The organism is Devosia sp. A449 (assembly GCF_054489375.1).
Window position 1 is genome coordinate 453407 of the sequence record NZ_JBTMWU010000003.1, and the last position, 56165, is coordinate 509571.

At 63.1% G+C, this 56165-nt stretch carries 55 protein-coding genes (1 of these 55 cut by a window edge); 26 read left to right on the top strand and 29 right to left on the bottom strand.

Features of this window, described 5'->3' with window-relative positions:
* Nucleotides 1-141: 141 nt before the first annotated feature.
* The 8 genes from lpdA to ACX3OW_RS11460 all read left to right on the top strand — a co-directional run bounded on the left by lpdA (nucleotide 142) and on the right by ACX3OW_RS11460 (nucleotide 7378).
* Nucleotides 142-1551, top strand: coding sequence for a dihydrolipoyl dehydrogenase (gene lpdA, locus ACX3OW_RS11425; RefSeq protein WP_459095886.1), 1410 nt, complete (start codon nucleotides 142-144; stop codon nucleotides 1549-1551).
* Between the two features lie 282 nt (nucleotides 1552-1833).
* Nucleotides 1834-2811 (top strand): TRAP transporter substrate-binding protein, encoded by a 978-nt coding sequence (locus ACX3OW_RS11430; protein ID WP_459095887.1) that lies wholly within the window; start codon nucleotides 1834-1836, stop codon nucleotides 2809-2811.
* Nucleotides 2812-2872: 61 nt separating this feature from the next.
* On the top strand, nucleotides 2873-3400 hold the full coding sequence (locus tag ACX3OW_RS11435; protein ID WP_459095888.1) for a TRAP transporter small permease: 528 nt from the start codon (nucleotides 2873-2875) through the stop codon (nucleotides 3398-3400).
* A gap of 5 nt (nucleotides 3401-3405) precedes the next feature.
* Nucleotides 3406-4689, top strand: coding sequence for a TRAP transporter large permease (locus tag ACX3OW_RS11440; protein ID WP_459095889.1), 1284 nt, complete (start codon nucleotides 3406-3408; stop codon nucleotides 4687-4689).
* Nucleotides 4690-4691: 2 nt separating this feature from the next.
* Complete coding sequence (locus ACX3OW_RS11445; protein WP_459095890.1) at nucleotides 4692-5432, top strand: FadR/GntR family transcriptional regulator; 741 nt, start codon at nucleotides 4692-4694, stop codon at nucleotides 5430-5432.
* A gap of 14 nt (nucleotides 5433-5446) precedes the next feature.
* Nucleotides 5447-6277 (top strand): 5-dehydro-4-deoxy-D-glucuronate isomerase, encoded by an 831-nt coding sequence (gene kduI, locus ACX3OW_RS11450; RefSeq protein WP_459095891.1) that lies wholly within the window; start codon nucleotides 5447-5449, stop codon nucleotides 6275-6277.
* Entirely contained in the window at nucleotides 6274-7038 is a 765-nt protein-coding gene (gene kduD / locus ACX3OW_RS11455; RefSeq protein WP_459095892.1) for a 2-dehydro-3-deoxy-D-gluconate 5-dehydrogenase KduD, read from the top strand. The genes kduI and kduD overlap by 4 nt, the downstream gene beginning before the upstream one ends.
* Before the next feature lie 4 nt (nucleotides 7039-7042).
* Nucleotides 7043-7378: a cupin domain-containing protein gene (locus ACX3OW_RS11460; protein WP_459095893.1), complete on the top strand. Its 336-nt coding sequence runs from the start codon at nucleotides 7043-7045 to the stop codon at nucleotides 7376-7378.
* On the opposite strand, the gene ACX3OW_RS11465 is transcribed toward ACX3OW_RS11460, so the two are convergent.
* On the bottom strand, nucleotides 7350-7988 hold the full coding sequence (locus ACX3OW_RS11465; protein ID WP_459095894.1) for a hypothetical protein: 639 nt from the start codon (nucleotides 7986-7988) through the stop codon (nucleotides 7350-7352). The two genes, ACX3OW_RS11460 and ACX3OW_RS11465, sit on opposite strands and share 29 nt — an antisense overlap.
* Nucleotides 7989-8066: 78 nt before the next feature.
* Here ACX3OW_RS11465 and ACX3OW_RS11470 point away from each other — a divergent pair, with 78 nt between their 5' ends.
* The 4 genes from ACX3OW_RS11470 to ACX3OW_RS11485 all read left to right on the top strand — a co-directional run bounded on the left by ACX3OW_RS11470 (nucleotide 8067) and on the right by ACX3OW_RS11485 (nucleotide 12517).
* Nucleotides 8067-8681 carry a trimeric intracellular cation channel family protein gene (locus ACX3OW_RS11470; RefSeq protein ID WP_459095895.1) on the top strand — a complete coding sequence of 205 codons (615 nt, stop codon included), beginning with the start codon at nucleotides 8067-8069 and terminating at the stop codon, nucleotides 8679-8681.
* A gap of 105 nt (nucleotides 8682-8786) precedes the next feature.
* Nucleotides 8787-10004: a mannonate dehydratase gene (gene uxuA, locus ACX3OW_RS11475; RefSeq protein WP_459095896.1), complete on the top strand. Its 1218-nt coding sequence runs from the start codon at nucleotides 8787-8789 to the stop codon at nucleotides 10002-10004.
* 208 nt (nucleotides 10005-10212) lie between these two features.
* Nucleotides 10213-12108, top strand: coding sequence for an ATP-binding response regulator (locus tag ACX3OW_RS11480; protein WP_459095897.1), 1896 nt, complete (start codon nucleotides 10213-10215; stop codon nucleotides 12106-12108).
* Nucleotides 12109-12121: 13 nt separating this feature from the next.
* Nucleotides 12122-12517: a response regulator gene (locus tag ACX3OW_RS11485; RefSeq protein ID WP_459095898.1), complete on the top strand. Its 396-nt coding sequence runs from the start codon at nucleotides 12122-12124 to the stop codon at nucleotides 12515-12517.
* Nucleotides 12518-12522: 5 nt separating this feature from the next.
* Here ACX3OW_RS11485 and ACX3OW_RS11490 read toward each other — a convergent pair whose 3' ends face one another.
* Together ACX3OW_RS11490 and ACX3OW_RS11495 are read right to left on the bottom strand one after the other, a co-directional pair.
* Nucleotides 12523-12912 carry a response regulator gene (locus tag ACX3OW_RS11490; protein ID WP_459095899.1) on the bottom strand — a complete coding sequence of 130 codons (390 nt, stop codon included), beginning with the start codon at nucleotides 12910-12912 and terminating at the stop codon, nucleotides 12523-12525.
* A gap of 10 nt (nucleotides 12913-12922) precedes the next feature.
* Nucleotides 12923-14269 (bottom strand): aminotransferase class I/II-fold pyridoxal phosphate-dependent enzyme, encoded by a 1347-nt coding sequence (locus ACX3OW_RS11495; RefSeq protein ID WP_459095900.1) that lies wholly within the window; start codon nucleotides 14267-14269, stop codon nucleotides 12923-12925.
* 208 nt (nucleotides 14270-14477) lie between these two features.
* Between ACX3OW_RS11495 and ACX3OW_RS11500 the strand changes: the two genes are divergently transcribed.
* Entirely contained in the window at nucleotides 14478-16877 is a 2400-nt protein-coding gene (locus ACX3OW_RS11500; protein ID WP_459095901.1) for a putative bifunctional diguanylate cyclase/phosphodiesterase, read from the top strand.
* Between the two features lie 5 nt (nucleotides 16878-16882).
* Here the strand turns inward: ACX3OW_RS11500 and ACX3OW_RS11505 are convergent, their stop codons facing one another.
* The 6 genes from ACX3OW_RS11505 to ACX3OW_RS11530 all read right to left on the bottom strand — a co-directional run bounded on the left by ACX3OW_RS11505 (nucleotide 16883) and on the right by ACX3OW_RS11530 (nucleotide 21680).
* Nucleotides 16883-18025 carry a succinylglutamate desuccinylase/aspartoacylase family protein gene (locus tag ACX3OW_RS11505; RefSeq protein WP_459095902.1) on the bottom strand — a complete coding sequence of 381 codons (1143 nt, stop codon included), beginning with the start codon at nucleotides 18023-18025 and terminating at the stop codon, nucleotides 16883-16885.
* Nucleotides 18026-18034: 9 nt separating this feature from the next.
* The gene (locus ACX3OW_RS11510; protein ID WP_459095903.1) at nucleotides 18035-18322 is read right to left on the bottom strand and encodes an MTH1187 family thiamine-binding protein; all 288 of its coding nucleotides are present in this window, start codon (nucleotides 18320-18322) and stop codon (nucleotides 18035-18037) included.
* Nucleotides 18323-18331: 9 nt separating this feature from the next.
* Nucleotides 18332-19066, bottom strand: a complete 735-nt coding sequence (locus tag ACX3OW_RS11515; RefSeq protein WP_459095904.1) for an ABC transporter permease — start codon at nucleotides 19064-19066, stop codon at nucleotides 18332-18334.
* Complete coding sequence (locus ACX3OW_RS11520) at nucleotides 19063-19875, bottom strand: ABC transporter permease subunit (RefSeq protein ID WP_459095905.1); 813 nt, start codon at nucleotides 19873-19875, stop codon at nucleotides 19063-19065. Before ACX3OW_RS11520 ends, ACX3OW_RS11515 begins: the two co-directional genes overlap by 4 nt.
* Nucleotides 19876-20054: 179 nt before the next feature.
* Nucleotides 20055-20807 (bottom strand): transporter substrate-binding domain-containing protein, encoded by a 753-nt coding sequence (locus ACX3OW_RS11525; RefSeq protein ID WP_459095906.1) that lies wholly within the window; start codon nucleotides 20805-20807, stop codon nucleotides 20055-20057.
* Nucleotides 20808-20879: 72 nt separating this feature from the next.
* Complete coding sequence (locus ACX3OW_RS11530; protein ID WP_459096103.1) at nucleotides 20880-21680, bottom strand: ABC transporter ATP-binding protein; 801 nt, start codon at nucleotides 21678-21680, stop codon at nucleotides 20880-20882.
* 166 nt (nucleotides 21681-21846) lie between these two features.
* Between ACX3OW_RS11530 and ACX3OW_RS11535 the strand changes: the two genes are divergently transcribed.
* Nucleotides 21847-22647: a YdcF family protein gene (locus ACX3OW_RS11535; protein WP_459095907.1), complete on the top strand. Its 801-nt coding sequence runs from the start codon at nucleotides 21847-21849 to the stop codon at nucleotides 22645-22647.
* On the opposite strand, the gene ACX3OW_RS11540 is transcribed toward ACX3OW_RS11535, so the two are convergent.
* Nucleotides 22632-23570: a sensor histidine kinase gene (locus tag ACX3OW_RS11540; protein ID WP_459095908.1), complete on the bottom strand. Its 939-nt coding sequence runs from the start codon at nucleotides 23568-23570 to the stop codon at nucleotides 22632-22634. The two genes, ACX3OW_RS11535 and ACX3OW_RS11540, sit on opposite strands and share 16 nt — an antisense overlap.
* 204 nt (nucleotides 23571-23774) lie before the next feature.
* Nucleotides 23775-24569, bottom strand: a complete 795-nt coding sequence (locus tag ACX3OW_RS11545; protein ID WP_459095909.1) for a response regulator — start codon at nucleotides 24567-24569, stop codon at nucleotides 23775-23777.
* A gap of 171 nt (nucleotides 24570-24740) precedes the next feature.
* On the opposite strand from ACX3OW_RS11545, the gene ACX3OW_RS11550 reads away from it, so the two are divergent.
* From ACX3OW_RS11550 to ACX3OW_RS11570, 5 genes are all read left to right on the top strand, one after another.
* Nucleotides 24741-24965, top strand: coding sequence for a NepR family anti-sigma factor (locus ACX3OW_RS11550; protein WP_459095910.1), 225 nt, complete (start codon nucleotides 24741-24743; stop codon nucleotides 24963-24965).
* Nucleotides 24966-24969: 4 nt separating this feature from the next.
* On the top strand, nucleotides 24970-25524 hold the full coding sequence (locus tag ACX3OW_RS11555) for an RNA polymerase sigma factor (RefSeq protein ID WP_459095911.1): 555 nt from the start codon (nucleotides 24970-24972) through the stop codon (nucleotides 25522-25524).
* A 186-nt stretch (nucleotides 25525-25710) separates the two neighbouring features.
* Nucleotides 25711-27129, top strand: coding sequence for a sensor histidine kinase (locus ACX3OW_RS11560; RefSeq protein WP_459095912.1), 1419 nt, complete (start codon nucleotides 25711-25713; stop codon nucleotides 27127-27129).
* 19 nt (nucleotides 27130-27148) lie between these two features.
* Nucleotides 27149-28066 (top strand): diacylglycerol/lipid kinase family protein, encoded by a 918-nt coding sequence (locus ACX3OW_RS11565; protein ID WP_459095913.1) that lies wholly within the window; start codon nucleotides 27149-27151, stop codon nucleotides 28064-28066.
* A 133-nt stretch (nucleotides 28067-28199) separates the two neighbouring features.
* The gene (locus ACX3OW_RS11570) at nucleotides 28200-29678 is read left to right on the top strand and encodes a sensor histidine kinase (protein ID WP_459095914.1); all 1479 of its coding nucleotides are present in this window, start codon (nucleotides 28200-28202) and stop codon (nucleotides 29676-29678) included.
* 27 nt (nucleotides 29679-29705) lie between these two features.
* Here the strand turns inward: ACX3OW_RS11570 and ACX3OW_RS11575 are convergent, their stop codons facing one another.
* The 12 genes from ACX3OW_RS11575 to ACX3OW_RS11630 form a co-directional block, all read right to left on the bottom strand.
* Complete coding sequence (locus tag ACX3OW_RS11575; protein ID WP_459095915.1) at nucleotides 29706-30143, bottom strand: hypothetical protein; 438 nt, start codon at nucleotides 30141-30143, stop codon at nucleotides 29706-29708.
* 5 nt (nucleotides 30144-30148) lie between these two features.
* A complete protein-coding gene (locus ACX3OW_RS11580) occupies nucleotides 30149-30502 on the bottom strand; it encodes a DUF883 family protein (protein WP_459095916.1) in 354 nt (117 codons plus the stop codon).
* Between the two features lie 83 nt (nucleotides 30503-30585).
* Entirely contained in the window at nucleotides 30586-30744 is a 159-nt protein-coding gene (locus ACX3OW_RS11585) for a DUF3309 family protein (protein ID WP_459095917.1), read from the bottom strand.
* Nucleotides 30745-30786: 42 nt separating this feature from the next.
* Nucleotides 30787-30951: a hypothetical protein gene (locus ACX3OW_RS11590; RefSeq protein WP_459095918.1), complete on the bottom strand. Its 165-nt coding sequence runs from the start codon at nucleotides 30949-30951 to the stop codon at nucleotides 30787-30789.
* Nucleotides 30952-31068: 117 nt separating this feature from the next.
* The gene (locus ACX3OW_RS11595; protein ID WP_459095919.1) at nucleotides 31069-32655 is read right to left on the bottom strand and encodes an FGGY-family carbohydrate kinase; all 1587 of its coding nucleotides are present in this window, start codon (nucleotides 32653-32655) and stop codon (nucleotides 31069-31071) included.
* Nucleotides 32656-32929: 274 nt separating this feature from the next.
* Nucleotides 32930-34405 (bottom strand): mannitol dehydrogenase family protein, encoded by a 1476-nt coding sequence (locus tag ACX3OW_RS11600; RefSeq protein WP_459095920.1) that lies wholly within the window; start codon nucleotides 34403-34405, stop codon nucleotides 32930-32932.
* A gap of 30 nt (nucleotides 34406-34435) precedes the next feature.
* Nucleotides 34436-35440: an ABC transporter ATP-binding protein gene (locus tag ACX3OW_RS11605; protein WP_459095921.1), complete on the bottom strand. Its 1005-nt coding sequence runs from the start codon at nucleotides 35438-35440 to the stop codon at nucleotides 34436-34438.
* Nucleotides 35441-35452: 12 nt separating this feature from the next.
* Nucleotides 35453-36283 carry a carbohydrate ABC transporter permease gene (locus ACX3OW_RS11610; protein WP_459095922.1) on the bottom strand — a complete coding sequence of 277 codons (831 nt, stop codon included), beginning with the start codon at nucleotides 36281-36283 and terminating at the stop codon, nucleotides 35453-35455.
* Nucleotides 36284-36292: 9 nt separating this feature from the next.
* Complete coding sequence (locus ACX3OW_RS11615) at nucleotides 36293-37165, bottom strand: carbohydrate ABC transporter permease (RefSeq protein WP_459095923.1); 873 nt, start codon at nucleotides 37163-37165, stop codon at nucleotides 36293-36295.
* A 260-nt stretch (nucleotides 37166-37425) separates the two neighbouring features.
* Entirely contained in the window at nucleotides 37426-38733 is a 1308-nt protein-coding gene (locus ACX3OW_RS11620) for an ABC transporter substrate-binding protein (RefSeq protein WP_459095924.1), read from the bottom strand.
* 157 nt (nucleotides 38734-38890) lie between these two features.
* The gene (locus ACX3OW_RS11625) at nucleotides 38891-39850 is read right to left on the bottom strand and encodes a sugar-binding transcriptional regulator (protein WP_459095925.1); all 960 of its coding nucleotides are present in this window, start codon (nucleotides 39848-39850) and stop codon (nucleotides 38891-38893) included.
* 68 nt (nucleotides 39851-39918) lie between these two features.
* Nucleotides 39919-40692, bottom strand: a complete 774-nt coding sequence (locus ACX3OW_RS11630) for a FadR/GntR family transcriptional regulator (RefSeq protein WP_459095926.1) — start codon at nucleotides 40690-40692, stop codon at nucleotides 39919-39921.
* Between the two features lie 447 nt (nucleotides 40693-41139).
* Between ACX3OW_RS11630 and chvE the strand changes: the two genes are divergently transcribed.
* The 3 genes from chvE (at nucleotide 41140) to mmsB (ending at nucleotide 45134) form a co-directional block, all read left to right on the top strand.
* Nucleotides 41140-42216 carry a multiple monosaccharide ABC transporter substrate-binding protein gene (chvE, locus tag ACX3OW_RS11635; RefSeq protein ID WP_459095927.1) on the top strand — a complete coding sequence of 359 codons (1077 nt, stop codon included), beginning with the start codon at nucleotides 41140-41142 and terminating at the stop codon, nucleotides 42214-42216.
* A 108-nt stretch (nucleotides 42217-42324) separates the two neighbouring features.
* Nucleotides 42325-43857: a multiple monosaccharide ABC transporter ATP-binding protein gene (gene mmsA / locus ACX3OW_RS11640; RefSeq protein WP_459095928.1), complete on the top strand. Its 1533-nt coding sequence runs from the start codon at nucleotides 42325-42327 to the stop codon at nucleotides 43855-43857.
* On the top strand, nucleotides 43854-45134 hold the full coding sequence (gene mmsB, locus ACX3OW_RS11645; protein WP_459095929.1) for a multiple monosaccharide ABC transporter permease: 1281 nt from the start codon (nucleotides 43854-43856) through the stop codon (nucleotides 45132-45134). The genes mmsA and mmsB overlap by 4 nt, the downstream gene beginning before the upstream one ends.
* 250 nt (nucleotides 45135-45384) lie before the next feature.
* Here the strand turns inward: mmsB and sseA are convergent, their stop codons facing one another.
* The 5 genes from sseA to ACX3OW_RS11670 all read right to left on the bottom strand — a co-directional run bounded on the left by sseA (nucleotide 45385) and on the right by ACX3OW_RS11670 (nucleotide 50238).
* Nucleotides 45385-46218 carry a 3-mercaptopyruvate sulfurtransferase gene (gene sseA, locus ACX3OW_RS11650; protein WP_459095930.1) on the bottom strand — a complete coding sequence of 278 codons (834 nt, stop codon included), beginning with the start codon at nucleotides 46216-46218 and terminating at the stop codon, nucleotides 45385-45387.
* A gap of 2 nt (nucleotides 46219-46220) precedes the next feature.
* Complete coding sequence (locus ACX3OW_RS11655; protein ID WP_459095931.1) at nucleotides 46221-47285, bottom strand: ABC transporter ATP-binding protein; 1065 nt, start codon at nucleotides 47283-47285, stop codon at nucleotides 46221-46223.
* Nucleotides 47286-47288: 3 nt separating this feature from the next.
* Nucleotides 47289-48080: an ABC transporter permease gene (locus ACX3OW_RS11660; protein ID WP_459095932.1), complete on the bottom strand. Its 792-nt coding sequence runs from the start codon at nucleotides 48078-48080 to the stop codon at nucleotides 47289-47291.
* Nucleotides 48077-48946: an ABC transporter permease gene (locus tag ACX3OW_RS11665; RefSeq protein WP_459095933.1), complete on the bottom strand. Its 870-nt coding sequence runs from the start codon at nucleotides 48944-48946 to the stop codon at nucleotides 48077-48079. The genes ACX3OW_RS11660 and ACX3OW_RS11665 overlap by 4 nt, the downstream gene beginning before the upstream one ends.
* A 218-nt stretch (nucleotides 48947-49164) precedes the next feature.
* Nucleotides 49165-50238, bottom strand: coding sequence for an ABC transporter substrate-binding protein (locus tag ACX3OW_RS11670; protein WP_459096104.1), 1074 nt, complete (start codon nucleotides 50236-50238; stop codon nucleotides 49165-49167).
* A 545-nt stretch (nucleotides 50239-50783) separates the two neighbouring features.
* Between ACX3OW_RS11670 and ACX3OW_RS11675 the strand changes: the two genes are divergently transcribed.
* The 4 genes from ACX3OW_RS11675 to ACX3OW_RS11690 all read left to right on the top strand — a co-directional run bounded on the left by ACX3OW_RS11675 (nucleotide 50784) and on the right by ACX3OW_RS11690 (nucleotide 55841).
* Nucleotides 50784-52046 carry an imelysin family protein gene (locus ACX3OW_RS11675; protein ID WP_459095934.1) on the top strand — a complete coding sequence of 421 codons (1263 nt, stop codon included), beginning with the start codon at nucleotides 50784-50786 and terminating at the stop codon, nucleotides 52044-52046.
* Between the two features lie 165 nt (nucleotides 52047-52211).
* Entirely contained in the window at nucleotides 52212-53678 is a 1467-nt protein-coding gene (locus ACX3OW_RS11680; protein WP_459095935.1) for a di-heme oxidoreductase family protein, read from the top strand.
* Entirely contained in the window at nucleotides 53678-54748 is a 1071-nt protein-coding gene (locus tag ACX3OW_RS11685; protein WP_459095936.1) for an imelysin family protein, read from the top strand. The genes ACX3OW_RS11680 and ACX3OW_RS11685 overlap by 1 nt, the downstream gene beginning before the upstream one ends.
* A 1-nt stretch (nucleotide 54749) precedes the next feature.
* Nucleotides 54750-55841: a DUF1513 domain-containing protein gene (locus tag ACX3OW_RS11690; protein ID WP_459095937.1), complete on the top strand. Its 1092-nt coding sequence runs from the start codon at nucleotides 54750-54752 to the stop codon at nucleotides 55839-55841.
* Between the two features lie 80 nt (nucleotides 55842-55921).
* Here ACX3OW_RS11690 and ACX3OW_RS11695 read toward each other — a convergent pair whose 3' ends face one another.
* Nucleotides 55922-56165, bottom strand: partial view of a LacI family DNA-binding transcriptional regulator gene (locus ACX3OW_RS11695; protein ID WP_459095938.1) — the 3' portion only. It continues 773 nt past the right edge of the window; 244 of the gene's 1017 nt are visible here — the last part of the coding sequence; the start codon falls outside the window, past its right edge; its stop codon occupies nucleotides 55922-55924.

The window sequence follows — 56165 nt, forward strand, 5'->3', positions numbered from 1 at the left end:
GCGATTGATTAGATATGCTTCCGGTGGCGGGGCTTTTCCTGCCATGGCTGGTGGTTTATTCCGAGCACTGGCATTACAGTCATTCCGCTTGCCGTGCGCGTGGCACTGGCGCAGCAACACTAACCAGTTTCGGGGCTTTCCATGGCAGACGCGTTCGACCTCATCATCATCGGCTCGGGTCCGGGCGGCTATGTCGCGGCGATCCGGGCAGCGCAGCTTGGGATGAAGGTTGCCGTTGTGGAGAAGTGGCCAACGCTGGGCGGCACCTGCCTCAATGTCGGCTGCATCCCCTCCAAGGCCCTGCTGCATGCTTCCGAGCTGTTCGAAGAGGCCGGACATGGCTTCAAGGCGCTGGGCATCGATATCCCGACGCCGGTGCTGAACCTGCCGCAGATGATGAACCACAAGACCGAAACGGTCGCCGCCAATGTCGGCGGGGTGGATTATCTGTTCAAAAAGAACAAGATCACCACGCTGCGCGGCATCGGCACCATCGTGTCGCCCGGCAAGGTGCTGGTGACGCCGCAGACCGGCGCAGCCAGCGAATATGAAACCAAGAACATCGTCATTGCCACCGGCTCGGTCTCGGCCGGCCTGCCGGGCATCGATATCGATGAAAAGACCGTCGTCTCCTCGACCGGCGCGCTGACGCTGGACAAGGTGCCGGCCAGGCTGCTGGTGATCGGCGCCGGCGTGATCGGGCTCGAGCTGGGTTCGGTCTGGGCCCGGCTGGGCAGCCAGGTCACCGTGGTCGAATATCTCGACCGCATCCTGCCGGGCATGGATAGCGAAGTGGCCCGCCAGTTCCAGCGCATGCTGCAGAAGCAGGGCATGGAGTTCAAGCTCTCCAGCAAGGTTGCCGGCATCGACAAGCAGGACGACGGCTCGCTCAAGGTCCGGGTCGAACCGGCCAAGGGCGGCGACATGGAACTGCTCGACGCTGACGTGGCGCTGGTCGCCATCGGCCGCAAGCCGTTCACCGAAGGGCTGGGCCTCGACATTGTCGGCGTGGCGCTGGACGAGCGCGGCCGCGTCCGCGTCGATGCACAATATAAGACCTCGGTGGATGGCATCTATGCCATTGGCGACGTGATCACCGGCCCGATGCTGGCGCACAAGGCCGAGGATGAGGGCATTGCCGTCGCCGAAATCCTCAATGGCCAAGCCGGCCATGTGAACTACGCCGTCATGCCGGCGGTGGTTTACACCAATCCGGAAATCGCCACGGTGGGCAAGACCGAGGACGAGCTGAAGGCCGAAGGTATCGACTACAAGATCGGCAAATTCCCCTTCACCGCCAATGGCCGCGCCAAGGCGATGCTGGCGACGCAGGGTTTTGTCAAAATCCTCGCCGATGTCGAAACCGACCGCGTGCTGGGCGCCCATATCGTCGGCAAGAATGCCGGCGAAATGATCCACGAACTGGTGGTGCTGATGGAATTTTCCGGCGCCGCCGAAGATCTGGCCCGCTCGACCCACGCCCATCCGACCCTGTCGGAAGCGGTGCGCGAAGCCGCGCTGTCGCTGGGCGATGGCGCCATCCATATCTGACGGCTGATCCAGCCCGATACTCTCAACGCCGCTGGCTCCCGCCGGCGGCGTTTTTGTTTATGCGCCACACGCGCGCGCGGAGTCGTCATACAAGTTGCGGATTATTGTATGTTGACTTCTTTTTCGTCCTTCCATACCAGTTTTCCACCAAGCATATTTGGAGTCCAGATGGGGCGTCAGGTGGCTTGATGCGGCGGGAGGGAGATCCGCCGCGAAGCGAAACGGCATCGCATAAACGGCGCGAGAACGGGCCGGACCGATGTCACCTTTGGGAGGACTTCAATGTTGCATCTGCCTAAACTGGCGGCGAGCGTACTCGTCGCTGCATCCCTGATGGTATCGACGGCCAGCGCCCAGACGGTGCTGCGCTCGTCCGATACCCACCCCGATGGCTATCCGACCGTCGAAGCGGTCAAGCATTTCGGTGAATTGCTGAGCGCCAAGACCGATGGCCGCTATTCGGTTGAAGTGTTCCACTCCGCCCAGCTCGGCGAAGAAAAGGACACCATCGAACAGACCCAGTTCGGCGTTATCGACCTCAACCGCATTTCCATCGGCGCCTTTGGTACCCAGGTGCCTGAGGCCACCGTCACCCAGCTGCCCTATATTTTCCGCTCGGCCGACCATATGCATCATGTGCTCGATGGTCCGATCGGCGCGGAAATCCTGGCCGCCTTCGACGCGGTGGATGTGATCGCTCTGGCCTATTACGACGGCGGCGCCCGCTCGTTCTACAACAGCAGCAAGCCCATCACCACGCCAGCCGATATGGCGGGGATGAAGCTGCGCGTCATGCAGTCGGATATCTTCGTCGACATGGTCGCGGCTTTTGGCGGCAATGCCACCCCGATGCCCTATGGCGAAGTCTATTCGGGCATTCAGACCGGCGTTATCGACGGTGCCGAGAATAACTACCCCAGCTATGACACCGCCGGCCATGCCGAAGTCGCCAAGTTCTATTCGCTGGACGAGCATCTGATGGTGCCCGAAGTGCTGGTCATCTCCAAAATCATCTGGGACGCCCTGACGCCAGAAGACCAGGCGCTGTTCCGCGAAGCCGCCCAGGAATCGGTGGCCAAGCAGCGCGAGCTGTGGGCCGCCAAGGAAGTTGAATCCAAGGCAGCGGTCGAAGCGCTCGGCGCCAAGATCAACGAAGTCGACAAGCAGCCCTTCATCGATGCCATGGGTCCGGTTTACGACAAATACGTGACCGATCCGGCCCTCAAGGACCTGGTCGCCCGCATTCAGGCGACTGAATAGTCCACGCTATCCGGGTCGGCGCTCAGCGCCGGCCCGGTTCTGCTTGCTGGAGGGATAAGTCATGCGAGACAGGCTGCTGTCGATCAGCCACGGGCTGGGAAAACTCTCGAACGCCGCATTGTGGCTGGCCGGTATCGGCCTCGTCGCCATGACCGGCATTGTCGCCTATCAGGTGTTCATGCGCTTCGTGATCAATGCCTCGCCGGCCTGGACCGAGTCCGGCTCGATCATGATCATGACCTGGTTCATTTTCCTCGGCGCTGCCGTGGGCGTGCGCGAGAACTTCCACATGGGGTTCGACGTGCTGATCTATGTGCTGCCGCCCGGCGCCAAGCCCTGGCTGCGCGCCATCAGCGATATCTGCGTTTTCGGCTTTGCCGCCGGCATGGTGTTTTACGGTGGCGAGCTGGCCATTCGCTTCTGGTCGACGCGCATCCCCGTGCTCGGCCTGCCCACCGCCTTTACCTATTTCCCCATCGTGATCTCGGGCGTCCTGATGTGCCTGTTCTCGCTGGAGCGCCTGCTGCTGCGGGCTGCCGGCGAGCCGATTGACGACATCCCTGTCGATCCCACGATCACCGAGGCCTGAGACTTATGGAATATTGGATTCTCTTTGGCGTCTTCTCCGTGCTGATGGTCATCGGCACGCCGATCGCCTATTGCCTCGGCATCGCCAGCTTCGCCACTATCATCTATCTCGGCCGCCCGGCCATCGTGGTGTTCCAGCAGCTCAATTCGGGCGTCTCCGCCTTCACCCTGCTGGCCATTCCCTTCTTCATTTTTGCCGGCGATCTGATGATGCGCGGCGGTATTGCCTCGCGGATCATTGCCTTTGCCGGCTCATTGATCGGCCATGTGCGGGGCGGGCTGGGGCAGGTCAATATCGCCGCTTCTACGCTGTTCGGCGGCATTTCCGGCTCGGCCGTGGCCGAGGCAGCCGCTGTTGGCGGCATCATGATCCCGCAGATGAAGGCGCGCGGCTATGGCGCCGACTATGCGGTCAATGTGACTTCGATGGCGGCGCTGATCGCGCTGCTGCTGCCGCCCAGCCACAATATGATCATCTATTCGCTGGCCGGCGGGGGCAATATTTCCATTGCCGACCTGTTCACCGCCGGCATCATTCCCGGCCTGTTGCTGGCCGCAGCGCTCAGCGTCACCGCCTATGTGGTGGCGGTGAAACGCGGCTATCCCACCGAGAAATTCCCCGGCTTCCGCAAAGCCGGCTATTTCCTCGTCGTCTCGATTCCCGGCCTGATGCTGATCGCTATCATCTTCGGCGGCGTGCGCTCGGGCATTTTCACCGCCACGGAAAGCTCCTGCATCGCCGTGATCTATGCGCTGCTGGTGACGCTGCTGGTCTATCGCTCGCTGAGCTGGAGCGAGTTCATCCATTCGGTGCTCGGCGCGGTGCGGACCACGGCCATGGTGCTGTTCATCATCGGCGCGGCGGCCTCGTTCGGCTGGCTGATGGCCTATCTCAAGGTCGCCACCATCCTCACCGCCGGCATGGCGGCGATCTCCAGCGACCCGCTGCTGGTGCTGATCATGATCAATATCGTGCTGCTGCTGCTCGGCACCTTCATGGATATGGGGCCACTGATCATCATCACAACACCGATCTTCCTGCCCATGGTGAAGACCTTTGGGGTGGACCCGGTGCATTTCGGCGTTATCATGATCCTCAATCTCGGCATTGGGCTCAATACACCGCCACTCGGGCCCGTGCAGTTCGTCGCTGCGGCGGTGGGTAAAATTACCGTCATGGAAGCGATGAAGAGCATCTGGCCATTCTATCTGGCCGGCATAATCGTGCTGGGGCTGGTGACCTATATTCCAGCCCTGTCGCTGTGGCTGCCGGCCATGTTCCGGGGTTAGCTGTGGCCCTGAACGAGATCATCGCGCCCAGCCGCAAGCCCAAACTGGCCGAACTGGTCATCGACACCATGCGCCAGCGCATTGCTGCCGGTGACTATGGCACCGGCAGCAAGCTGCCCACCGAAAGCCAGATGACCAAAATATTCGGGGTCAGCCGCACGGTGGTGCGCGAGGCCATTGCGGCGCTGGCGGCCGATGGGATCGTCGAGGCGCGTCAGGGCGCGGGCGTGTTCGTGATAGCACGCGCCGGTCTGCGGGCTATCGACAGCGGCAACCGCATCTCTGATGCGATTAACGTACTCGAAGTGCGCATGGGTATCGAGATCGAGAGCGCTGGCCTGGCCGCGCAACGGCGGACCAACTCGCAGGATGCCGCGATCCACGAGGCGTTCCATGAGTTCGACAGATTGCTGGAGCGCGACGAGCCGACCGGCAAGGCCGACTTCTACCTTCACCATGCCATCGCTGCGGCCACCAGCAATCCCTTCTATGTCGAGGTGCTCAACGCCTTGGGGCCGCGCGCCATTCCCTGCGATGTCACGTCGCCATGGCGCATTGAAACTGTCCTGACACGCGAGTACCAGCGGGCCGTGCAGGCCGAGCACTGGTTGATCGTCGCTGCAATCACCGAACAGGACAGCGAAGCCGCGCGCAAAGCAATGCGCCAGCACCTGTTGCGCAGCCAGGAACTTTATCGGCAACGCCTTCTCGAAGGCGGGCCGTCTTCGAACTCAAGCCAATAGCTACAGGAATAATCATGACCACCGATTACGACATTCGCTTCGCCGTTGACCCGGTGAGCACTGCCACCATGAACACCGAAGAGCTGCGCGAGCATTTCCTCATCGAAGACCTGTTCGCCGATGGCGCCGTCAACTGGACCTATACCCATTATGACCGCATGGCCGTGGGTGGCGCGGTGCCGGGCGCCAAGCCGCTGGTGCTCGAAACCATCAAGCCGACCGGCACCGCCAACTTCCTTGATCGGCGCGAGCTGATCGCCGCCAATATCGGCGAAGCTGGCACCATCACCGTTGATGGCAAGGATTACGCCGTCGGCCCGCGCGACATGCTCTATGTCGGCATGGGCGCCAAGGATGTGCGCTTTGCCGGCGCCGGCGCCAAGTTCTACCTGCTCAGCGCGCCGGCCCATGCCAGCCATCCGACGACGCTGATCCGCCAGTCCGACGCCAAGCGCCTCGAAATGGGCAGCCAGCAGACGGCCAACGAGCGCACCATCTACCAGTTCGTCAACGCCGACAGCGTCAAGACCTGCCAGTTGGTGGTGGGGCTGACCAGCTTTGCGCCCGGCTCGGTGTGGAACACCATGCCGGCCCATGTGCATGACCGCCGCATGGAGGCCTATCTCTATTTCGACCTGCAGCCCGACGCCTTCGTGCTGCATCTGATGGGCGAGCCGGACGAAACCCGCCATCTGATCGTGCGCAATGAAGAGGCGGTGATCTCGCCGCCCTGGTCGATCCATGCGGGCGCCGGCACCGGCTCCTACACCTTCATCTGGGCCATGGCCGGCGACAATGTCGACTATACCGACGCCGAAAAGATCGGCATGGACGAGTTGCTGTGACCGATCTCAGCGCCTTCAATCTGACCGGTAAAACCGTGATGGTCACCGGCGCCAATACCGGCATCGGCCAGGGCATTGCGCTCAGCATTGGCCGGGCCGGTGGTACGGTGATCGGCGTCGGGCGGTCCAGCATGGAGCAAACCACGGGCATGATGGACGCCATCGGCGCGCCCTTCACGGCCGTGCAGGCCGATCTCGGATCCGCCAGTGCCGCCCAGGCGATGTTTGACGCCGCCTGGGACGCCTATGGCCCGATCGATGGGCTGGTCAATAATGCCGGCATCATCAAGCGGGCCGACGCGGTAGACCTCACCGAGGCCGACTGGGACAGCGTGATGGACATCAACCTCAAGACGATGTTCTTTCTCTGCCAGTCGCTGGGCAAGAAAGCCCTGGCCGAGGGCCGCACCGGCAAGATCGTCAACATCTCCTCGATGCTCAGCTTTCAGGGCGGCATCCGAGTGGCGAGTTACACCGCCTCCAAAAGCGGCGTGCTGGGCATCACCCGCCTGCTGGCCAATGAGTGGGCAGCGCAGGGCATCAACGTCAATTCCATCGCCCCCGGCTATATCGAGACCAACAATACCGAAGCTTTGCGGGCCGATCCCGACCGCTCGGCCTCGATCCTGGGCCGTATTCCGGCCGGGCGCTGGGGCGCGCCCTCCGACATTGGCGACGCGGCAGTCTTCCTGCTGTCGCGTGCTTCCAACTACATGCATGGCGCGGTCATCCCCGTGGATGGCGGCTGGCTCGCGAGGTAACACTATGACTGAACAACAGCTGTTCGCGCAGCCGGACGCGGGCGAAATCGTCGTCATGGCGCCGGGCAATACCCGCCGCGTTTTGATCCACACGCCCGAGATGATGCAGGTGGAATTCTGCTTCGACAAGGGCGCCGTCGGCGCGCTGCATAGCCACCCCCATATCCAGGTCAGCTATGTCGCCGAAGGCGCGTTCGAGGTGACCATTGACGGCCAGACCCAGGTTGTCGGCACCGGCGGCAGCTTCATCGTGCCGAGCGGGCTGGTGCATGGCGTGGTGGCGCTGGAAAAAGGCCGGTTGATCGACGTGTTCAATCCGCTGCGGCAGGATTTCCTGTAGCCGCCAGCATCGCGGCATAGGCATTTTCATGCGTGCCACCCCAATTATCCTTTCCCGGTGCGGTCAAACGCCCGCGCCGGGGCGGGATGAAGCTGTAGATGCTGCGCACCGGTTGCTCGCGCCATTGCAGGTTGAAAGCCGCCAGCTTGGGGAAGAATTCCATGTCGTGATAGGGCAGGTGGTCATGCACCCACCAGGCCATCGCCTCCCAGTCGCCGGTGCGCTGGTAATAGGGCACGAAGCGATTGACGACGATGCAGGCGGTGGCGCCCATGCGGCCTGCGGCGTCGCGGCGGTCCCAGATATGGCCGGCATAATTGGTTTCGTTGCGCCCGCAATTGAGTTTGTTGGCATTGCCGAACTGGTTGACCTCTGCCGAGCGAAACGCCGAGCGGATGGAGATCTTGCCGAAGCGGGCCTGGAGCGGTTCGAGCAGGGATTTGCACAGCATGCTGCCGGCAGCGATGGCCAGATCGGGGTCGTCGGGGATATTGGCGAAGCCATGCAGCCCCGCAATTTCGGAATAGAGAAAATCGCGGAAAAAGAAGTTTTCCGAGAGCTGCACGCGGCCCAGTTCTTCGAGGGCCTTGACGGATTTAGGTTGGCGCATGGGACCCTCGCTGGAGGCGACAGTTTCATGCCATAAATGGACGGTCGCAACCCGGTTTTGGCGGGCACAGGAACAAGCATGCTGGAAGTGATGTTTTACATCGCCGTCGCCGCCGAGGCGATGACGGCGGCGCTGGCGGCGGGGCGGCGCAAGATGGACTGGTTCGGCGTGTGCCTGCTGGCCTGCGTCACGGCGCTGGGCGGCGGCACCATCCGCGACATTTTTCTCGGCCATTACCCGCTGTTCTGGGTGAAGAACCCCTATGTGCTGCTGCTGGTCTGCGGCGCGGCGCTGCTGACCATTGCGCTGGCGCGGGTGGTGGACAGGCTGCGCTGGCCGTTCCTGCTGCTCGACGGGCTGGGGCTGGTGGTGTTCACCATCATCGGCTGCAATGTCGCGCTCGAGGTGGGCGCCCATCCGCTGATCGTGCTGGTCGCCGGCATGGTCACCGGGATTTTTGGCGGCATCCTGCGCGACGTGTTGTGCAATGACGTGCCGCTGGTGTTTCGCGCCGAGCTTTACGCCACCGTCTCCATTGTCACCGGGGCGATCTATTATTTCGGCCTGGCCGCCAATCTGAACCCCGAGCTGGTGATGCTGGCGGCGCTGGCCGTGGGCTTCCCGCTGCGCGTGCTGGCCATCATCTACAAATGGGAAATGCCCAAATTCGTCTACGACAAGGATTTGTCGTGAGTGGGCCGGCAATAGGGCTTTGCGGGCCGGCCGGCTTATGGCAAGGCTCTACCATACTAGAGTGCGGTAGCGCGCTTTTACGCTGACGTTTTTGGAGTGCCTGATTTGCGACAGACTTGGCGGTGGTTCGGTCCCAAGGACCAGTGCAGCATCGACGATATCACCCAGGTGGGCGCTGCCGGCGTGGTGAGCGCCCTGCATCATGTGCCCAATGGCCAGGTGTGGACGCCCGAGGAAATCGCTCAGCGCCACACCGAGATCGCCTCCCGCAAGGATGGCACGGCCTCGGGGCTGACCTGGGATGTGGTGGAAAGCCTGCCGGTCAGCGAAGACATCAAGAAGCAGAAGAACGACTGGCGCGAGCATATCGAGGCCTACAAGGTTTCGCTGCGCAATCTGGCCGCCAGCGGCATGGAAGTGATCTGCTACAATTTCATGCCGGTGCTGGATTGGACCCGTACCGATCTGCGCTGGACCGTGCCCAATGGCGCGTCCTGCATGCGCTTCGACATCAATGATTTCGCCGCCTTCGACATTCATGTGCTCAAGCGCCAGGGCGCCACGGCGGACTATACCAACGCCATCGCCGATCAGGCCGAACGCCGCATTTCCGCGATGGATGACAATGCGCGCAAGCAGCTGGCCCGCAATGTCACCATGGGCCTGCCCGGCTCGACCGAGTCGATGTCGCTGGAAGATGTGCAGGCCCATCTCGATGAATATGGCGCCATCACCCGCGACCGCTTGCGCGCCAATTTCGTCGATTTCCTCGATGCCGTAGTGCCGACCGCCGAAGATCTGGGGCTGCGCCTCTGCTGCCACCCGGACGATCCCCCGTTCGCCCTACTCGGCCTGCCGCGGGTGATGTCGACCGAGGCGGATTATAAATACATGCTCGACGCGGTGGACAGCCCGGCCAATGGCATGACCTTGTGCTCCGGCTCGCTCGGCGCGCGGCCCGACAATGATCTGCCGGGGATGATGGAGCGGCTCGGCGACAAGGTGCATTTCCTGCATCTGCGCAACGTCAAGCGCGACAATGATGACATTGTCGGCTCGTTCTACGAGGCCGAGCATCTGGGCGGCGATACCGACATGGTGGCGTTGATCGCTGCCATCCTGCGCGAAGAGGCCAAGCGCCGCGCGGCCGGACGCAAGGACCACGCCATCCCGATGCGCCCCGACCACGGCCAGGATATCCTCGACGATCTGGGCCGGCGCTCGCAGCCGGGCTATCCGACCATCGGCCGGATGAAGGGCCTGGCCGAACTGCGCGGCGTGATGACCGCGCTGGAGCACCCAAAACTGGGGCTGGGCCGCTAACGCCCGCTCCATCCCACCCAGGGATGTCACCCCGGCCTTGGGCCGGGGTCCCTCCTGGGATCGTCCAGTTGGGCCACCCCAGGATGGCACCGATTGGGTGGCGAAACGCCTCCCCCGGCGCTTACGTCCATAATCGGAACAATAGTTTACGACTTTTTCAAAGAGTTGGGACCACAGTCTGGCGGCATATCCTGCGCGAGGCGGCTCCGTGGCACTTCTGACGGCGTTCCAACGGCTGATGAACTGGTTTATCCCCGAACACCTGAAAGGGGATTTGCACACGCGCAAACGCCTGCAGATGTTCATCATCAGCCATCTGTTCGGGCCGATCATCGCCACGCCGATCCCGGTGTTTCTCTGGTTCGCCGACCCTCAACCCTTGCCGCATGTGCCGATCTTGGCGGCGTCGATCTATGGCTTCTGGCCGTTTCTGGCGCTGGTGAAGCTGTTCCCGCGCGCTTACACGCCGCTGGCCATGGCCTCGGTGCTGAACCTGACCTTCGCCATTCTGTGGGGCACCTATAATTACGGCGGCACCAGCTCGCCCTTCCTGCTCTGGTTCGTGCTGACGCCGCTGCTGGCCTTCATGTATCTGGGCTCGACCTGGACGGCGCGTATCTTCGTTTTCGGCCAGATCACGCTGGGCATTGCCGCGCTTTATGGCTTCTACCTGTTCAGCAATTTCCCCCAGCATATCCCGCTCGAAGACATGGCGGTGCCCGGCATGCTGTCGGCACTGGGCGCCAATATCTACGTCTTCATGATGGCGGCCTATTACTCCAGCGTGGTGGACAGCCAGTCCGAGCTGATCAAGGAAATCGACCGCCACCAATCCACCCTCAAGGCACTGACCAGCGCCAAGGATGAGGCCGAGCGCGCCAATGGCGCCAAGTCGGAATTCCTGGCCAAGATGAGCCACGAGCTGCGCACCCCGCTCAATGCAGTGCTGGGCTATTCGGAAATCCTGCTCGAAGACGCCGAACTTGACGGGCGCGGCGAGCAGATTGCCGACCTGCAGAAGATCAGCGCCGCCGGCAAGCATCTGCTGGCCATGGTCAATGACATTCTGGATATCTCCAAGATCGAGGCCGGCAAAATGGCCCTGCATCTGGAAAATCTCGATATCGACGCGTTGATTGACGAGGTCGAGGCCACGGCGCGGCCCTTGGCGGCCAAAAATACCAATAGCTTCGTCGTCGCGCGCGGTGCCGATCTTGGCAGTATGCGCGCCGACGCTACCAAGCTGCGTCAGGCGATTTTCAACCTGCTGTCCAACGCCGCCAAATTCACCCAGAACGGACAGATCACCCTGTCGGTGCAGCGGCGCAACGAGATGGTGGAAATTGCGGTGATCGACACCGGCATCGGCATTTCGCTGGAACAGCAAAAGGTGCTGTTCGCCAATTTCACCCAGGCCAGTTCTAGAATCGCCGCCGTCTATGGCGGCACCGGGCTGGGACTGTCGCTGAGCCAGAATCTGTGCCGGCTGACGGGCGGGCAGATCGAGATCGAGAGCGAACTGGGCAAGGGCAGTCGCTTCACCATTTGTCTGCCGGTGCAGAGCGTGCAGGCAGAGCCCGCACAGTCGCCGATCGTGTCGTCGCAGAAGGAGCGGCTGCAGGACGAGGCGTTCCTGGCCGAAGGCGAAGCCGAGATCGGCCAGCGCCGGTCCGGCTTTGTCGGCATGAGCGGACACGCCGGCAATCACGACAAGCGGCCGCGCATTCTGGTGGTGGATGACGACCGCAACTTCCTCGAACTGGCGGAACGCCTGCTGATCAAGGAAGACTACACCCCGATCTGCACCGATGCGCCGCAATCGGCGCTGCAGATCGCCCGCACGGTCAAGCCGGCGGCGATCTTCCTCGATATTCTGATGCCCGGTTTTGATGGCTGGGATGTGCTGGCGGCGCTCAAGGCCGATCCGGTGACCACGGACATCCCGGTCTTCATGATCTCGATCCTGGCCGAGCGCAGCAAGGCGCTGGCGGCCGGGGCCGACGGCATCGTGATGAAGCCGCTCGACACCAGCAAGGTCAAGGCGGCGCTGGCCGGGCTCAAGGCTACGCGCGGTTCGCGCGCCAAGGCCGCCAGTGCATCATAGGGAGCCCCACGAAATGGCCCTGGTCCTCATCGTCGAAGACAACCCGATCAACCGCGACGTGCTCGGCCGCCGGCTGGAGCGGCGTGGCTTTTCCATCCGCTTTGCCGAGGATGGTCCCAGCGGCATCGCCGCCGCCAAGGCACTGATGCCGGACGTCATCCTGATGGATATCGGCTTGGGAGAAATGGATGGCTGCGAGGCCACCCGCCGTATTCGCGCCGACCCGGAAACGGCGGCCCTGCCGATCATCGCCCTGACGGCGAGCGCCTTTGAGAGCGACCGCGCCAATGCGCTGGCGGCGGGCTGCATCGACTTCGACACCAAGCCGGTGGATCTGCCGCGCCTGCTCGGCAAGATGCAGGCCGTGCTGGGGCCCAAGACCCCCGCAGCCGCGATGAACTACGGCTAAGACGTTCAGCCCGCCTTGGACAGCCGGATGGTCAGCGTTTCGCGCAGGCGGGCGATGTCCAGCGGCTTTTGATGCACATAGGGGAGCCGCAGCCCCATCAGTTCGGCGGCGCTTTGCGTCATCCGCAGCGTCTGCTCATCCTGGCCGCTGACGATGATGATCTCGCCGCCATAATTGGCCTCTGCCAGCAGGCGGAACAGTTCGATGGCGTCGACATGGGGCATGGAGATATCCACGCTCATCACGTCGGGACGCAACGCGGCGACGAGATTGATCACACCACGCGAATCCGAGGTGGCAAAGGCGTCATAGCCGCAACGCTCTGCCACCCGGACAATCAGTTCGGCCGACGCCGCATCGTCGTCGACCGCAAGGAGTGTGGGAGCGTGGCGCATCGTCCCGCCTTTATGCCGCCGCGCTGGCGGCGGCGCGGGCTTGCTGGCCCTCATGGCCGAGGCGGTATTCCAGATCGGCATCTCGCATCGCCTTGGCGAGGATGGCAACCACCTGATCGATATCGTCCTTGCTATGCGAGGCCATGACCTGGAAGCGGAACCGCGCGCCGCCCTGCGGCACTGCCGGATATTCGACCAGATTGGCAATGCCACCCATCGCCATCAGATGGCGGCTGGCAAAGCGGCCGACGCCTTCGAGGCCCAGCCGCACCGGCACGATCGGCGAAGGGTCGCCCAGCGTTTCGAGACCGGCACGAGCCATTTCGGCGCGCAGATAGAGAATATTGTCCATCAGCTTGCGGCGCAGCATGCGGCCTTCCTCGGAGCGCACGATATTGAGCGCGCAGAGCACCGTGGCCGCCTGCACCGGGGAGAGGGCGTTGGAGAAGGTGTGGGTGGCGCTGTAATATTTCAGATATTCAGCACTGGCCTTGTCCTTGACGGCGATGAAGCCGCCATTGGAGCCAAACGTCTTGGAAAAGCTGCCGATGATGATGTCGGCGGCATCCATCGCATTCTGCAGGCCGAGATGGCCGAGCCCGTCATCGCCGATGGAGCCCAGATCATGCGCGCAATCCACCAGCAAAGTGGCAGCATGCTGGTCGCAAAGTGCACGCATCGCCAACAAGTCTGGCGTGTCGGAATGCATCGAGAACAAGCTCTCGGTCACCACCATGATGCCGTTTTCCTGGTCGCTGGCGCGGATGCGCTCCAGCTTGCGGGCGAGGGCGTCAAGGTTGAGGTGGCCGTGATAGTGGATGTTCTGGGTGGCGGATTTGGCGCCTTCCTGGAGGCACGAATGGGCCAGGATATCCATCACCACATGATCATTGGCGCGCACGAAACCCTGCACCGAACCGTAGCCGGCGGCCCAGCCGGTGGGGTAGAGTACGATTTCGCGGCCGCCGAGAAATTCGGACAGGCCCTGTTCGAGCAGCAGGGAATTGGCGGTGTTGCCGAGCAGCGCGGCCGAGCCTGCGCTATGCACACCATAATCGGTGATGGCCTGGATCGCGGCTTCCTTGATGGCCGGGTGCGAGGACAGGCTCAGATAATCCTGGCTGGCAAAGTTGATCCCGGAGAAGCTTTCGCCAGTATCGCTCCTGGCCTCGCAGCGGGCCTGGGGCGCAGTGGAGGTGGAGCGGGCATAGGGCCACATATCATGCTCACGGCGCACATTCTGCCAGGCATAGAAGCCGGCAACGCGGTTGATCAGATCGGGCCCTTCGGGGGCCCGGAAATCACGCAGGCTGCCCGTCAGGGCAGCCTCGGGGACCGCATTGGTCTTGCCTGTCATTGACGCTCTCCAGTGGGGACGTTGCTGCCCTCGCTTTACAAAAAACTACAAGGGGCGCTTGAAAAACGGCTTAAGCTACGCGGTTTATTTTGCGTAACCCCAGTGGTGACTTGGTTTGAGCTTAACGAATGGTATTGTTAAAATACCTGCTTCCGGCCCGTGGCGACAACATACGTAAAATTAAGTGCTCACCCCCCATGTTAGCGGGATGAGCGTCATTCCCGGTGTGGGCCTGATATCCCTGATCAACGGCTTCGTCGATCGCGCCATCGGCGCGGACGGGTTGGCGCCGCCTGTGCGCAACAAGCTGTTGCGCCAGCAATTGGGTTCGGTGAGCCGGATGACCCCGGCCATGCTGGCGGCGTCGCTGGTGGTGTCCGTCGTGTTCCTGGTGTTGAGCTGGCAGACGCCGGGCTTCTGGCCGGTCCTCGTTGCCCTGACCATCATCAATCTGATCGCCTTGCACGGCATCTACGTCGCCTTCGGGCGGCGGCCGGCGCGGGCGGAGCGGGCATCGCACCGGTCGGTCACCAGCACGGTGACCCACGCGCTGCTGATGGGGCTGCTCTGGGGTTTCGTGCTCAATGTGCTGCCGGTCTATGAGGACCTGACCCTGCGCGGCGCGGTGGCCATCGGCGCCGGCGGCCTTCTATGCATTTCGATGATGGCGCTGGTGAATTATCCACAGGCGCTGGCGGCGTTCTGCATTCCGTTGCTGATTGGGGCATTGGGCAGCGTGCGGGTGCTGCAATCGGGCCCCGATATCTGGGCCTATGGCGCGCTGCTGATGGGCTTTACCACCATCATGGTGGTGGTGGCGCTCAACCACGCGGCGGCCTTCGTGGCCTATCGAGCCTCGGAAACCCTGGTCGACGAGAAGCGCGAAATCATCAGCCTGCTGCTGCGGGAATTTGAGGAAAGCACCTCGGACTGGATTTGGGGCTTTGACGAGGATGGCGCCATCAACCGCATGTCGGCGGGCTTCACCACGGCGACCGGCGTGGGCGAAGAGGCGTTGGTCGGCGCTGACTTCGTGCATTTTCTGCGCTGCATCACCCCGCCCAATGATCCGCTGGTGCTGCATCTCGAGCAGGACGTGGTGGCCCAAAATACGTTTCAGGATATCGAGTTGCGCGTGACCGCCGATGGGCGCGAATGCTGGTGGAGCCTGACCGGCAAGCCGGCCTTTGACGAAAGCGGCAATTATCTGGGCTATATCGGCACTGGCTCGGATGTGACCGAGCGCAAGCTGGCCGAGCGCCGCATCACCATGCTGGCGCATCACGACTCGATGACCGGGCTGCTCAATCGCACCAAATTCACCGACCAGCTCAATAGCTGCGTGGCGCGGCTGGAGCGCTATGGCACGCCGTTTTCGGTGATGTTCCTTGATCTGGACCAGTTCAAATCGGTCAATGACAGCCGTGGCCATATGGCTGGCGACAAGCTGCTGGTGATGGTGGCCAAGCGCGTGCAGGCGATGGTGCGGGAAACCGATCTGGCGGCGCGGCTGGGGGGCGACGAGTTCGCCATCATCCTGCCCAATGATTGCAATGTGGATAGTGTCGGCCGGCTGGCGATGCGGCTGATCGAGGAGATCAGGCAGCCCTATCTGATCGATGATGATCAGGTGAGCGTCGGCGTCAGCATCGGCATCGCCATGGCGCCGATGAACGGCACGCGGCCCGACCAGATCCTGCGCAATGCCGATCTGGCGCTGTATCGCGCCAAGGCCGATGGCCGGGCGGTCTATCGCTTCTTTGAAAGCCAGATGGATTCGGAGGCGCGCGAACGGCGGCTGCTGGAAGTCGAATTGCGCGACGCCATCACCAAGGACGAGCTGGTGCTGTATTACCAGCCACTGGTATCGGCGAGCGACGAAATGCCCACCGGCTTCGAGGCGCTGATCCGCTGGAACCACCCGATTCGCGGGCTGGTGCCGCCGGCCGAGTTCATCCCCATCGCCGAACAATCCAACCTCATCGTCGATATCGGCGACTGGACCATTGTGCAGGCCTGCGCGGCGGCGGCGACCTGGCCGGAACACCTCACTGTAGCGGTGAACCTGTCAGCCAAGCATTTCCGCCGTTCGGACATCTCGGTGGTGGTCAAGCGAGCGCTGGCGATTTCAGGGCTGGCGGCGCATCGCCTCGAGATCGAAATCACCGAAGGCCTGCTGATGGAGAATCCCGACGAGGTGGTGGAAAAGCTCGGCGAAATTCGCGCGCTCGGCGTCACCATCGCCATGGATGATTTCGGCACCGGCTACTCCAGCCTGAGCTATCTGCTGAAATTTCCCTTCGACAAGATCAAGATCGACCGCTCCTTCGTCGACGCCTCCAGCGATGACGAGGTGGCGCGCGATATCCTCAAGGCGATCGCCTCACTGGGCAAAACCCTCAAGCTCAAGATCACCGCCGAGGGCGTCGAGACCAAGGCGCAGGCCGACTTCCTCTCGGAGATCGCCTGTCACCAATTGCAGGGTTTCTATTTCGCCCGGCCGCTGGACCATATCGACCTGCCGCATTATCTGCTGACCCATGTCATCCCCCGGGCGCCGGCGCTCAAGGCCGAAGCCGAGGCGAAGCTGGCCGGGCTGGTGGGGTAGGGGCCTCAGTCCTCCAGCAGATAGCCACCGGCCCGCGTGGGCAGCACGTCGGCGCCGACGATCTTGGCGACATTGCCGCCCCGCATCACGAATTTTGCCATCACCCGCGACAGCACGAAGCCATCCGTGCCGGACAGGATCGGGCGGCGGGCCATGAAGGCCTCTGGGCCATCCATGGCGATGAGGTCGGCAATCGGCTGGCCCTTGCTGACGCGCTCACCCAGCTCCACCCGATAGGCCAATAGGCCCGGCGCATCGACGCGCAGCACCTCGGTGGCCTCAAACGGCGTTGGCGCCGGCGCCGGAACCGGCTTGGGCCCCGGATCGGCCGCGATGAGGCCCCGGCCGGCAAAGAAGCCGAACAGGCCGGCGGCATCGGCTTTGCCCAGAGCGTCAAAGCTATCGGCCTGACCGCGATATTCCAGCGTCGCCGTTTCGGCGCCATTGGGAATGGGACGGTCGGGATGAGCCAGCCGCGCCTTGCGATAGAGCGAGGGCAGCACCTCATCGAAGGAGCCACCGCCGCTGTCCTCGGCGGTCAGGGTGGCGGCAACGCCCATCCAGTCGGCGAGGTCCTGCAGGCCGGGCATCAGCTCGGGCGAGGTGAAGATGTGTTTCAGGCTATCGTCGTCGCAATGCAGGTCGAGCACGATATCGGACGCCACCGCCGAGCGCAGCACCAGCAGGCGCAATTGCTGGGCGGCCGAGCCGGGGCGCTGGCTGTCGATCCATTCGGTCACCGCCGCGCGGATGCTGGCGATATTGGTCGCCGGATCATCGCTCAGCCGGCCGGCGATGGCTTCGGCAATCTGCGGATAGAGGTCGGGCCAGCGCCGGTTGTAGTTGACGCCGGTCTGCACGTCGTAACGCCCGATATGGTGGCGCAGCGAGCGGTTGGCGAAACCCAGCGGATTGACCGAGGGAAACACCGTGAACTGCGCCTTGAGCTGGCCGGCGGCATCGGCGTCGCGCAGGCGCGGCAGCAGATGATGCAGCGCCATGGTGCCGGGCTGCTCATCGGCGTGCAGCGCCGCCTGCAGATGCACGCGGGTTGGCGCATCGGCCGGGCCGATTGTGTACCAATAGAGTTCGGTGGCAGCGCCGGGGGTATCGCCCGCCAGCACATGGCGATGCAGCTCAAAACTCATGTCGGTTCCTCAGGCGATGCTGGCCAGCTTGTCGGCCATGGTCTGCGTCTTGTCGTTGCGGGTCGAAAAAATCATGGTGCAGAAGACGCGCGCCACACCTTCGGCATGCAGGTGCTCGCAGCAGGCTTCCACCACCGCCGTGACCTCGGCCATTTCACCTTCGATATTGGTGCCGTTGGCATGCATGTCATAGCTCAACCCGGAGGCGTCGATGATCTCGCGCACCTGGCGGATATAGCTGGAAACGGATGGGCCCACCCCCATCGGGACGATGCACAGGTCAGCAATGATCTTCATTTTGGTCCTTTAGCGCAGCCATTTGGGCGCGAAGCGCAGGCCGGGCGCGGCCGGCATGTGGCGCATCAGCCGGCGATAGATCAACCCGAACAGGAAGAACACCACCAGCGATACAGCGAGGAAATACAGCGCCGCGACAGAGAAATGCAGGAAGGCATTATAGTCGCGCTCGAACATTTCCTTGGCGGTGATCATCAGGTCCTTCTGTTGGCCGATCACCGGCAGGGCGAAATAGACGATGGCGGTGGCGTGGAACAGGAACACCACCTCATTGGTATAGGCCGGCCAGGCGAGGCGGATCAGATTGGGCCAGATCACCTGCCGGAACTGCTGGGCCCGGCTCATGCCATAGGCCCGCGCCGCTTCGACCTCGCCGCGGGGCACGGCGCGCAACGCGCCATAGAAGATTTCAGCGGTATAGGCGGCAGTGTTGAGCACCAGCACCAGCGGGCCGATAAACAGCGGGTGCAGGATGAACCAGGACATGCCCATCGGCTTCCACACGCTGACATTGAAGGACAGCGCCAGCGAATAGACCATGAAGAACTGGATGAAGAGCGGCGAGCCACGGAAGGCGTAGATATAGCCGCGGCTCAGTCGGGAAATCAGCGGATTGGGCGAGGCTTTGCCCAGCGCCAAAAAGACCGCGAAGACGAAGCCGATCGGGATCGAGGCGGCGGCGAAATAGATGTTGAACACCACGGCCGGCGCGAACAGGGCGATTTCTTCAAGGAAGCGGGTCATGAGCGGGCCTCGCTCAGAATGCCGCGCCCGGCCCGGCGCATCAGCGCCTCGAAGCCTTTTTCCGACAGCAGGGTGACGAGGATATAGAAGACGAACAGCACCAGATAATAGCGCCAGCGCCAGTCCTCATGCACCATTCCCACCGCCGGCAGGAAATTGGGCGCACCGAGCCGGTCAGCCCACAGCACGATATCGGCGATCTGCAGCAGCGACAGCAGCGAGGTTGCCTTGACGATCAGCATCCACACATTGGACAGGCCGGGCAGGGCATAGACCCACATCTGGCGGATATGCACGCGCCACAGCAATTGGCGGGCGCTCATGCCATAGGCGCGCGCGGCTTCAAGCTGCCCATGCGGCACCGAGCGCAGTGCGCCGTGAATGACATTGGTGGCAAAGGCGCCATAGACCAGCCCGAGCGAAACCGAGGCCAGGATGAGATATTCCGGCGTCCCCAGGAACCAGTTGGCTTCCTTGCAGGGCGGCCAGGCGGCGGATTGGGCCGCCAGCATGTCGGGCGTGCAGGCCTGGCTGGCCATGAACCATTCCACCGCCTGCTCGAAGGCCAGCGGGAAGAACAGGAAGAACAGCACGTCGGGCACGCCGCGCACGATCGAGGAATAGGTCGAGCCGATCAGCCGCAGCGGCAAATAGCGGGAATTCTTGAGCGTCGCGCCGATCAGTCCGAAGACAACGGCCAGCGTGCCGCCGAACACGGCAGCAAAAATGGTGAACTGGAAGCTCGCATACCAGGTGAGATGCTTGCCGTTGGTGAAGTAGCTCAGCCAGAAGGCGAGGTCGTCGCTCATGGTTGGTAGGCACCGGTTTTCCTTCTCCCCTGCTGGGAGAAGGTGGCGCGCAGCGCCGGATGAGGGGGCAGGGATGTCAGAGGCGTCACCATTTGTGGAGGCAACCCCCTCACCCGTCTCGGCCTGCGGCCGATCCACCCTCTCCCACCAGGGGAGAGGGAAGACCGCACTTGTTGGGTTTACTCAGCGAAATAGGGGCCGTGGCCGTCGAACCACTGGGCGATCAGCTTGTCGACGGTGCCATCCTTCTTGAGGGCGGTTAGCGCGTCGTCAAACTTACCCTTGAGCTCGGCCTCGTCCTTGCGGAAGCCGGGGCCAACGCCGTCACCGATCATGATTTCCTCGCCAACCATTTCGAGGCCACCGCCGGAGGCCGCAACCACGGGCTCGAGATAGGCGCCGTCGGCCAGGATGGTGTCGAGATTGCCGGCGGCCAGGTCAGCCATGGCCTGATCGGCGGTGCTGAACGAGACGATGGTGTTGCCATCGGCCAGGTTCTGTTCGGCATAGGCGGCCTGGATGGTGCCGCTCTGCACGCCGATGCGCACGCCCGACAGGGCGGCGAAATCGAGCGAAGCGCCGGCTGCCGCAGCAAAACGCGACGGATCGGGCGGGAAATAGTTCTGGGTGAAGTCGATGGATTCGCGGCGCTCATCGGTGATGGACATGCCGGCCATGATCACGTCGTAGTTGCCGGCGAGCAGGTTGGGGATGATCGAGTCCCAATCGTTGATGATGAACTCGCAGGTCAGCTCAGCTTGGGCGCAGATGGCGTTGCCGAGGTCGATTTCGTAGCCGGCCGGCTCGCCGGCGTCGTTGAGGAAGTTCCACGGGGCATAGGCGCCCTCGGTGGCGATGCGCACGGTTTCCTGCGCCTGGGCCGCGGAGCCAAGGGCCAGGATGGCCGCTGCCGCGATGATGAGCTTCTTCATCTGTGTTCTCTCCATTGGGTCGTCTTGTTGTTCTTGGTTTGCCCGTTGCCCGGGCTTTGTCGTCAACGCCGTCTAAGCGTGGTTGGCGGCGTTGAGGAATTGCTTGAGGCGGCTCGATTTGGTGGCGCCGAACACCTCTTCAGGCGTGCCTTCCTCCTCGATGAGCCCCTGATGCAGGAAGATCACCCGATCGCTGACCGAGCGGGCGAATTCCATGTCATGGGTGACCAGGATCATGGTGCGGCCTTCATCGGCCAGCACCTTGATGACGCGCAGCACTTCCACTTCCAGCTCAGGATCGAGCGCCGAAGTCGGCTCGTCGAACAGCATGACGCGTGGATTGATGCAGAGGGCGCGGGCAATGGCGGCGCGCTGCTGCTGGCCGCCGGACAACTGGTTGGGATAGGCGTCGGCCTTTTCGCGGATGCCGACCTTGGCCAACATGGCCAGCGCTTCCTCTTCGACCTCGCCACGAGCGCGGCGCTGTACGATCAGCGGCGCTTCCATGACGTTTTCGAGAATGGTCAGATGGGCCCACAGGTTGAAGCTCTGGAACACCATGCCCAGTTCGGAGCGGATGCGGCGGATCTGGTTTTCGTCGGCGATGTGGCGATGCTGCCCGGTGCCGCGCAGCTTGATCTCTTCGCCATCGATGGCGACATTGCCGCTATCGGGCACTTCGAGCATGTTGATGCAGCGTAGCAGGGTGGATTTTCCGGAACCGGACGAGCCGATCAGCGAGACCACCTCGCCTTCGCGGGCCGAGAAGGAAATGCCCTTGAGCACTTCGAGCGCGCCGAATGATTTGTGCAGGTCGCGGATCGACACGACAGGCCATGTTTCCGCGATGGCCGCGGCGGCAGCTTGCGCCATATTCACCCAAAAGCCTGCCGAAACAGGCGCCTTCCCAACCGGCGATTGCCTTTTTTGAGGCTGGCAATCTTGACCGGACACTAGAAAAGCAAAAGCGGACGAGATAGCAAGCGGAAATGCTGGCGGCACACCGCTGTCGGCCCCGGTCGCGCCGGGCGGAGGGGCCATGTTTTACCTGCTTTCGAAGATTTTCTGGGTTGCGGCTCAGCCGCTTAGCATCATTGCGCTGCTGGTTCTGGCCGGGATCGTGCTGGCAGGCTTCGGACGCCGCCGCTGGGGGATGGCGGCGAGCGGGGTTGGCCTGATGCTGATAGTGCTCTGCGGCTTCACCTCCTTGGGATTCCTGCTGATCGCACCATTGGAGGCGCGCTTTGTCCGGCCGGCGGTGGCGCCGACCCAGGTCGATGCCATCGTGGTGCTGGGCGGCTCCACCCTGGCGCGGGTCAGCACCGTGCGCGGCATTGCCGAACTCAATGAGGGCGGCGACCGGCTGGTCGAGGCGGCCATTCTGGCGCGGCGCTACCCGCAGGCGCGGGTGGTATTTTCCGGCGGCGCCGGTGTGCTAGAGCCTGGCGGCGAGGCCGAAGCGGCGACGGCCGAACGGTTGCTGCTGGCGCTGGGTGTGGCGCCGGAACGGCTGGTGCTGGAAGATCAGGCGCGCAATACCGACGAGAATGCCGACCTCACCGCAGCTTTGCTCGGCCATAGCGGCGGCACCATCCTGCTGGTGACCTCGGCCTTCCATATGCCGCGTTCGGTGGGACTGTTCCGACGCGTTGGCGTCGAGGTCGTGCCGTGGCCGACGGACTATCGCGGCACCGGGCAGGAGAGCTTCGGCTTTGACGTCGCCAATCCGGTGCATAATCTGAACACCACCACTATCGCCATGAAAGAGTGGATCGGGTTGGCGGTGTATCACTGGACGGGTCGGATCGACACGATCTTCCCGGCTCAGCTTTCGAACTGATCGGCGGGCACGACGAGGCGGTAGTGGACGCCGTCAGGCGCGATATGAAATTCGGCGCTGCCACCAACCGAGAGCGGCACGATACGCTCCAGCACCAGCGTGCCGAAGCGGGGCTCGTTCCGGATCCGCTCGGTATCAATGCCGGTTTCCTGCCATTCGATGACCAGTTCGCTCGGCCGGTCGGCATGCTCGACCACGCGGGCGTCGATCCAGATATGCCCTTCCTTGCCGTCGGCCAGCGCGCCATGCATCACCGCATTGGCGCCCAGCTCGTGGATGGCCAACCCGATATGCAGTGACGCGTTGGGCCCGAGCAGGGGATCGGCCCCGGTCACCCTAACATTGATCAGTGCCGCCGAGCCGACGCGGCTGAGCTGGGAGGACACCAGCGAGCGCAGATAGGTTCCGCGCCAGTCGCTTTCCGTCACCAGATCCTGGGTGCTGGACAGCGCGTGCAGCCGGCCCCGGAATTTGTCGAGAAAATCCTGAATGTCGTCGCTGTGATGGGCGGTTTGCATCGCCACCGACTGCACGATGGCCAGCAGGTTCTTGGAGCGATGACTGACCTCGCGCAACAGCGAGGCGACGGCGAGGTCACGGCTGCGCTCATTGGTCATGTCAGTGACGATGATGGTGACGCCGTTGTCATCGGGCAGCAGGCGCGCCTCGAAATAGCGCCGGCGCAGGCCGGTGCCCATGTCGAAATTGACGCTTTGCTCGGCACCGCTGGCCCGGCTGCGCTCGGCGGCAGCGGTCAGTTCGGCGGCAATGTCGGGCGGCAACACTTCGGCGGCGCGCTTGCCGATGAAATCATATTTCGGCCAGCTGGGCGGCGGGTTCTCGACCAGGTCAAAACGCCGCTCATCGTCCAGATGCAGGATGCCCACGTCGCGCTGGCGCAGCCCGGCCGACAAGGCGGTCAACCGGGTTTGCAGCTGTCGCGCTGAGGATGGAGCGGCCATCACAAGACACTCGGGGAGTGGGGCAGGTCGAGAGTCAACGCCGGCTCCGCCGATGGCGAAGCCGGAGCAGAATTTGGCTGGAGCCAGAGCGCTTGGATCAGACTCCTCCCAGCAAACCAATGACCAGGCTGGCATCGGGCATGGTGTTCTCCAAGCACAAGCCGATCACGCGGCGGCGCGCGATCCCTCATCGAAAAACAGCGCCTGGCTGATCAGCGCCTTCACCATTTCGGGGTTGAACGGCTTGGTGACGAGGAAGGTCGGCTCGGGGCGTTCGCCGGTCAGCAGGCGTTCGGGGAAGGCGGTGATGAAGATCACCGGCACCGAGTGATGGTTGAGAATATCGTTGACCGCATCGATGCCCGAGCTGCCATCGGCGAGCTGGATATCGGCGAGGATCATGCGCGGATGGGTCTGGGCGAACAGATTGACCGCTTCCTTGTGGGTGCGGGCAACGCTCACCACCTTGTGGCCGAGGCTCTCCACCAACTGCTCGATATCCATGGCGATCAGCGGCTCATCCTCGATGATCATGATTTCGGTCGCCACCTGGCGGGAAATCTCGACCGAGGCTTCGTCGAGCAGGGCGCCAAAGTCGCTATCGGCAACCGAGAGGATTTCGGCGGCCTGGCTGTGGGTGAAGCCTTCGACGGCGACCAGCAGGAAGGCCTGGCGCGGGCGGGCCGACAGACTGCCCAGATTGGTGGCGGCGCGCTGCTCCCAGACATAGCTGGAGGTCGGCTGCGGCACCTTCACAGATGAGTTCGAGAACAGCGCCGAAAACAGCTTGTAGAGCGCGATCCGATCATTGGACGCTTCGGGGAATAGCGAGATGTCGGCGATGAGAGCTTCCAACGTCGCAGCGACATAGGCATCGCCGGAGGTCTGCGATCCAGTAACTGCGCGCGAAAACCGCCGCAGATACGGCAGATGCGGAGCAATCCGCGTGGACAAAGTCATAAAGTGAACTCCCAGTGACGCTTGAGGCACGAGATCGGACAACGTGACTTCCGCAAAGAAAGTTCCGGCAATAAGGAACTTTTTTTGCAACGACGCATTGTGCTCGCCAAGTGTGGGAAAATTCAACAACATATCTGACGGTCTAAACATTGCATGATTAAGGACAAACTGGTGACCCAGCAACGTATGCGGACGCAGGCGGGGCGGGCAGATGATGGGCTGGGTCCGAATACGGATATCGGCGCACGGCTGCGCGCACTTTACGGGGCTGTGCAGGATGAGGGCGTTCCCGAGCAATTGCTCGACCTGCTGGAGAAGCTCGACAATGCCGAGCAGTCGCAGAAAGCCAAGGCTGCCCCTCGTGATGGCAAGACCGCCCCTCGTGACGGGGAGTGACGGCATGACCGCTGAACCGACGACGTTCAAGCGCGAGATGCTTGCCACTTTGCCGAGCCTGCGGGCGTTTGCCGTGTCGCTGACCGGCAAGCATGACAAGGCCGATGACCTGGTGCAGGACACGGTGATGAAGGCCTGGGCCAAGCAGACCAGCTTCGAGATGGGCACCAATATCAAGGCGTGGCTGTTCACCATCCTGCGCAATGAGTTCTACAGCCAGATGCGCAAGCGTGGCCGCGAAGTGCAGGACAGCGATGGTGCGTTTACCGAGCGACTGTCGGTGCATCCCTCGCAATATGGCTCGATGGATCTGCAGGACTTCAAGAAGGCGCTGTCGCAGCTCCCCGATGACCAGCGCGAGGCGGTGATCCTCATCGGCGCTTCCGGTTTCTCCTATGAAGAGGCCGCCGAAATCTGCTCCTGTGCCGTCGGCACGATGAAGAGCCGGGTCAGCCGGGCCCGGACGCGGTTGCAGGATATCCTCAAGATCAGCGGCGAAGCCGATTATGGTCCTGATGCGGTATCTGCGCAGGTGACCACGACCAATCACACATTTTAAGCGCGGTGTCGGCGAGTGCTCTCAGAGCGCTCGCCGCTGCCGTTAACAGGTTCTGCGTCATGCTAATGGCGCGAGCGCCCTTGCCATGAGGCGGGATGTGGCCTCAAATCCGCCATCGGCCTGGGTCACCTGGAAAGGCTGGGGTCGGAGCTGCAAGCGGCGGCTAGCGTCGGGCGGATAGCAGTCATGATGGATACGGCGAGCGGACTGAGCAGCCAAGAGCGGCGAGCGGCGTTGAAACGTCGTGTCGCCCAGCGTCTGGCCGTGGTGGTTTCGCTGGCGCTGGTCATGCTGGCGGCCGTGGCGGCGCTGGTGCTGGTGCAGGGCATTAATCGCCAGATCGGCGATGTGCTGCATACCAATGAAGTGCGCAATCAGGCGCGTGAACTCACCATCGCCCTGAGCGAGGCCGAAAGCGGCCAGCGCGGTTATCTGCTGACCGGCGACGAGAATTATCTCATCCCGTTCCGGCGCGCGGCCGAATCCGTCGACGCGCAATTGCTGTCGCTGACCGCCATGACCAGCGACAATGCGCGCCAGGCAAGGCGGGTGAAGAGCATCGCCAGCGAGATCGTCGCCAAAACGGCCGAAATGGCCGAGACCATCAAACTGGTCGAAGCCCAGCGCACCGGCGAGGCGCGCAATCTGATCGAGACCGGCATGGGCGAGCCGCTGCTGGACAGCGTGCGCAACACGCTTGAACAATTCATCGCCGAGGAAAACCAGACCCTGCTGGAGCGTAACCAGCAGATCGACCAATCGCGGCGCTGGCTGGTTGGCGCCATTATTGCCGCTCTGGCCGGTGCGGTGCTGCTGGCCTATGTGCTGTTCATGCGCACGCAGCGGCAGGTGAGCGCACTGGCCCGCAGCCAGGATTTGCTGCTCAGCGAAAATGAAGTGCTGGAGGCCCATGTGCTGGACCGCACCGAGGCGCTGGAAGAGGCGCGCGCCCATGCCGAGCGCGAGCGGCAGCGGGTCGAAGCGCTGTTGCAGGATACCAATCACCGGATCGGCAATTCGCTGGCGACGGTGTCCTCGCTGCTGGGCCTGCAATTGATGCGCAGCACCTCTAGTGAGGTGAAGGCGGCGCTGGAGGCGGCGCGCTCGCGCGTGCATGCCATCGCCTCGGCGCATCGCCGCCTGCGGCTGGGCGACGATCTGGAAACCGCCAGCGCCAATGACTTTCTCGATGCGGTGCTCGAAGATATCGCGGCGACCGCCAGCGATGCCAAGGCCATCACGCTGGTCGGGCATATCGACCCGATCGTCATCGGCGCGCGGGACGCCACCACCGTTGGGATATTGCTCGGCGAATTGGTGACCAACGCCATCAAGCACGGCTTTCCCAATGGGCGAAACGGCACCATCACGGTGACGCTGAAGCGTGACGAGGCCGGGGTGCCGACGCTGAGCGTGGTCGATGACGGCGCCGGAATTGCCGATGATCAGGAACCCGGTGAGGGTGGATTGGGTTCAGTCATCGTCAAGCAATTGGCGACGCAGTTCGGCGGTCAGCCGCAATATCAGCGACGGGCCGAAGGCGGACTATGTGTGAGCGTGCCGCTGCCCGGCATCGACAACATTGCGGCGACCAGCGCGACCTGACGCGAACCGGAGAGCCGACTTGCACATCATTGCCGTTCTCAACCGCGATGGCGGGACCTTGCGCACGATGGATCTCGATGCCTTCTGCGCCACCGCCGTCGCGATTTTTGCGCGGTATGGGCATCAGCTCGACTGCCGTGTGGTGGCGGGCAGTGCAGTAGAAAAGACGCTGCGCCAGGCGGCAAATACCAAGGGCGTGGATGCGGTGCTGGCCGGGGGTGGCGATGGCACGATCTCGACAGCGGCCGGGATCGCCTATGAAACCGGTATGCCGCTGGCGGTGCTGCCGGTGGGCACGATGAACCTGTTCGCGCGGGCGCTCAAAGTGCCGCTGGTGCTGACCGAGGCCCTCGAAGCGCTGGCGGGTGGCGAGATCGGCGCGGTCGATATCGCCACCGCCAATGACCGGGCCTTCGTGCATCAGTTCGGCGTCGGCATTCATGCCCGGCTAGTGCGGATTCGCGACAATATGAGCTACCGCAGCCGCATCGGCAAAATGCTGGCCAGCCTGCGGGCGATTGCCGCCGCCGCGATCAATCCGCCGCAGTTCGAGGCTGAAATCCGCACGCATGAGGGGATCGAAAAACAGCGCGTCAGCGGCATCGCCGTCTCGAATAACCCGCTGGGCGATGGCCATATTCACGCCGATGGGCTCGATGCGGGGGTGCTCGGGGTCTATGTGGCCGCGCCGATGTCCACCGCGGCTCTGCTCAAACTGGCGGTGGATCTGTTCGTGGGCAGCTGGCGCGACAGTCCGATGGTTTCCGAGATCGAGGTTGAGGAGGTGACGCTGCATTTCCCCAAGCGCAAGCGCAGCTCGCATGCGGTGATCGATGGCGAGCTGATCAAGCTCGACCGCTCGGTGACGCTCAAGCTGCATCCGGGCGGGCTCAAAGTGATTTTGCCCAGGCCCGCCGCCACCGATCAAATTTCTTGAAATTTTTCTGGAACCAAAGCCAAAAATTCGCGTTAGGAAAAATTGGTCGGCAGGTTTTTAGTCAATTGTAGCAGCGTCAGGACTGGAAGTGACAAACAAGGGGGGCTACCTTCCGGACGACGTGCGGAAGGTTGTGCTTGATCCAACGCGACTCAACGCGTTGGCGGCGCTGGATATGCTGGACGAGCGTCCTGACGCCGATTTCGAGCGGTTAAGCCGGACAGCAGCGTATCTTTTCAAGACTGAGATTGGCCTGGTGACGCTGCTCGACAAGGAGCGGCAATGGTTCAGCGGGTGCTTTGGCGTGGACAACATAACCGAGGCGCTCACCGAGACCTCGTTCTGCGCCCATGCCATTGCGCTGCCCGGCGACGCGGAGGCGCTGGTGGTGCCCGATGCGGCGGCCGACCCGCGCTTTCAGGACAATCCGCTGGTGACCGGCTGGCCCCATATCCGCTTTTACGCCGGCGCGCCGGTGATGGTCGGCGGGCACAAGGTGGGCTCGCTCTGCGTCATCGGCACGACGCCGCAGGCCGCGCCCGATCCCGGGCTGGTCGAGCAACTGGTGGGACTGGCCGGGCTGGCCTCCAGCCTGTTTGCGCTCAAGGACGAAGCGCGGGTGCGCGCCCGCATGGCCGCTGCCCTGGTCAAGGAAGAATGGCGCCATGCGCTGACGCTGGAAGCCGGCAAGGTCGGCAGCTGGGTGTGGGATGTGCGCACCGGCGAGGTCGCCTGCAACGACATGTTCCGCCGCATGTTTGGCCTGCCCGAGATCGACGCCACCCAGGTCGAGGATGTGCTGGCGGCGATCCACGTCAGTGATCGGGCTGCTGTGCAGGAGGGTCTGACGGCCAGTTTCCGCAAGGGCGAGGACTATGGCGCCGAGGCGCGGATCGCCGCGTCGGGGCGTTGGGTCACCCTGCGCGGTCGGGTCTATCAGCGCGATGCCGAGGGCAAGCCGCTGGTGATGATGGGCGTCAGCATCGATATTTCCGACAGCAAGCAGAGCGCCGAACACACCCGGGTGCTGCTGCGGGAGCTGAACCACCGGGTCAAGAACACGCTGGCGATGATCCAGTCGGTGGCGCGCCAGACCATACGGCAAAACCCCAATCCCAAGGATTTCATCGACGCCTTTTCCGGGCGGCTGCGCACCATTTCGGATGCGCATGTGCTGCTGGCGGATCGGGACTGGTCCGGGGTGCAGCTTTACGAAGTGATCGCCTCCCAATTTGGACCCGGCTTTCGCAGCCATCCCGACCGGGCCACGGTGCGCGGCGAAGATGTCACCTTGCCGGCCGATCATGCGCTGGGGCTGGGGCTGATCCTGCATGAGCTGACCACCAACGCGCATCGCCATGGCGCCTGGTCGGATGATCGGGGCGTGGTCAATATTGATTGGGAGGTCAGGCAGACGCCGGTGCGCGGACTGTCGCTCAATTGGCGCGAAACCGGCGGCCCGGAGGTGGATAAGCCGGACGAATATGGGCTGGGCGCCCGGTTGATCGAGCGGAGCCTCGCCAAGGTGCTCGACAGCGAAGTCTCGCTGCAGTTCCATCCGGGCGGGGTTGCCGCCAAAATCTGGATGCCGTTGCCGGAAGAGCAGGATTAGCCGGGCCGCCCCGATGGCGGCCCGCTCTCAGTCGTCGGTCTGGTCGTGCTCGCCGCGCAGCAGCAGATAGGCGGCAATGGCGGCGGCGGGCAGGCCGAGGGTCCGCAGCATGGGCGATTTTAGCAGTACCGGCAGCGCGGTCAGTGCCGCCGTGGTGACGAAGGCGCCGGTTTCGCTGGAGCGCCGCTTGGTGGCCACTTCGCGGCGGCGCCGGCTTTCGCCGACACGGGTGCCGAGATAAACCGCCAAGGTGATCACCAGGAAGGCGGCCGCAAAGATCAGCGCGGCGTAGATGCCGCCCACGATGTCGGCCAGCGCCATCACCCCTGCGGCCAGCAGGAAGCCAATTCCCGCCACGCCCAGAACGATCATCACCGCATTGACGATGACGGCGTTCCGAACCCGCTCGGTGATGGATTCGACCTCAATGCCAAGCAGCCCGGCAAGCGGTATGAGCAGGTTCATGGCGACTAGTGCCGCATCAGCACGGCGAGCAGGAAGCCGATGCCGACGGCACTGGCCACGGCGGTCAGCGGCTTTTCGCGGATGGTGTCCTTGAGCTGCTTTTCCATGGCGCTGGCCTGGTCCTGCACCTCTTCGACGACCTGCTGGCCCTGGCGCTGCAGATTGCGCGCCTCGCCCTTGGCGGCGTCGCGGACTTCGCTGACCTTCTCATTGCTGAGCCGGGCCAGCGTAGCGCCGATGGATTTCAGATCGCTCTGCAGCTGGGCGACCTGGTCTTCCAGCTGGGCCTCGCGAGCCTTGCTCGAAGCGCGGCTGTTGCGGGGCTTGCGGGTCGGGGCGAGATCGGACGTGGTAGCCATATTTGACGTTCCTGTTTTGACGGGCCAGGGGCGAAAATTGCCTATTGGCCGGGATGAGAGTCAGGCGGAAATTGCTCTGGTGGCTAGATGCGGCCCATCAACACCAGGATGAGGATGACGACCAACACGACACCCAGGATGCCGGAGGGGAAGTAGCCGAAACCGCGCGAATAGCCCCAACTGGGCAATGCGCCGATCAGCAGTAGAATGAGGACGATGATGAGAATTGTACCGAGACCCATGGTAGCTCTCCTGTTGTTTTTGTGACGCTTGGCCGGCTATCGCTAGAGGATCGCCAGCATCAGGATCGTCGCGGTAGCCAGGATGAACAGGGCAGGGATCAGCGCCTTGAACACGGCGCCATAATGGGTCTGCCCATCATAGCCTTCGGTCCATACCGGCGTCGCGCGCCCTGCGTCTTCAAGCGCTCTGATTTCCATGCTGGTCATGACGGCCTCCGCCTCGATCCAATGCGCAATGTTGCGCGTGCCCAAAGAACGGGATGGGATCGGCTTTGGTTCCGTAGTGGCGCTGGATTCGGGCAGGCGGGGTGAGGGGAGGCGCCCTCACACCATGGCGTCGATCACCTGGCGCTGGCGCAGCATTTCGAGGAAAATCTTGTAGTCCTTGTCGAAATGAGCGCGGGCGGTGGCGTCGGGCGCGCGCTCGCGACCACCTTGCTGCATGGCGACACAGGCCGCGTCGAGGCTGGGATAGAGCCCGGCGGCGGTGGCGGCGACCATGGCGGTGCCGAGCAGGGTGGCGTCCTTGGCCGAGGATTCGACCACGGCGCAGCCGGTGGCGTCGGCATAAAGCTCCATCAGCACGGCATTCTTGGTGTGGCCGCCGGTGATGTGCAGCGTGTCGATGGCATAGCCGCGGGTGTTGAGGGTTTCGAGGATATGCCGCACCCCCAGCGCGATGGAGACGCAGCTGCGCCAATACAGCCGGCACAGCGAGTCGAAATCGCTGTCGAGCGTCAGCCCGGAGATGACGCCGAGCGCAAACGGATCGCCCAGCGGGGAGCGATTGCCGTGGAAATCGGGCAGCACATGCAGCCGCTCGGCCAGCGACAGCCCCTCGCGCAGCCGCAGTTCCATGATGCGGCGTGCAATGGCGCGGTGCATCTCCGGGCTAGGCTCGCCGCCCGCGCCATGCCAGCGGATCAAATGATCGAGCAGCGCGCCGGTGGCCGATTGGCCGCCCTCATTGAGCCAGACGCCGGGCAATACCGCACCGAAATACGGGCCCCAGACCCCTGTGGTGGGGCGGGCCTCGGCCGACAGCGCCATGACGCAGCTCGAGGTGCCGGCGATCAGCGCCAGATGGTGGTCAATGGTGCCGACATCATGGGCAAAGGCGCCGAGCACGCCGAGCGCGCCGGCATGGGCATCGATCAAGCCGGCGCCGACCCGGCAGGACGTGCTGAGCCCCAGTTCACTCGCGGCCAGCGCGGTCAGCGGACCGAGATCGCTGCCCACCGGGCTGGCATTGGCGGGCAAAGCGGCTTTGTCGAGCAGATCAGACAGGCCGATCTGGGCCAGGAAATCGGGCTGCCAGCCGCCTTCGGTATGGGCCAGAAAAGTCCATTTGCAGGTGAGGGTGGATTGCGAGCGGGCCAGCGAGCCGGTGGCTTTCCACGACAGGAAATCGGCCAGATCGAACATCATCCCGGCGCGGGCCCAGCTTTTGGGCATGCGCCGCTTGAGCCACATCAGCTTGGGCGCTTCCATCTCCGGCGACATGACGCCGCCGGCATAGTCGAGCACCAGATGGCCGGTGGCGGTGCATTCCTCGGCCTCGGCCAAAGCGCGGTGATCGAGCCAGACAATGGTGTCCCAATTGTCGTCGCCCTTGGTAGAGACGGTGACCGGTTGACCTGCTACGTCGCGCACCACCAGCGAGCAGGTGGCATCAAAACTGAGGCCGACCACCTGGGCCGGATTGGCTCCGGCTTCGCGCATCGCCTCGCGCACAGCGGTGCAGACCGCGAGCCAGATTTGCTCGCTGTCATGCTCGGCATGATTGGCGTCGGTGCGGTTCATGTCGATGGGATGCTCGGCGCGGGCGAGCAAGCCGCCATGCGCAGTGAGCACGCCGGCCCGGGCGCTCCCTGTCCCCACATCCACTGCCACCAGGAGGCTTTGCGTCACGCTATGGCGCCCTTTAATCGATTTGGGGCGACGGTAGCTGACGGGGAGTGAATTGGCTACGGGGGCAGATAAAGGACGATGGCTGGGGCTTAGCCCGTGCGGCCCTCAAAAACGCGGTGACATCGCGGGTGTTTGACGTCCACCGGACTGTACCTCCCCCTTGAAGGGGGAGGCTAGGAGGGGGTGACGGGAGCCCCGATATCCGGGCTAGCCGCCCCCCCCACCCTTGATCCCTCCCCGCAAGGGGGAGGGTGTCGACTGAGACATCAGGGCATTAAAGCCCGTCAGCCAAATACCGCTCCAGCGTCGCCTTGGTGCCAATGGCCCACAACGTCTCCAGCGCATGGCTGAACGCCGCGACAAACGCCGGCTCCCCAGCCAGCGCCCCATAAATATCCCCCATCGCCAGCCACGCCTTGGGATCGTCTTTCGCCAATTTCGCCTGCGTGGTCAGCCGCGCCCAGCTCGGATCATTGGCCTCGATCACCGCACCGCTATCCGTCGTGCCATAGCAATAGCGGCACCACAGCGCCGACACCAAAGCCAGCCCGGTCACCGACTCGCCGGCCGTCACCCGGTCCAAAGCCGAGGGAATAATGAATTTGGGCTGCCGATTGGAGCCATCCAGCGCCAGCCGGCGAATGGTGTCGCCAATTTTCGGATTGGCAAAACGCCGCTGACACAGCGCAAAATACTCGTTGAGATCGGTATCGGGCACCGGCGGCACCACCGGGATGATTTCGTCGCGCTCCACCTTGGCGAGGAACGCCGCCACCAGCGGATGCTGCATCGCCTCATGCACGAAATGGATATCCAGCAGCCCGGCCGGATAGGCGATGGTGGCGTGGCCGCCATTAAGGATACGGATTTTCATGTGTTCATAGGGCGCGACATCGGCGACGAACTGCACGCCGACCCTTTCCAGCGCCGGACGGCCGGCAGGGAAATTGTCCTCCAGCACCCATTGCTTGAAGCTCTCGCAGAACACCGGCCAGTTGTCGTCAATGCCGAACTGCTCGGCGAGCAGGGTCTTCTCCCGGTCCGAGGTGGCCGGGGTAATGCGATCCACCATGCCATTGGGGAAGGCGACATTGGCCTTGACCCACTGCGCCAGCATCGGATCGATCAATTGCGCCAGCCCGACCACGGCGTTTTCGGTGACGTGGCCATTGCCCGGAATATTGTCACAGCTCATCACCGTGAAGGGCTGGATGCCAGCGTCGCGGCGGCGGATGAGGCCGGCGAGGATCAGCCCAAACGCCGTGCGCGGCGCGTCAGCATGGGCCGCGTCATAGGCGATATCGGTATGGGTCGGATCAAATTTCTGGCTGGCCGGGTCGATATAATAGCCGCCCTCGGTGATGGTCAGCGAGACGATGCGAATGGCGGGATCGGCCAGCGTGGCGATGATGGCCTCGGTCGCGCCGGGCTGCAGATAATCGATCATCGCGCCGGTGACGCGGGCGCTGCTGGTATCGGCTTCCTGTTCGACCACGGTGGTCAGCCAATCCTGCGCCTTGAGCTTCTGCCGCATCGCTTCGTCGGCGTCGCGCACCCCGGCGCCAATCAGTGCCCAGTCATGGTCGGCGCCGGTGGCGAACAGATCATCGAGATAGACGGCCTGATGGGCGCGGTGGAAATTACCCACGCCGAAATGCACGATCCCCGCCGTGAGGTCGCTCCGCTGATAGGCAGGGATGCTGGCCGTGCTCAGGGAGGGGAGGGCCTGAGCCGAAAGCTTGGTGGTCATGATGTTTAGTCCTTGGTCCGGCGGCCCGGATTAGAGTCCCAGTCCGTCGGCGTCGAAGCGGTAGATGCGGGAGGGGTCGGGCGTCAGATAGACGTCGTCGCCATGGTTGAAGGTCTGGTCGCCATCGGTGCGGATGGTCATCAGGCCGAGGCCCTCGACGTGGACGTGGAGGAAAGTGTCGCTGCCGAGCTGTTCGGCGACGCCGACCTTGCCCTTCCAGGCGCCGCGCGTGGCGGTAGTGGCGAGCTTGAAATGCTCGGGGCGCACGCCGATGGAATGGGCATTGTGCCGGGCCGCTTCGGGGCCATCGACAAAATTCATGCGCGGGCTGCCGATGAAGCCGGCGACGAAGCGGTTGGCGGGCTTTTTATAGAGATCGAGCGGGGAGCCGAACTGCTCCACCTTACCGGCATTGAGCACCACGATGCGGTCAGCCATGGTCATGGCTTCCACCTGATCATGAGTCACATAGACCATGGTGGTCTTGAGCTGCTGGTGCAGCTCGGTAATTTCGAGCCGCATATTGACGCGTAAAGCAGCGTCGAGATTGCTCAGCGGCTCGTCGAACAGAAACGCCTTGGGTTCGCGCACGATGGCGCGGCCAATGGCAACGCGCTGGCGCTGGCCGCCGGACAGGGCGCGCGGACGGCGGTCGAGATAGGAGGAGAGATTGAGCGTGCGGGCGGCATAGTCGACCTTTTGCGCGATGATCTCCTTGGGCACTTTCGCCATTTTGAGCGGGAAAGCGATGTTGTCGCGCACGCTCATATGCGGATAAAGCGCATAGGACTGGAACACCATGGCCAGGCCCCTGCGGGCCGGCGGTGCCTTGGTCATGTCCTCGCCATCGAGCAATATGGTGCCGCTGGTGGTGTCTTCCAGCCCGGCGATCAGCCGCAGCAAAGTGGACTTGCCGCAGCCGGACGGCCCGACGAACACTACGAATTCGCCATCCTTGATCTCGAGCGAGATGTCCGGGATCACCTGGATTTCGCCGAAGGACTTGTTGACGTTTTTGAGGGAGATCGAACCCATTGGTTGCAGTCCTTATTTCACAGCGCCGAAGGTGAGGCCGCGGACGAGTTGTTTCTGGCTGAACCAGCCCATGAGCAGGATCGGCGCGATGGCGAGCAGCGAGGCCGCCGACAGCTTGGCGAGGAACAGGCCCTGTGGAGACGAGAATGACGAGATAAACGCGGTCAGCGTGCCGGCGCGGCCCGAGGTCAGGGTGATGGTCCAGAAGGCTTCGTTCCAGGCCAGGATGACGTTGAGCAGCAGCGTCGAGGCGATGCCGGGGACGGCCATGGGGACGAGGACGTGGACGATTTCATTCCACAATTCGGCCCCATCCATGCGTGCGGCTTCCAGGATATCGACCGGGATTTCCTTGAAATAAGTGTAGAGCATCCAGATGATGATCGGCAGGTTGATCAGCGTCATGATGATGGTCAGGCCATGCACGGTGTCGAGCAGGCGCAGATCGCGGAAGATCAGATAGATCGGGATCAGCACGCCCACCGCCGGCATCATCTTGGTGGACAGCATCCACATCAGCACGTCCTTGGTGCGCTTGGTCGGCGCAAAGGCCATGGCCCAGGCGGCGGGAATGCCGATGATCAGCCCCAACAGGGTCGAGCCGACCGACACCAGGATCGAATTGGTGGCGTGCTTGATATAGTCCGAGCGATCCTGCACCGCGGCGAAATTTTCCAGCGTGAAATTTTCCGGCAGGAAGGTCGGCGTGCTGGCGATGGCCTCGGCCTCGGTCTTGAAGGCGGTCAGCACCACCCACAGGATTGGCGAGAACAGCAGCAGGGCGATGCCCCAGGCGAGCAGGGTAAAGCCGATGCGGGTCTGAACGGGGACGTTACGGGCCATCTTTCGCTCCTACGCGTCGAGGTTCTTGCCCACCGCGCGCATCAGGAAGATAGCGACGATGTTGGCGATGATGACGGCGACGACACCACCGGCCGAGCCGGCGCCGATGTCGTTACTGAGGATGCCGGTGCGGAACACCAGGAAGGTCAGATTGGTCGAGGCATAGCCGGGACCGCCGCCGGTGGTGACGCGGATTTCTGCGAAAATACCGAGCAAGAAAATGGTCTGGATCAGGATCACAATGGTGATCGAGCGGGCCATATGCGGCAGGATAATATAGTAGAAGCGGTTGATGGCGTTGGCGCCATCCATCTCGGCGGCCTCGCGCTGCTCCTCGGAGAGCGACTGCAAGGCGGTCAGCAGTATCAGCGTCGCAAAGGGCAGCCATTGCCAGGCGACGATGACGATGACCGAGAACAGCGGATACTGGTTGAACCAGTCGACCGGCTGCAGGCCGAAGAATTTCCACACATGCCCCAGCATGCCGTAGCCGGGATGCATGAAGCCGTTTTTCCAGATCAGCGCTGCCACCGGCGGCATGACGAAGAAGGGCGAGATGACGATGATGCGCAGGATGCCCTGACCCCAGATCGGCTGGTCGAGCAGCATGGCGAGAAAGATACCGCCGATAACGGTGATCGCCAGCACGCCGCCGACCAGGATCAGCGTATTGACCAGGGTCTGGGTGAAGCTGGGATCGCCGATGACGTAGAGATAATTCGCCCAGCCGGCAAAGCCGGTCATCATCGGGTTGATCAGGCTGTAATTCTGGAAGCTGAACCACAGGGTCATCACCAGCGGCACGATCATCCAGATCAGCAGCACGATAACGGCCGGCGCCATCATGATGCGGGAGAGGGTACGGGTCTGTGCGGTGGCCATGAAGATGATCCGTCATTGAAACCGAGCGTGGGTCTGTCGTCCCCTCGCCCCTGAGGGGAGAGGGCTAGGGTGAGGGGTTCAGAGCTTGTGCTGACCCACGGCGGTCGCATCCAGCTCTGAACCCCTCGCCCGGCGCTGCGCGCCGACCTCTCCCCTCAGGGGAGAGGCGATCAGGGCCCAGTCCGCGTGCTTCGTCTAAAAACCGCCCGGTCTCCAGAGGGGACCTTTGACCGGGCGGGTCGTCGTCTTCAGGGAGAAGACTACTTGATGTAGCCGGCGCGGGTCATGTCGCGGGTGGCGGCATCCTGCGCCTGAGCCAGCGCGTCGTCAGCCGACATCTGGCCGGCCAGCGCCGCCGAGAACAGCTGGCCGACATTGGTGGCGATACCGGCGAACTCGGGAATGGCGACGAATTGCACGCCGACATAAGGCACCGGCTGAACCGTGGGCTCGCTCGGATTGGCCGAATTGATCGAGTCCAGCGTCATCTTGGCGAAGGGTGCGGCGGCCTGATATTCGGGGTTCTCATAGAGCGAGGTGCGGGTGCCCGGGGGCACGCTGGCCCAGCCATCCTTGGCGGCGACAGTGGCCAGATACTCTTTGTCAGTGGCCCATTTGATGAACTGTTCGGCGGCTGCGGCATTCTGCGAACTGGCCGGGATGGCCAGCGACCAGGCCCAGAGCCAGTTGCCGCGCTTGCCCAGGCCGTTATCCGGGGCCAGAGCGAAGCCGACCTGGTCGGCGACGGTAGAGTCAGGGCCGACCAGGGCGCCGGCGGCGACGGTGGCGTCGATCCACATGCCGCATTTGCCCTGCTGGAACAAAGTCAGGTTTTCGTTGAAGCCGTTGGACGACGCGCCAGCCGGGCCGGCATCGGCCATCAGCGACAGATAGGTGTCGAGTGTGTTCTTCCACTCGGGCGTGTTGAACTGGGGCACCCAGCTCTCGTCGAACCAGCGCGCGCCGAAGGAGTTGGACATGGCGGTGAGGAAGGCCATGTTCTCGCCCCAGCCGGCCTTGCCGCGCAGGCAGATGCCGTTGATGTCATTGGCGCGGTCGGTCATGGCGCGGGCGGCCTCGCCGATGAATTCCCAGGTCGGGGCGTCGGGCATGGTCAGCCCGGCCTTTTCCATCAGGTCCTTGCGATACATCACCATCGAGCTTTCGCCATAGAAGGGCGCGGCATAGAGCTTGCCGTCGACGCTGAGGCCATCGCGGATGGCGGGCAGCAGATCGTCGACGTCATAATCGGCGTCGGCGCTCAGGCCGTCGAGCGGCACCAGCCAGTTCTGCTTGGCCCAGATCGGGGCTTCGTAGGTGCCGATGGTCATCACGTCATATTGCCCGCCATTGGTGGCGATGTCGGTGGTGACGTTCTGGCGCAGGGTGTTTTCCTCAAGCACGACCCAGTTGAGTTCGATGCCGGTCGCCTCGGTGAAAGCGGGCGACAGGGCCTGCATGCGGATCATGTCGTCATTGTTGACGGTGGCGATGGTGAGCGTCTGCGCCGAGGCGGAGGCCGCCAGCGCAAGGGTGAACGCGCCCACGAGAATGGGTGTCAGTTTCATTATTTTCCTCCCAGAAACCGAAACGAGCAATTGTTCCGGCAATGGGCAAATACTCACAACATATGCGGCAGAGTCAAGCGGGCTATGCGCCGGGTGACTGGCGCATGTGCAGCAGCACAGGCCCGGAAAAGCGCGATATTCTAGCGATTTCAGTGGATTAAGAGAGGTCGAGTAGGCCTTGGGCGGTGCGTTCGTCAGTGATCAAACCATTGACCAGACGGCGATTAAGCGTGGCCTTGATGCCGGGCAATTTTCGCTTGCCCATGGCGATTGCCACGACCAGCGAGTGTTCACGCGACGGCATCGGGGCCGAGGCGACGCGCTCATTGGTCAGTCCCTCGATCAGCTTGCCCTCGGCGTCAAAGCTCCAGCCGCAGATTTCGCCAATGGCACCAGCCTTTTGCAGGGCCTTGAGTTCGGCGTCGGTGATGAAGCCATCGACATAGAGCGGCGCCTCGGGGCCGATATCGCCGATGCCGACAAAGGTCACATCGGCCTTGGCGGCCAGCGCCAGGGTTTCGCGAATCATCGGCTGGGCATGCAGCAGCTCGCGTTCGCGGGCCGAGGAGGCGATCACCGGCAGCGGCATGGGAAAGCTGCGGGCCTTCACCGTATCGGCGACGTTGAAGATGACGTTGTAATAGGCGGCCGAGCCATCGGGGGCGATATTGCCGGTGAGCGAGACCACTTTGTGGTGCGGGCAATCCATCGGCATCAATTGCTCGACAGCGGCTTTGAGCGTGCGGCCGGTGCCGATGGCCATGACGATGGGGTCAGCGCGCTTGAGCCAGCGCTCGATCTCGGCGGCGGTGGCTTCGGCAACGCCGATCGTGGTGGATTCGCTGCTCGGATCGGACGGCACCACTTCCACCAGCTCCAGCGCGAAACGGCTTTTGAGCCGGGCGGCCAGATCCATGCAGCGACCGATCGGGTGATCGAGCCGCACCTTGATCAGCCCCTCGCTGACCGAGAGCGACACCAGGCGCTGCGCCGACTGGCGCGAAATCCCCAGCTTGCTGGCAATTTCTTCCTGGGTATTGCCGGCGACATAGTACAGCCAGCCGGCGCGTGCCGCGTCATCCAGGCGATTGCTCGAGGTGTCCATGCGCTGCGCCATTAAGCCGTCCCGCCAAATTCGGGCGGATTATTCGGCCATGCGGCGCCGGGCTGCAAGACGTTTATGTGTCAGCTGCGTGCGCCGGGGCGACGGGAGAGCTGGGTCAGGGCGGCGCGGATGTCGCGTTCGGTGTCCTTGAGATGGAAGCGCATGGCCTCGCCGGCGGCCCGGCCATTGCCTTGCTTGATGCAGTCGAGAATGCGCTGATGCGCCTCGATGGTGTCATGCAGGGTGTGGCCTCGCTGCTCGCGGCCGCGGCGACTGATGAAAAAGCCTTCGCGCAGCGGTTGCGCCATGGCTTCGAACAAAAAGCCCAGCACGCGGTTGCCGCTGGCCAGCGCCATCGCCTCGTGGAAGCCGACGTCGTGGGTGTGAAACGCCATTTCCATGTCATGCGTCATCGGCTCGCCCTGCACGCCGACCGTGTCGCGCATGCCTTGCAGGCCGGTTTCGATAGCGGCGATGCCGGCGCGGGTGGCGCGCTTGGCCGCCAGCGTCGCTGACTGCACCTCCAGCGACTGGCGCACTTCGATCAGGTCGAACAGCCCCTTGGAATCATAGCGGATCACCGAGGTTAGAAAGTCAGCGAAGGCGGCGCCGTCGGGTTCGCGCACCACGGCCTTGCGGCCACGGGCAATGGCGAGCAGGCCGCGCCCCTCCAGCAACTTCACCGCCTCGCGGATGGTCAGCCGGCTGACATCATATTGGCTGGCCAGGTCGGCCTCGCTGGGCAGGCTGGTGCCGGGCGCCATCTCGCCGAGAATAACGCGCGCCAAAGCGTCGGCCACACTGTTGGCGGCGGTAGGCTGGCCGGGGGGAATTGCCCCATCCGAAGTCGTCACGATTCCTCCAAGGTATCTGATACCTTCGCCATACCCCTATCGCTTGGCGATCCGTTTGGGGCTGGTGTCTTGTTCGACAGAGTCAATTTAGCGGGAGAGGGCTTTGTCTGCAACTGCCGTGAAACATGCAATATCGTTAATATTCGACAATCGAAAAAATTCAACCCGTGTGGGAAAGCGACTTTACAAGGGTATCTGATTATCCTAGGTTCCGGCCCGTGGGCTTGGGAGGGTCCTGGGCGGCAACAGCCGCCATGCAGGAGGACTTCATGCACGACAGACTGGCCGCTCACCTTGGGGTGCTCGTACGGTATTTTAATTGTCCGCATGGGGTTGAGGATCGCGCGCGATCTATAGTCCGACGCGGCGCATGCTCTGCGCCAAGGTATCTCCCCTGACGACCATCCAAAAACTTCTGACCTCGAAAATACAAAAGGGAGTCGAGACGTGAAGATTATCAAGACGCTTGCCACTGTGCTGGCCGTTGGCGCCATGGCGCTGACCGCTTCCACTGCAGCCTATGCTCAGGACAAGGGCGCCATCGGCATTGCCATGCCGACGCAGTCCTCGCTGCGCTGGATCTCGGACGGCAATGAGCTGAAGTCGGCGCTGGAAGGCATGGGCTATTCGGTCGATCTGCAGTTCGCGGAAGACGATATCCCGAACCAGCTCGCCCAGATCGAAAACATGGTCACCAAGGGCGTCAAGGCTCTGGTCATCGGTTCGATCGACGGCACCACGCTGTCGGCCGTGCTGCAGCAGGCCGCTGACGCCGGCATCAAGGTTGTCGCTTATGACCGCCTGATCCGCGAAACCGCCAATGTTGACCTCTACACCACCTTCGACAACTTCCAGGTCGGTGTGCTGCAGGCCAATTCGCTGGTGAAGGGCCTCAAGGAACGCTTCCCCGAGACCAAGCCATGGAACGTTGAGCTGTTTGGCGGCTCGCCGGACGATAACAACGCGTTCTTCTTCTATGACGGCGCGATGAGCGTGATCCAGCCGCTGATCGACTCGGGCGACGTGGTGATCAAGTCCGGCCAGCAGGGCATGGACACGGTCGGTACGCTGCGTTGGGACGGTGCTGTGGCTCAGGCCCGCATGGACAACATCCTGTCGGCTAACTACTCGGACGGTTCGCGCGTCGATGGCGTGCTGGCTCCCTATGATGGCCTGTCGCGCGGCATCATCTCGTCGCTCCGCGGCGTTGGTTATGGCGCAGCCGATCAGGCTTGGCCGATCGTCACCGGTCAGGACGCCGAGGCGCCTTCGGTGAAGGCCATCGTCGCCGGCGAGCAGTACTCGACCGTTTACAAGGACACCCGCGAACTGGCCAAGACCACTGCTGGTCTGGTCGACACGCTGGTTTCGGGCGGCACGCCTGAAGGCCTCGACACCACGACCTATGACAATGGTGTCAAGATCGTGCCGTCGATCCTGCTGACCCCCTATGAAGTCGACGCCACCAACTACCAGGCGCTCGTCATCGACTCGGGTTACCTCAAGGCCGAAGACATCCAGTAAGCCTCGGCTTGCCAGAAACACGGGGCTTCGCGGTAACGCGGAGCCCTTTCCTGTCACCGGGACGAGGCGCTATGATGCGACGCCCGCGTGGATACGAGAAGGCGACGAATGAGCAACACCATTCTGGAGATGCGCAGCATCACCAAGACCTTCCCCGGCGTGAAGGCGCTGTCGGATGTCAATCTCAGCATCAGGGAAGCCGAAATCCACGCCATCGTGGGTGAAAACGGCGCGGGAAAATCCACCCTGATGAAGGTGCTGAGCGGGGTTTATCCCTCCGGCACCTATGACGGCCAGATCATCTACAAGGGTGAGGAACAGCAGTTCAAATCCATCCGCGATAGCGAGCACAAGGGCATCGTCATCATCCATCAGGAGCTGGCGCTGGTGCCGTTGCTGTCGATTGCCGAGAATATCTTTCTCGGCAATGAGCAGGCCAAGGGCGGCGTGATCGACTGGGATGAAACCCGTGACGGCGCGCGCAAGCTGCTGGGTATGGTGGGTCTGAGCGAAGACCCCGATACGCTGGTGACCAATATCGGCGTCGGCAAGCAGCAATTGGTGGAAATCGCCAAGGCGCTCAGCAAGGAGGTCAAGCTCCTCATTCTCGACGAGCCAACCGCCAGCCTCTCCGAGAAGGACAGCGCGGCGCTGCTCGAACTGCTGGTGGAGTTCCGCAAGCAGGGCATCACTTCCATTCTGATCAGCCACAAGCTGAACGAAGTCTCCAAGGTCGCCGACCGCATCACCGTGATCCGCGACGGGCGCAGCATCGAGACCCTCGACAAGCAGGATATCAGCGAAGACCGCATCATCACCCTGATGGTGGGGCGTTCGCTTGACGATCGCTACCCGGCCCGCACGCCGCAGATCGGCGAAGTGGTGTTCGAGGTTAAAAACTGGAGCGTCTATCACCAGTTGCACCGCGACCGGCAGGTGATCCGCAATATCGACGTCAATATCCGCAAGGGCGAAGTCGTCGGCATTGCCGGGCTGATGGGCTCGGGCCGCACCGAATTTGCCATGAGCGTGTTCGGCAAATCCTATGGCCAGCGCATTTCCGGCGAGGTCTATCTGCACGGCAAAAAGATCGACACCTCGACGGTGGAACGGGCCGTGGCCCACGGCCTGGCCTATGCCACCGAGGACCGCAAGACCTACGGCCTCAACCTGATCGACCATATCAAGCACAACACCACCATCGCCAATCTGCGCGGCATCTCCAATGTGGGTGTCATCGACGACCTGCATGAGATGGACGTCGCCAATGAGTATCGCCAGAAGACCAATATCCGCTCCTCGAGCGTCTATCAGGTCACCGGCAATCTCAGCGGCGGCAATCAGCAGAAAGTGGTGCTCAGCAAGTGGCTGTTCGCCAATCCGGATGTGCTGATCCTCGACGAGCCGACACGCGGCATCGATGTCGGTGCCAAATATGAAATCTACACCATCATCAATAATCTGGCGGCGCAGGGCAAAGCCATCCTGGTGATCTCTTCGGAGATGCCGGAACTGCTCGGCATCACCGACCGCCTCTATGTAATGAACGAAGGCCGCATCGTGGGCGAAATGCCGACCAGCGAAGCCAGCCAGGAAAAAATCATGCGCTCCATCGTGCGCGCCGAAGGGAAGGCATCATGACCACCGAAACCGCCCAGCCGGGCATTGTTGCGACCGGCGAACAGGTCACATCCCAGGAACTTACCGTCTGGGGCGCCCTCAAGACCAATATGCGCGATTACGGCCTGCTGCTGGCCCTGATCCTGATCATGCTGTTCTTCCAGTATTTCACCGCCGGCGTGCTGTTCAAGCCGGTCAACCTGACCAACATCATCCTGCAGAACAGCTATATCATCGTGATGGCGCTGGGCATGCTGCTGGTCATCGTCGCCGGCCATATCGACCTGTCGGTCGGCTCGGTCAGTGGCTTTGTCGGCGCCTTGGCGGCGATGCTGATGGTGGGCTGGAAATTCCCGCCCGAGTTGGCCTTTCTCGCCAATCCGATTGTCGCCGGCGCCATCTGTCTCGTGGTCGGCGCGGCCATCGGCGCGGCGCAGGGCTATCTGATCGCCTATCATCGCATCCCGTCCTTCATCGTGACGCTGGCCGGCATGCTGATCTTCAAGGGCCTGTCGCTGGCCATTCTGGCCGGCAAGTCGGTCGGTCCGTTCCCCGCCGAATTCCAGCTGCTGTCGGCCGGTTTCATCCCCGACCTGATCGGGCCGACCACGCTGGTCGCCGCCAGCGAAGGCGTACAGCCGCTGGTGCTGCACACCACGACGCTGGTCATCGCTTTGGTCGGCATCGTCACCATGGTGCTGATGGCCATTCGCGGCCGGGCCCGCCGCAAGGCGCGCGGCTATGAGAGCGAGCCCTTCGGCCTGTTCGTCGCCAAGAATCTGGTGATCTCGGCGCTGGTGCTGTTCTTCTGCTACATGCTCGCTTCCTATCGCGGCCTGCCCAACGTTCTGGTGGTGATGGCGGTGCTGATCGCGCTGTTCGTCTTCGTCACCAAGCGCATGACCTTTGGTCGCCGCATCTACGCCCTGGGCGGCAATCTCAAGGCCGCCGCTCTGTCGGGCATCAAGACCGAGCGGATGACCTTTTATGTCTTCGCCATCATGGGCGCACTGGCCGCCTTGGCCGGCATGATCTATGCCGCCCGCCTCAATTCGGCGACGCCGAAAGCCGGGCAGGGGCTCGAACTCGACGTCATCGCCGCGGTGTTCATCGGCGGCGCCTCGGCGCTGGGCGGTGTCGGCGCGGTGGCCGGCGCAGTGATCGGCGCCTTCATCATGGGCGTGATGAATAACGGCATGTCGATCATGGGCGTCAACATCGATTGGCAGCAGATGATCAAGGGCGTGGTGCTACTCGCCGCCGTGTTCTTCGACCTCTACAACAAAAACCGCGCCTGAGTTTCGGGCCGGAAATGCAAAAGCCGCCGGGGGAAACCTCGGCAGCTTTTTTGTATCCCGAATTTCATCAAAAAATGCGGTGTCATACCGGCCTTGAGCGTTTCATGTGCCACGGAAGCAGCCATCATCGCCCCCTCCCCCTTGAGGGGAGGGCTGGGGAGGGGGTGGCTTTGTGGGCTACTGAACGACCCCCACCCCCGGCCCCTCCCCTCAAGGGGGAGGGGAGCGCAAGAGCCGTAAGCTCAGCCCCCTAAACCTCAACCTCAGCATCATCCCGCGCGCCCCATTCGGCCCACGACCCATCATACAGCGCCACATCCCTCGCCCCCGCCAATTGCAGCGCCAGCGCCAGCGTCGACGCGGTAATGCCCGAGCCACACGAGGTGATGATCGGCCGGTCCAGTTCCAGGCCCCGGTCGGTAAACAATTGCGCCAGTTCAGCCGGCGGCTTCATCTGGCCATTCTCGGTCAGCAAATTCACCGGCACGTTGCGGCTATTGGGAATATGGCCGCCGCGCAGGCCGGCGCGCGGCTCGGCGACTTCGCCGTGAAAGCGCGGGGCCGGGCGGGCGTCGGCAATCTGGGCGGCCTGATCGATGCTGCGGTCGCGCACCGTCTCGAATGCCGCGACGCGGTTGGCGTCAAAGCTGGTGTGAAAAACCTGCGGCGGCTGGGTGACGAGGCCGGTTTCGGTGGCGCGGCGCTCGGCGCGCCATTGCGGGCCACCGCCAGCCAGAATGCGCACGTCGGCTGCGCCCATGGCCTTGAACGTCCACCATACGCGCGGTGCCGAGAATAGCCCCAGCTCGTCATAGATGACGATGGTCATGGTGTCGGCAATGCCGAGCGCGCCGACCATGTGGGCAAAGTCAGCCGGCGCCGGCAGCATATGCGGCAGGTCGGTGCTGGTATCGGCGACGCCATCAATGTCGAAGAACACCGCGCCGGGAATATGCCCGGCAAGATATTCGGCCTGGGCGTTGCGGGCGGCATTGGGCATATGCCAGCTGCCATCAAGCACGATCACATCTGGATCGTGGAGATGGGCGGCAAGCCATTCAGTGGTGACGAAAGGGTTTTCCATGGCTAGTCGTTTAGCATCAACAGGTCCTTGCTGGCGAGGCTGATGGTGACCGTTTCGCCCCGCATCGGCGGCGCCGTGCGCTGGTCGTTGAAGGTGTCGAGGCTGATGATATTGCGGCCCAGAGCCACGCGCAGGCGGATGACCGAGCCGAGAAAAGTCACATCGGCGATACTGCCGCTAAGGGTGATGTCATGGTCGTCGCGCGCGCCCAGGGTGACCACTTCGGGCCGCAAGGTCAGCACCGTGCCGGCATTGGCGGTCGCGCCGGCGGGCAAATGCTGCACGGTGACGGTCTGGCCGTCGATCGACACGGTCTTGGCCAAGGGATCGAGCACTGTCACCGCGATATTGTTGAGCTGCCCGACAAAGCCGGCGACGAAGCTGGTGGCGGGGCGGTTGTAGATTTCATGCGGTGCGCCGAGCTGTTCGATATGGCCTTCATTCATCACCACCACGCGGTCCGAGATCGACAGCGCCTCTTCCTGATCATGGGTGACGAACAAAGTGGTGATGCCCAGCTCGAGCTGGATGGCGCGGATTTCCTCGCGCAGCGAGACGCGGATTTTGGCGTCGAGTGCCGAGAGCGGTTCATCGAGCAGCAGCATGCGCGGGCGCGGGGCGATGGCGCGGGCCAGCGCCACACGCTGCTGCTGGCCGCCGCTCAGCTCATAGGGAAAGCGCTTTTCATAGCCGGGCAGGCCGATCAGCTTGAGCATTTCATCGACGCGGGCGCGACGCTCCTCGGTGGGCATGCCGGCGATTTTGAGGCCAAAGCCGATATTGTCGCCGACATTGAGGTTGGGAAACAGCGCATAGGCCTGAAACACCATGCCGAGCTGGCGCTGGTTGGGCTTGAGATGGGTGATGTCCTGCCCTTCGACCTGGATGGTGCCGGCGGTGACGCTTTCAAAGCCGGCGATCATGCGCAGGATGGTGGTCTTGCCGCAGCCCGAGGGGCCGAGCAGGGAGATGAACTCGCCCTTGTTGAAGGCAAAGCTGACACCTTTGACCACGGTGGTCTGGCCGAAGGCCTTGCTGAGGTTCTGGACGTCGAGAAAAGCGGCCATGGGTCAATCCGTCCGGGCAGAAGTGCGGGGGGCGAAGCGGCCGAGCACGTTGATCATGCCCATGGCACCCCAGGTGATAATGAAGGAAATAATGGCCAGTGCCGCCGGCTCATAGGCACGGTTGGTGCCGATGCCGACGAGATAGGGGCCAAAGGCCGGGCGGTTGAGCAGGCTGGCAATGGTGAATTCGCCGATGACGATGGCGAAGGTCAGGAACGCCCCGGAGAGAATCGCCACCACAATATTGGGCAGGATGATCTGCCAGATGATTTGGATTTGATTGGCCCCCATGATCTGCGCCGCTTCGGTCAGCGTGCCGATATCGATGGTGCGCATGCCGGTATCGACGGCGCGATACATATAGGGCAGCGCCAGCGTCACATAGGCCCCGGTCAGCAGGATATCGGTGCCGATGGCGCTGCCGGTAAAGGGGATGATCGAGCTGGAATTGTAGAGGCGGATATAGCCATAGACCAGGATCAGCGCCGGGATCACCAGCGGCAGCAGGGTGACGAATTCCACGAAAGGCCGCAGCCACGGCATGCGCAGCCGCACGTAATAGACGGCGGGGACGATGACCAAAACGCCGACCACGATGGTCACCAGCCCGATCACCACCGAATAGCCAAAAGTGGCGTGAAAGCGCGGATCGGCGAACACCGAGGCATAGGCGTCAAAGCTGTATTCGCCGCGACGCATGCGCAGCGAAAACTCGAAGGTGGCGATCAGCGGGATGATGAAATAGGCGGCGCCAAGCCCGAACACCAGCCAGGACCAGAAGCGGTTGGACTTCATTTCATCCACCTCTCGGCGCGGTTGGCGATCACCAGATAGATGACATTGGCCACCGAGGTGACGACGATCATGCCCAGCGCCAGCGCCGCTCCCAGCCCGGGATTTTGCAGCGCGTCGCCGCGGATCTGATTGTAGAGCAGCACGGTCACGATATTGAGGTTGGAGCCGGTCAACGCCCAGGCGGTGGCGATGGCGCCAAAGGCATTGGCAAACAGCAGGCTCAGCGTGCCGAGAAAACTCGGCCATAGGATCGGCATGCCGATATAGCGCCAGAACTGCCACTGGCTGGCGCCCAGCATCTGCGCCGCCTCGTTCCACTCTTTCTTCAGCCCGTCCACCGCCGGGGCGATGATCAGGATCATCAGCGGAATCTGGAAATAGAGATAGGTCAGCGTCAGCCCCCAGAAGCTGAGCAGGTTGAACCCGGCGCGATAGAGATCAAAGCCGAACACGGTTTTGAACACGATGGTCACCAGCCCCAGCCGGCCCAGCGTGGCGATAAAGGCAAAAGCCAGCGGCACGCCGGCGAAATTGGAGGCGACGCCGGAAAACGTCATCACCGCCGAGCGCAACCCCGATGGCAGCCGCCCGCGAATGATGGCCAAGGTGATGGCGAGGCCAATGATCGAGCCCAGAATGGCCGAGGCCCCGGAAATGCGGATCGAAATCCAATAGGCCGCCACGATCTGATCGGCCCCGAGGCCAATGATATTGTCGAACGTAAAATTGCCCGCCCGGTCGGTAAACGCCGCCCCCACCAGCGACAGCGTCGGCAGAAACAGAAACATCACCGCAAAGACGACAAACGGCGCAATGGCGAGCCAGTCCCAGCGGATGAGGATACGGGTTGATGGTGCAATTGCCATGGCGTTCTCCGGGGCGTTTTCGGGTTAGCTGGATACCACCCACCCCACCGCGCTGTACCTCCCCCTCGAAGGGGGAGGCTAGGAGGGGGCGAGAGCCGCGATATCGCCGCCCCTGCCCCCAATCCCACATCCTTCGTCACCACCGGGCTTGTCCCGGTGGTCCATCCTGGCATCGCCTGGATTGCCCGGACGAGCCGGGCAATGAGGGGCTTTAGCCCTTACTGCACGCTGGCGCCGACGGTGGTGTCCCAGCCGCTGGTGATGGTGGCCTTGTTGGCGTTCTGCTGCTCGATGGTGGGGAACACCGCCTTGGCGTAGTTATCGGCGGCGGGGAGCTTTTCCATCAGCTCAGCCGGGATCACGCCAGCATCGGTCATGGCGTTGAAGCGGATCGGGTGGCAATAGCCGGCCAGCCAGCCGAGCTGGCCTTCGTCGGAATAGAGATATTCCATCCAGAGCTTGGCCGCATTGGGGTGGGGCGCATAGGCCGAGATGGCCTGCACATAGACGCCGGCGACGACGCCGGTCGACGGCACGACGATATCAATCGGCGGGTTGCCGTTGAGGCTGTCGCGGACGGCCAGCAGATTGTAGTCCCAGTTGATGGCGATGGGCGTGGTGCCCTGCGCAATCGGGGCGGCTTCGGCGTCGACCGGCACGAAATTGCCCTTGTCGTTCAGCGCCTTGAAGTAGTCGAGGCCAGCCTGGGCGGCTGTGGCGTCATCGGCGCCGGTCGACAGACCCGCGGCGTAAACCGACAGGATGGCGTTGTTGGCGGTGCGCGGATCGCCGGCCAGAGCAACCGAATTGGCGAACTCGTCCTTCAGCAGATCGGCCCAATCGGCTGGATTGTCGCCGGTGATGACGTCCTTGTTGATGCCGAAGGCCAGCACGCCATAATAGTCGCCATACCAGAAGCCATCGGCATCCTTGGCGTCGGCCGGGATTTCGTCCCAGGTGGAGACCTTATAGGCCTGCAACAGGCCCTCATCCTTGGCCTGCGGGCCGAAGGCGAGACCGACATCGAGCACGTCCGGCGCCTGGGGACCCTTATTGTCCTTATTGGCGCGGATGGCTTCCAGCTCGTCGGCGGAGCCGGCGTCGGGGTTCAGTTCGTTGATGGTGATGCCGGGATATTTGGCCTTGAAGCTGTCGATGACGCCGCCATAGCCGCACCAGGAATGGGGCAGGGCGATCACGGTCAATTCGCCTTCGGCCTTGGCGGCGTCATAGAGCGCCGCCAGATCACTCTGGGCAAAAACCGGGGCAGCAACGGCAAGCACGGCAAGCATCGACACCGAGGCGCCGAGAGTTTTCTTGATGGACATGTTCAGTCTCCCTGTGATGCGTTCGACGGCGCCCGAGACAGGTGTCGCGGCGAACTGGGAGGGCAGTAGAACGGTGGGATGACAGCGCGATGACGCCGGGAAGACGGTGGTCCGCAACGGACCGAACATCCGTCAGCTCAACGGTTTGTGCGCGATCCTCCGCATCGATGCAGCCTCCCCAGTTGCAATGTGACAGTGCCCGTTTGTGACAGTTTCGTCCAGACGGTCAAAATTCGGAGAATTTGCATCACGCGTCACCCCACCCACCGTGTCACCCCGGCCTCGAGCCGGGGCCCATCCCCCGATCATGCCCGGTAGAGCCATCTCAAGATGGGTCCCGGCTCAAGGCCGGGATGACCCCGCGTTTTGAACTGGCACCAAGTGCGAACCAGAAAGCCCCAAGCAACCTCCTCCTCTCTACTTTAGACATCTTCTAAACTATTGAATTCCAATTGCGTTTTTAAGATGACAGGCGTACTCCGCTTTGCAAAACCACTGGAGAGACGCCCATGATCTCGGTTCCGCGCCTGCTGCGCAATTTTGCCTTTGCCCTGACCCTGTCGGTCGCTCCGATTGCCGCCTATGCGCAGGTTCCGGCCGAGGCCGATGTGCTGACCAGCTATGCCGATATCGCGCTGGCCGGTTACGAGGATGCGCTGGCCACGGCAAAGGCGCTGGATGCGGCGATTGATGCGCTGATCGCCACGCCGAGCGAGGCCACGCTGGCCGCCGCCAAAACCGCCTGGATCGCCGCCCGCGTGCCCTATCAGCAGACCGAGGCCTTCCGTTTCGGCAATCCGATTGTCGATGAGTGGGAAGGCCGGGTGAATGCCTGGCCGCTGGATGAAGGGCTGATCGACTATGTCGATGCCAGCTATGGCAGCGAGAGCGACAGCAACGGGCTCTATGTCGCCAATGTCATCGCCAATCCCAAGATCATCATCGACGGCGTCGAACTGGACGCGTCCACCATCACTCCGGCGCTGTTGCAGGACAGTCTGCAGGAAGCCGCCGGCGTCGAATCCAATGTCGCCACCGGCTATCACGCCATCGAATTCCTGCTCTGGGGCCAGGATTTGAACGGCACCGGCCCGGGCGCCGGGGCGCGCGCCTTCACCGATTATTCCACCGCCGAACATGCCGATCGCCGCGCTGCCTATCTCAAGGCGGCCTCGAGCCTGCTGGTCAGCGATCTCGAGGAAATGGTGGGCAATTGGACCGCCGACGGCGCCGCCCGCGCGGCACTGCCCGAGCTGGGCATCTCGGCCATTCTCACCGGCATGGGCTCGCTGTCGTTCGGCGAAGTGGCCGGCGAGCGGATGAAGCTGGGCCTGCTGCTGCATGATCCCGAGGAAGAGCATGACTGCTTCTCCGACAACACCCACGCCTCTCACCTCAACGACGCGATTGGCGTGCGCAATGTCTATCTCGGCCACTATGTCCGCGTTGACGGCAGTATGGTCGAAGGCCCGTCGCTATCGGCAGTGATCGCCGCCAAGGACGCGGCGCTCGACGGCGAGATCAAGGCGCTGCTCGACGACACCATCGCCAAGATGGAGGTCATGGTGGCCCGCGCCGAAGGCGGCGAAGCCTATGATCAGCAGATCGGCGAGGGCAATGCCGAGGGCAACGCCGTGGTGCAGGCGGCGATTGACGGGCTGATCGCCCAGACCCGCGGCATCGAACGCGCCGTGGCGCTGCTGGAGTTGCAGGACGCCGTCACCATCGAAGACAGCGACTCGCTGAGCAACCCGGACGCGGTGTTCGAATAGGCGAAGCTTGGCGCGTGTGGAGGAACACCCCCTCCCTGGCCCTCCCCGCAAGGGGGAGGGTGAAGCCGGTGGGTGTGGCAAAAACGAGCAACGAACTGGATGTCACCCTCCCCCTTGCGGGGAGGGTAGGGTGGGGGTAATCCCCGCCCAAGCTGGAATCCCATCATGAAAACCCCGCTCACCCTAGCCCTGATCGCTCTGCTGGCCTCCGGCCTGGCGTTCGCGCAGGACGGGGCCGTGCGCGGTGATCTCACCCCAGCCGACCTCACCCGCGTCCAAGCCGTCACCGCCCCCACCACCGACTTCTCCGCCCCCGAAAATTTCGAAAGCAAACCCGCCGGCAAGGGCACCACCACCAAGGCCGTCAATGCCGATGCCTTTTCCCACTTCCTCGATAATCTGAGTTTCGAGCAGGAAGAGCAGTTCAAGCTCGGCAACGCGTTGTTCCGCAAAATCTGGGTTAGCTCGCCCAGTTCCACCCAGGCATCCGACGGGCTGGGGCCGCTGTTCAACGCGCGCGGCTGCCAGAGCTGCCACCTCAAGGACGGGCGCGGCCATCCCCCATTTGAGGGGCAGGCCGAAAATGTCTCGATGTTCCTGCGCCTGTCGGTGGCCGATGGAACGGGCGACCCGACCTATGGCACCCAGTTGGGGGATTTCGCCGTGCCCGGCCTCAAGGCCGAAGGCCGCATGGTGATCGACTACGCCGACCGGCCGGTAACATTAGGCGACGGGACCATCGTGACGCTGCGCGCCCCCAGCTACAGCATTGCCGACCTCAATTACGGCCCGCTGGCCGATGGCGTGATGCTGTCGCCGCGTATCGCCCCGCCGATGATCGGGCTGGGGCTGGTCGAGCAAATTCCGCCCGAGGACATTCTGGCGCTGGCCGACCCGGACGATGCCGATGGCGACGGCATTTCCGGCCGGGCCAATTGGGTCATCGCTCCCGAAACCGGCGAACGGACGCTGGGGCGTTTTGGCTGGAAGGCCGGCGCGGCCAGCGTGCGCAGCCAGTCGGCATCGGCCTTCGCCGGCGATATCGGCATGTCGACCCCGCTGGTGAATACGCCGCATGGCGATTGCACCCAAAACCAGCGCGAATGCCTCGCTATGCCCACCGGCGAACAGGCGCGGCTGGGCGTCTCGGAAGCGCCCGATCCGGTGCTCGATCTGGTGACCTTCTATTCCCAGACCCTGGGCGTGCCCGAGCGGCGCGACGTGGCCGACGCAAAAGTTCTGGCCGGCAAGGCGGCGTTTTATGGCGCCGGCTGCGCCAGCTGTCACACGCCCAAATTCGTCACCAGCCGCGATGCCGAAAATCCGGCTTTGCGCTTCCAGCTGATCTGGCCCTATGCCGATTTTCTGCTGCACGACATGGGCGAAGGGCTGGCCGATCACCGCCCGGAAGCCGAGGCCGATGGCTATGAATGGCGCACGCCGCCGCTCTGGGGCATCGGGCTCACTAAGACGGTATCGGGCCACAATTTTTTCCTGCATGATGGCCGCGCCCGCGATCTCGTCGAAGCCATTCTGTGGCATGGCGGCGAGGCGCAGGCAGCGCGCGATGCCTTCGCGCAAATGTCTCAGGCCACGCGCGACGATCTCGTCGCCTTCCTGGAATCGCTGTGATGCGTCTTGTCCTTGCCTTGATTTTTGCCTGCCTGTGCCTCCCCGCTGTGGCGCAGGACGCAGCAGTGCCCGACCCGGTCATGCAGGGCGCCATTGATGGCGTCATTCGGCCCAATGTCATCGGCTTCGCCCGCGAGGCCAGCGGGCTGGTCCGTTCGCTGGACCTGCTCTGTGCCGCGCCATCGGCCGAGGCGCTGAGCATCGCCACCGGCCAGTTTCGCGAGACGGCTTTGGCCTATGGCCGGATCGAACTGTTCCGACTGGGGCCGCTGCTCGAGGAAAACCGGGCCGAGCGGCTGCTGTTCTGGCCCGACCGGCGCGGCATTGCCTTGAAGCAGGTGCAGGCCCTGTTGGCCGAGCCGGACGAAACGGCGACCGACCCCGCCAGCCTGCGCCAGAAAAGCGTGGCGTTGCAGGGGTTGGGGGCGCTGGAATATCTGCTGTTTGGCACCGACGCGGCGACGCTGGAGGATAGCGACGGGGCCTATCGCTGCCGGTTTGGCCTGGCCATTGCCGAAAATGTCGCTCAGTTGGGGCGCGAATTGGCCACGGCCTGGTATCGGCCCGATGGCGTGGCCCGCCATCTGCTGCGGCCCAGCGCCGACAATGTGGATTACCGCACTCCCGCCGAGGCGACCGAGGAACTGGTCGGCCTGCTGTCGCATGAGCTCGAAGCGGTGCGCGATACGCGCATCAACCCCTTCATCGCCCGCGATGGCGTTGCGGCCAAGCCGAAACAGGCGCTGTTCTGGCGCTCCGGGCTGACCGTGCCGATGCTGCGCGCCAATCTGCGCTCGCTGCACGACCTGTTCACGGTGTCGGGCGTGGCTCTGGCGGTGGACCCGCAAGGGCAGGGGCTGGCCAACAGCATCGAGTTTGAATTCCGCAATGCCAGCCGCGCCATCAGCCTGATCACCCTGCCGGTCGAGCAGGCGGTGGCCGATCCGAAACAGGCGCAGGCACTGGCCTATCTGGTGATCGTCACCAGTTCGCTGCAAAGCATGATCGGCGAGCAATTGTCGGCGGCTTTGGGGCTCAGCGTCGGCTTCTCTTCGCTGGATGGCGACTGAGATGTGGCAGCGCCGGGCATTCCTCAAGGCAGCCGGCGCGGGATTTGCCGCCAGCCTGTTGCCGCGGCAGGCGCTGGCGCTGGAACGGAGCGAATTGGTGTTCGCCAGCGCGGTGCAGACCGCCACGGGCGGCTATGGCGCGGTGTTGCTCGGCGAGCAGGGCAGTGTGATCAGCACCATCGCACTGCCCGACCGGGGCCATGACATCACCATCAGCCGGGAAGCCGGGCGCGGTGTGGTATTCGCCCGGCAGCCGGGCACTTTTGCTTTGGTGTTCGATCCGGCGGGCAGGGAAGCGCCGGTGACGCTGACCAGCATCGAGGGCCGACACTTTTTCGGCCATGGCGTGTTTTCGCCCGATGGAACACTGCTCTACGCCACCGAGAGCGATTTCGAGGCGGCGCAGGGCGTGATCGGCATTTATGACGCCACCGACACTTACCGCCGCATCGGCGAATTCCCCACCTATGGCACCGGACCGCATGAAATGCTGCTGCTGCCGGACGGCGTCACCTTCGTCGTCGCCAATGGCGGCATCGAGACCCATCCCGATTATGGCCGCGCCGAGCTGAATATCGAATCCATGGACCCGTCCGTGGTGTTCATCGACCGGCGTGACGGAAAACTGGTCGGTCAGTTGCGCCTCGACGCCGGGTTGCACCAACTCTCCATCCGCCACATGGCCATCGATGCGCGCAGTCGCGTCTGGTTCGGCTGCCAATACAAAGGCGCGCCGGCCGACCGTCCGCAACTGATCGGCTATGCCACGCTGGATGGCGAAATTGAACTGATCGAACTGCCGCCCGGCACCCTATCCGACCTGCGCAACTATGTCGGCTCGGTCGCCGTCTCGGCCGATGGCGCGACCGTGGCGGTGTCCTCGCCGGAGGGGGATCTGCTGGTCGCCATCGACGCCGAGGGCCGGCGACCGATTTTGGTTGAGACGCTGCGCAATGGCTGCGGCCTCGCCGCCGACACCGCCGGCTTCGTCGCCACCAGTGGCGACGGCACGATGATCGGCCTCGCCGGCGCGGCGCGGGAAAAGCAGAAATTCGGCTTTCAGTTCGACAATCATCTGTTGCGGGTCGGCTGAGCCAAGAAAAGCAGCAGAAAACCACCAGCATGCTGCAAGAAAACCACCAGAAAACCACCCGCTTTCTTGCGGCATGCTGCCTAGCTTGGGGCGGGTCCCGAGCTTTCGCGCAGCACCAGTTCGACCGGCCATAATTCGTGGATATCTGCGGCGGGCTTGCCGGCGAGCAGTTGCAGGATCAGCTCGGCAATGCGGGTGCCGGCCTGGCGGATCGAGGAGCGGGTGGTCGACATTGACGGGTACATATTGTCGGCGTTGAGGTAGGAAAACACGTCGTCATGGGCGATCATCGACACGTCCTTGCCCAGCACCAAGCCGGCCTGG

Excerpts from the sequence above, each read along its gene's own strand:
- lpdA (WP_459095886.1), top strand. The coding sequence starts at position 142 with ATGGCAGACGCGTTCGACCTCATCATCATCGGCTCGGGTCCGGGCGGC.
- ACX3OW_RS11430 (WP_459095887.1), top strand. The coding sequence starts at position 1,834 with ATGTTGCATCTGCCTAAACTGGCGGCGAGCGTACTCGTCGCTGCATCC.
- ACX3OW_RS11435 (WP_459095888.1), top strand. The coding sequence starts at position 2,873 with ATGCGAGACAGGCTGCTGTCGATCAGCCACGGGCTGGGAAAACTCTCG.
- ACX3OW_RS11440 (WP_459095889.1), top strand. The coding sequence starts at position 3,406 with ATGGAATATTGGATTCTCTTTGGCGTCTTCTCCGTGCTGATGGTCATC.
- kduI (WP_459095891.1), top strand. The coding sequence starts at position 5,447 with ATGACCACCGATTACGACATTCGCTTCGCCGTTGACCCGGTGAGCACT.
- ACX3OW_RS11460 (WP_459095893.1), top strand. The coding sequence starts at position 7,043 with ATGACTGAACAACAGCTGTTCGCGCAGCCGGACGCGGGCGAAATCGTC.
- ACX3OW_RS11465 (WP_459095894.1), bottom strand. The coding sequence starts at position 7,988 with ATGCGCCAACCTAAATCCGTCAAGGCCCTCGAAGAACTGGGCCGCGTG.
- ACX3OW_RS11470 (WP_459095895.1), top strand. The coding sequence starts at position 8,067 with ATGCTGGAAGTGATGTTTTACATCGCCGTCGCCGCCGAGGCGATGACG.
- ACX3OW_RS11485 (WP_459095898.1), top strand. The coding sequence starts at position 12,122 with ATGGCCCTGGTCCTCATCGTCGAAGACAACCCGATCAACCGCGACGTG.
- ACX3OW_RS11490 (WP_459095899.1), bottom strand. The coding sequence starts at position 12,912 with ATGCGCCACGCTCCCACACTCCTTGCGGTCGACGACGATGCGGCGTCG.
- ACX3OW_RS11495 (WP_459095900.1), bottom strand. The coding sequence starts at position 14,269 with ATGACAGGCAAGACCAATGCGGTCCCCGAGGCTGCCCTGACGGGCAGC.
- ACX3OW_RS11500 (WP_459095901.1), top strand. The coding sequence starts at position 14,478 with ATGAGCGTCATTCCCGGTGTGGGCCTGATATCCCTGATCAACGGCTTC.
- ACX3OW_RS11505 (WP_459095902.1), bottom strand. The coding sequence starts at position 18,025 with ATGAGTTTTGAGCTGCATCGCCATGTGCTGGCGGGCGATACCCCCGGC.
- ACX3OW_RS11510 (WP_459095903.1), bottom strand. The coding sequence starts at position 18,322 with ATGAAGATCATTGCTGACCTGTGCATCGTCCCGATGGGGGTGGGCCCA.
- ACX3OW_RS11515 (WP_459095904.1), bottom strand. The coding sequence starts at position 19,066 with ATGACCCGCTTCCTTGAAGAAATCGCCCTGTTCGCGCCGGCCGTGGTG.
- ACX3OW_RS11520 (WP_459095905.1), bottom strand. The coding sequence starts at position 19,875 with ATGAGCGACGACCTCGCCTTCTGGCTGAGCTACTTCACCAACGGCAAG.
- ACX3OW_RS11525 (WP_459095906.1), bottom strand. The coding sequence starts at position 20,807 with ATGAAGAAGCTCATCATCGCGGCAGCGGCCATCCTGGCCCTTGGCTCC.
- ACX3OW_RS11530 (WP_459096103.1), bottom strand. The coding sequence starts at position 21,680 with ATGGCGCAAGCTGCCGCCGCGGCCATCGCGGAAACATGGCCTGTCGTG.
- ACX3OW_RS11535 (WP_459095907.1), top strand. The coding sequence starts at position 21,847 with ATGTTTTACCTGCTTTCGAAGATTTTCTGGGTTGCGGCTCAGCCGCTT.
- ACX3OW_RS11545 (WP_459095909.1), bottom strand. The coding sequence starts at position 24,569 with ATGACTTTGTCCACGCGGATTGCTCCGCATCTGCCGTATCTGCGGCGG.
- ACX3OW_RS11555 (WP_459095911.1), top strand. The coding sequence starts at position 24,970 with ATGACCGCTGAACCGACGACGTTCAAGCGCGAGATGCTTGCCACTTTG.
- ACX3OW_RS11560 (WP_459095912.1), top strand. The coding sequence starts at position 25,711 with ATGATGGATACGGCGAGCGGACTGAGCAGCCAAGAGCGGCGAGCGGCG.
- ACX3OW_RS11575 (WP_459095915.1), bottom strand. The coding sequence starts at position 30,143 with ATGAACCTGCTCATACCGCTTGCCGGGCTGCTTGGCATTGAGGTCGAA.
- ACX3OW_RS11580 (WP_459095916.1), bottom strand. The coding sequence starts at position 30,502 with ATGGCTACCACGTCCGATCTCGCCCCGACCCGCAAGCCCCGCAACAGC.
- ACX3OW_RS11585 (WP_459095917.1), bottom strand. The coding sequence starts at position 30,744 with ATGGGTCTCGGTACAATTCTCATCATCGTCCTCATTCTACTGCTGATC.
- ACX3OW_RS11590 (WP_459095918.1), bottom strand. The coding sequence starts at position 30,951 with ATGACCAGCATGGAAATCAGAGCGCTTGAAGACGCAGGGCGCGCGACG.
- ACX3OW_RS11600 (WP_459095920.1), bottom strand. The coding sequence starts at position 34,405 with ATGACCACCAAGCTTTCGGCTCAGGCCCTCCCCTCCCTGAGCACGGCC.
- ACX3OW_RS11605 (WP_459095921.1), bottom strand. The coding sequence starts at position 35,440 with ATGGGTTCGATCTCCCTCAAAAACGTCAACAAGTCCTTCGGCGAAATC.
- ACX3OW_RS11610 (WP_459095922.1), bottom strand. The coding sequence starts at position 36,283 with ATGGCCCGTAACGTCCCCGTTCAGACCCGCATCGGCTTTACCCTGCTC.
- ACX3OW_RS11615 (WP_459095923.1), bottom strand. The coding sequence starts at position 37,165 with ATGGCCACCGCACAGACCCGTACCCTCTCCCGCATCATGATGGCGCCG.
- ACX3OW_RS11620 (WP_459095924.1), bottom strand. The coding sequence starts at position 38,733 with ATGAAACTGACACCCATTCTCGTGGGCGCGTTCACCCTTGCGCTGGCG.
- ACX3OW_RS11625 (WP_459095925.1), bottom strand. The coding sequence starts at position 39,850 with ATGGCGCAGCGCATGGACACCTCGAGCAATCGCCTGGATGACGCGGCA.
- mmsA (WP_459095928.1), top strand. The coding sequence starts at position 42,325 with ATGAGCAACACCATTCTGGAGATGCGCAGCATCACCAAGACCTTCCCC.
- mmsB (WP_459095929.1), top strand. The coding sequence starts at position 43,854 with ATGACCACCGAAACCGCCCAGCCGGGCATTGTTGCGACCGGCGAACAG.
- sseA (WP_459095930.1), bottom strand. The coding sequence starts at position 46,218 with ATGGAAAACCCTTTCGTCACCACTGAATGGCTTGCCGCCCATCTCCAC.
- ACX3OW_RS11655 (WP_459095931.1), bottom strand. The coding sequence starts at position 47,285 with ATGGCCGCTTTTCTCGACGTCCAGAACCTCAGCAAGGCCTTCGGCCAG.
- ACX3OW_RS11660 (WP_459095932.1), bottom strand. The coding sequence starts at position 48,080 with ATGAAGTCCAACCGCTTCTGGTCCTGGCTGGTGTTCGGGCTTGGCGCC.
- ACX3OW_RS11665 (WP_459095933.1), bottom strand. The coding sequence starts at position 48,946 with ATGGCAATTGCACCATCAACCCGTATCCTCATCCGCTGGGACTGGCTC.
- ACX3OW_RS11670 (WP_459096104.1), bottom strand. The coding sequence starts at position 50,238 with ATGCTTGCCGTGCTTGCCGTTGCTGCCCCGGTTTTTGCCCAGAGTGAT.
- ACX3OW_RS11675 (WP_459095934.1), top strand. The coding sequence starts at position 50,784 with ATGATCTCGGTTCCGCGCCTGCTGCGCAATTTTGCCTTTGCCCTGACC.
- ACX3OW_RS11680 (WP_459095935.1), top strand. The coding sequence starts at position 52,212 with ATGAAAACCCCGCTCACCCTAGCCCTGATCGCTCTGCTGGCCTCCGGC.
- ACX3OW_RS11685 (WP_459095936.1), top strand. The coding sequence starts at position 53,678 with ATGCGTCTTGTCCTTGCCTTGATTTTTGCCTGCCTGTGCCTCCCCGCT.
- ACX3OW_RS11690 (WP_459095937.1), top strand. The coding sequence starts at position 54,750 with ATGTGGCAGCGCCGGGCATTCCTCAAGGCAGCCGGCGCGGGATTTGCC.